A 57671-nucleotide genomic window follows, 5' to 3' on the forward strand; every position below is an offset into this window, starting at 1 on the left:
CATCGCAAAGAGAATCTGTGTTGTGATGCCATTGCCGTCGGCGGCGATTGCAGCGTCAGCGGTCTTTTTCTCCATCGCCCGACTGGTATTGAGAATATCCGGATCGACCGGCCGTATCGCATAGAGAAATACGCCTGGGATCTCACGCAGTTTGATGACGGCACTCAACAGATTGGTCTGATCTGGCGGAATAAGCACAGGTTTTCCGTCAGAGGCAGTTTCAAGAACTGACTTTGCAACTGTCGGTATCGGTGTTGCCGTTTGGATATCAGCGCGCACTACGGTGCTTCCGTCAGTACGGATTATCGACGCCGCAATCATGTTCCGCCCGAGTGCCTGCTGTGTCATCAGCCGGACGAAACCGCTGCGGTCCAGATCGAACAATGTGCGTTGCGTGTCCAGGTCATCGACCATTTCGAGGCTCGTGGACTGCAGATTCCGTGCGCTTTCCTGAATATAGGCTTCCGCCAGGCTGATCGACGATTTTACAATCGTCGAGGTTCGCATTTCGAACCACCGATCAAGCCCCATATCCAGGGTGATGGAGGCGACAATTGCCACGATCATTGCCGGCACGGCAGCCACGAGCGAAAAAAGCACGACGAGACGCACGTGAAGACGAGATGCCGCCTTTCCCCGATGCCTCGCCTGGACAACACGGTAAATTTCGCGGCCAATCAACAAAATGAGCGCGACGATTAAAACCGCATTGATGCTGGTCAGCAGCAAAGTTACATCGCTATCCGGATGGATCGGTGTAACCCCGGTCAGAATAAGGAATGTTACGCCTGTGGTCAGCAACGCCAGTATTACTGTTGCAATACCCAGACGTGAAAAGAACCTCTGCGTAACGCCGCCCCTAGCGCCGGATACAGAACCATTCAATGTGTTGACCGAGTTTGACAAGAGCATTGCTATGTGACCTCAACCAAGTGGCACTCATGCAACACATTGTGGCGGAAATGCAACGCTTTATCGTTTGGGTTGTGTGAAATGCACAACCATTTGCAATAGTCGACATGAAACATCAACAATTCAGCCAACTATTAAAATTTACGGCGTTTTACGCATAGCTTCTTCACAAATCACGGTTGTAATTAAGTGTATCAACTTCGCGGTGGGTGCAATGACGACCTACGACTTCTGGATGACCAAATTTGGCAATATGTCGCCTTATCGACAGGTCGTCATAATGGTCTTAATGGCAACTATCGCGGCAAATGTCCTGGCTGTGGCGTTCTTTGCCTTGGTTGATCTGGGCCAAATTAACAATGTTCTGATCGTGACAACGGCCATCGTCATAATTGTTAGTGCTCCACTCGGTTCATTTCTGGTTGGCTTGAACTATCGCCTGAAACAGACCGCATCGCTGCTTGATCTTGCATCGCGCAGAGATGATTTGACGGGACTGTCAAACAGGAATGAATTTTATCTCCAAGCGCAAAGGCAAATTACGTTGTGCGACCCAGCGAAAAGTGCAGGCGCAATCCTCTACATTGATGCCGACCATTTCAAATCAATCAATGATCGTTATGGACATGCAGTCGGCGATAGCGTTTTACAGGAAATCGGTATCTTGCTGCGCTCAGTTATTGGCGAATGGGATTTTGCCGCACGGTTCGGCGGCGAAGAATTTGCTCTTTTTCTCACCAATGCCGACATTGGCAAAGCTGATTGGCTGTCACACAAAATTCTTATGGGTATGCGGGAAATCCCCACTTACTTGCGCATTTCTGAACTGAACGTCACCGTGAGTGTCGGTATTGCCATTCACGAGCCGGGCCAGCCTTTGGAAGAAGCGCTTGTGGCAGCTGACAAGTGCCTCTACGCCGCCAAAAATCAAGGGCGAAACCGGATCGTTCACGCAAACAGCGAATACATAGAAATATATCAGCCAAAGCGCCAAACAGTGTAGGCAGATACGTCTGAATGGCGGCAATCTTTGGCGCTGGCCTTGAAAAAACAAAGCTGAGGCGTATCTGCCACTCAGCCAGCTGCGCGTGAAGTTGGCATCCATGCAGTTGCAACGACCTTCCAAGAAAGACACCCATGTCCAATTCAACCTACGCTATTTCAATACCCGCTCTGTTACGCGGGCTTTCCATTGTTTCATCGCTGATTGATAAGGCAGAAGCGTTTTCGACTGAGAAGAAAATAAGCCCAGACGTACTTATCAATGCGCGGCTTGCACCGGACATGCTGCCATTTTCCGGTCAGGTACAGCGGGTAAGCGATACCTCAAAAGGTGTTATTGGCCGCCTTACCTCTATCGAACCACCTAAAATGCCCGACGAAGAGAAGACGTTTGCAGAGTTGCAGGAGCGCGTTGCAAAAACAGTGGATTTTCTGAAAAGCGTGGATGAAAGCGCGTTTCGTGACGCTTCTTCAAAAGAAGTCACGCTGAGCTTCGGCAAATTGAAGACAACGCTGAGCGGCGATGATTACATCACCAAGTTCGTTTTGCCCAACTTCTATTTTCACGTCACAACCGCGCAGAACATCCTGCGCCATAATGGCGTTTCAGTAGGCAAGCTCGACTATCTCGGACCGATTGCCTGAGAGAAATATTCGGGTGGCCGTTACGCGGCCGCCCTTAGCGGTCGCTTTTATTGTTCTTGTAGATATTGACACCCAATTCGCGAATTTTCTTGCGCAACGTATTGCGATTCAACCCCAAAAGCTCGGCGGCCTTGATCTGATTGCCGTGAGTGGCAGTCAGACACGACAAGATAAGCGGGTACTCAACCTCTTCCAGTACGCGCTGGTAAAGTCCCGCTGGCGGCAGGTCGTCTCCGTAGGACAGAAAGTACCGCTGCATATTCAATTCCACTGCTTGAGCAATGGTAATGTCTTCATTCGCCAAGCCATTCGATGATGGCTCTGCGGGGCGCAAATCCGCCTTCAGTTCAACTTCAATGACATCCGCATTGATTTCTTCTTGCGGATAGAGCGCTGCCAAGCGCCGAACGAGGTTTTCGAGTTCACGCACATTTCCCGCCCAGGGATAACGGCGCATAAGATCCAAACCGGCGCCGGTAATGCGTTTTTCCGGAAGACCATCCTTGACCGCCATTTTGAAGAAATGCCGGACCAGATCAGGAATGTCCTCCCCGCGTTCACGCAGCGGCGGCAAACGCAGCGGCACCACGTTAAGGCGGTAGTACAAATCTTCGCGAAACAACCCCTGATTGATGAGGGTGCGAAGGTCCTTATTGCTTGCCGCAACTATACGGACATCCGTCTTGATCGGTGTTCGTCCACCGACGGTCATGTACTCGCCCTGCTGCAGGACACGTAGCAGGCGCGTCTGGGCCTCCATTGGCATATCGCCAATCTCGTCGAGAAAAAGTGTTCCGCCATCGGCTTGTTCGAAACGCCCGCTTGAGCGGTTCTGCGCTCCGGTAAAGGCTCCGCGTTCATGCCCGAACAATTCTGATTCAATCAGATCACGAGGAATTGCCGCCATATTAATTGCAACGAAGGGCCCTTTACGCCGCCGACCATATTCATGCAACGCACGAGCCACCAATTCCTTGCCCGTACCGGATTCACCGGAAATCATGACCGTCAGGTCAGTCTGCATCATACGGGCAAGCACGCGGTAAATGTCCTGCATGGCGGGAGAACGACCCACCAGCGGCATTGTATCGGGTTGCTCATCTACAGGTCGTTTGTCGAGCTTCTTTTTCGGCTCAGCCAAAGCGCGGCCAACAATGCTGACAAATTCGGTCAGATCAAACGGTTTTGGCAAATACTCATAAGCACCGGCTTCCGAGGCGCGAATAGCTGTCATGAACGTGTTTTGCGCACTCATAACGATAACCGGCAGATCCGGACGGGATTTCTTTATGCGCGGCAAAAGATCAAAGGCATTTTCGTCCGGCATGATCACATCGGTAATCACGAGATCGCCGTCACCTGCCGAGATCCAGCGCCACAACGTTGCGGCATTCGACGTTATGCGAACATCATAACCGGCACGCGAAAGCGCCTGATTGAGAACCGTTCTGATTGCCGCATCGTCATCGGCTACGAGAATGCTACCCAAACTCATTATCAGAATCCTGTCTTAGTGGGGTATGGATTGTCATCTGCGTGGTCATCGTCAAGCGGACCGTTTTGCCAAGCAGGCATCAAAATCCGGAATGTTGTCTTGCGGGGAAATGAATCGCATTCAATGACACCGCCATGGTCACCAACGATCTTCGCCACAAGTGCAAGCCCAAGGCCAGAACCGTTGGGTTTTGTCGTGACAAACGGATCAAACAAATGCGGCATGATATCGGGTGAAACGCCAGCGCCGGTGTCGGAAACGCAAAATTCAAGCGGGAGCGAAACGCGGTTGCGCATCCCCGGTACCGACAGCCTGATTCCGGGGCGAAATGCCGTGGAGAGTGTGATTTCACCGGGCTCGTTTGCGCCTATGGATTCGGCTGCATTTTTTACGAGATTGAGAAATATCTGCACAAGTTGATCGCGATTGGCGAAAACATAGGGCAGCGAGGGATCATAATCCTCGTGAAACTTTATGTGGCTGGCGAAACCGTTTCTGGCGATAGCTTTGACGTGATCCAGAACCACGTGGATATTGACTGCTTCCCGTTCAATCGGTCGCTCATCCGAAAACACTTCCATGCGATCTACAAGCGATACAATACGGTCAGTTTCGTCGGTTATCAGCCGCGTCAAAGCTCTGTCATCGTCATTAAGACCGGTTTCCAGCAGCTGGGCTGCACCGCGTATGCCTGACAGAGGATTCTTGATCTCATGTGCGAGCATCGAGGCAAGGCCCGTAACCGAACGCGCAGCGCCCCTATGCGTCATCTGGCGGTCAAGCTTTTCCGCCATGGAACGTTCCTTGAACAGGATAACGATGGACCCCGGAGACTCGCTCACCGGCGTCACGTAAAGATCGACGATCCGGTCTTGGCCAAGGCGCGGCGATGAGACATCCACGCGATATTCATTTACCGGCGATGGGCTCTCGCGCACCTGTTTAACAAGAGCCAATAGAGGGCTGCCAAAGGGCAGCAGCATATCAAGTGTATTGCGGCTCAAGATTGTGGCGCTTGAACGAAAAAAAGCTTCCGCATCCGCATTGGCGTAGGAGATATAACCCGCTTCATCCAGCATTATCACGGGATGGCGCAGTGAATTGAGAACCATGCTTGCAAGCGTATTTTCAGGTACCGTCATCAAGCCACTTTCTTCAAATCTGTCTGCGGGCGGCTCAAAGCATCGTGCAAACGTTTTGCCACAAGGAGTGGATTGGTTTCCGTCATGATGGAACCGCGCGTGGCAGGGCCGATATCAACCCCGTGCAAATCGAGATACCAGCCAAGATGTTTGCGCGCATGGCGGATACCTGTCGTTGATCCATAATGAGCCAGCATTGCTTCGTAATGGGCAATCGCATAATCAGCCACCGTCTCGGGGCCCGTCGTGCTGCTATCGCCAGCAATCCAGCCCGGCAACCACGGTTGCCCATATGATCCCCGCCCCACCATGACAGCGTCGGCTCCAGAATCTCTCAGGATCGCAACAGCATCATCACGGGTCAGAACGTCGCCATTGGCAACAAGCGGTATGGAGATAACATCACGCACCGCATGAATCGCCCGCCAATCCGCCTTGCCTTCATAAAACTGGCAGCGTGTGCGCCCATGCACCGTTATCATCTGTACACCCGCCTGCTCCGCTCTGGATGCAAGTTCCGGCGCATTGATGCTATTATCGTCCCAGCCAAGACGCATTTTCAACGTTACGGGCACTTTGACGGCATTGATGGTTGCCTCAATCAGCATCAAAGCGTGATCAAGGTCACGCATAAGCGCAGATCCGGACAGGCCTCCAGTTACTTTTTTTGCAGGACAGCCCATATTGATGTCCACGATATGGGCGCCTTCACCCTCGGCAATACGAGCGGCCTCCGACATCCATCTGGTTTCACGACCAGCAATCTGCACGACATGGGTGCCTAATCCATCGCCCTTCAGCCGCAGCAGATTTCCACGCTCCCGCGTGCAAAGCTCCGCACTCGCGACCATTTCGGATACGACCATTCCCGCGCCAGCCTGCCACGCAAGCTGGCGGAACGGCAAATCCGATACGCCGGACATCGGCGCCAGAAATACGCGATTGCGCAATTTGACGCCGCCTACGGTCAATGGTTGCTTTAAATCGGTCACCACGTCTGCCTGTTTCGTATGCAATTTTATAATAGCCTAACCTTTAGACAGGATCATGCTGCTTCGCAAGGCAATCCACGCCTTTCTCTGATCAGTTTTCGACCTTTAATAACTAAGGCCTCTAGCCTTTCGGTTTGGCAAAGGGTAACGCAGATTGATTGATCGGAGAGAATTGTGCCTGCCAAGACTGACGACAATAAACTGCGGGTAGCTGCTGTCATCGTGGCAGCAGGACGCGGCGAACGCGCTGGCCAAAGCGTCGAAGGTCCCAAGCAATATCGCAGGATCGGCGGCGAAGCCGTGCTGATGCATACGGTTCGGGCTTTTCTTGGCTGTCCCATGATCGATCAAATTGTCGTGGTCATTCACAAAGAGGATGGCGCATTATTTGCCCAGGCGCTGGGCGATGTGGCCGATAAAGTGAAGGCTGTTACCGGCGGACCAACGCGGCAGGAATCAACCCGCCTGGGCTTATTGGCTTTGGACAATGCGGGAATCGATCACGTACTCATTCACGATGGCGTGCGGCCTTTCATAGCTGCAGATTTGCTCGAGCGCGTTATCTTTAATCTTACTCCTCATATCGGTGTCCTGCCGGTACTGGCGGTGTCCGATACATTGAAGGCTGCTGGCCCCGATGCAATGGTGAGTGCAACGGTTCCTCGTGCAGGCCTATATGCAGCGCAAACCCCTCAAGCTTTCCCCTACCAGCCCATTCTTGATGCCCATAATGCAGCTTATGCCGCCGGACGCTCTGACTTTACAGATGATTCCGCCATCGCCGAATGGCACAGTCTGCCCGTGCGCATAGTCGAAGGGTCCGCTGATAATACAAAGCTCACCTGGGCAAAGGATATTCAAATGGCCGATGATCGTCTGTCGCAAAAGCAATTCTCCTTCCCGGACGTGCGCACCGGCAATGGATATGACGTTCATGCATTCGAACCGGGCGATGGTGTCTGGTTGGCTGGCGTGTTCATCCCGCACGATAGGAAGCTTTCGGGGCATTCAGATGCTGATGTCGCCCTGCATGCCCTAACTGATGCCCTGCTGGCGACGCGCGGCGCCGGAGATATCGGGACGCACTTCCCGCCCTCTGATCCCCAGTGGAAGGGCGCCGCTTCCCACATCTTCGTTGAACATGCAGTGAAGATTGTGAAAGAGGCTGGCGGAAGGATCGCCAATGCGGATATTACCTTAATCTGCGAGGCACCCAAGGTTGGGCCCCACCGCGAAGCTATGACCGCAGCTTTGGCAAAAATGCTGGGCATTACGCCGGATCGTATCTCTATAAAAGCGACGACAAATGAAAAACTCGGTTTTATCGGACGCGAGGAAGGGATAGCCGCAATAGCAACTGCCTCGGTCATATATCCTGGCGGACTACCTGAATGAGCACACTTATTGCAGAAACCAAGGCAATAGCATTGCTTGAAGCGTGCCGGCGTGAGGGTATCCTGCTGGTTACCGCCGAATCCTGCACTGGCGGTCTGATCGCCGCTTCGCTGACAGATATTGGCGGCTCTTCCGATGTTGTCGACAGAGGCTTCGTTACCTACTCTAACGAAGCCAAACATGACATGCTGGGCGTTCCTATGGAAATGATCGAGAAATACGGCGCTGTCTCAAAGGAAGTGGCGTTGGCAATGGCCACGGGTGCGCTTGCCCACTCCCGCGCAGCAATTGCGCTTTCTGTCACCGGCATTGCGGGCCCCGGCGGCGGGTCGAAGGAAAAGCCGGTCGGACTTGTGTGGTTTGGACTGGCACTGAAGGGTCAGGAGCCCGTTGCCGCACACCACCTGTTTGAAGATAAGGGACGGGCCTCAATTCGCATGGCCGCGGTCAATACTGCGCTAGATATGGCACTTTCGGCACTTGAAACTAAGTCCGCTTGACTCTTAGCGCCATACCAATCGATTTGGGAGTGACCGGCTCGAAACCGAATTTTTCGTAGAGATATTTAGCGGGACCATCGGCAATCAAACTGCAATAGGCACCATCCGGTGCATTGTTCTGCACATAGTCCACCAGATTTTCCACGATGATCTTGCCTAGCCCCTTGCCCTGGTGCTCCGGATCGACTGCAATATCAACGACCTGATAGAAACAGCCTTTGTCGCCGACAATCCGGCCCATTCCAACTGCTTGGCCTTGATATCGAATGATCGCGGCGTGAATGGTGTTCGGTAGTCCGATTTCGGCAGCTTCCCTGCCCTTCGGACTTAACCCCGAGATTATTCGAAGACGAAGATAGTCATCCACGGATGGCGTTTCGACACAAAGCTGATATCCGGTGTTTTCGTCCTGCACGGGCAAACTCTTCTCAAGCAATTGGCGATTTGCCGTCGACACCGTAAATGGCATCTGCACGCTTTTCAAACGCCTCGGTAAACTTTCGGAACGCAATATCGAACATCGAGCCCATCAGAAATCCGAGCGTACGGCTTTTGAACTCATAATCGATATAGAATTTCACTGTCGATCGCTCAGGATTTGCATCCGGAACGAACTGCCAGCGATTATCGAGATAGCGGAATGGACCATCAATATATTTGGTTTCGATGATGTTTTCTTCGCGCTTCAGCAAAACCTGACTGGTGAAGGTTTCACGGATAAGCTTGTAGCCGACTGTCATATCCGCAATCAGCAGCACCTTGCCGTCTCGTTCTTTGCGCGAGCGTACTTTCAAGCTTTCGCACATGGGCAAAAACTGCGGGTAGCTTTCTACATCGGCAACAAGGTCGAACATCTGCTCTGCGCGGTGGGCGACAGGTCGGGTCGTGTCAAACTTCGGCATTTGTCAGGCGCGGCTTGCGTGCAGCGCCTCGCGCGCAGCTTTCAATCTGGCAAAATCTTCGCCCGCATGGTGCGAGGAACGTGTGAGCGGGCTCGAGGCAACAACAAGAAAGCCCTTGGTCTTGGCGATAGTGGCGTAAGACTTGAACTCGTCAGGCGTGACATAGTTGAGCACAGCGTGATGTTTGCGCGTTGGTTGGAGATATTGGCCAATCGTCATGAAATCCACATCCGCAGAGCGAAGATCATCCATAAGTTGCAAAACTTCGTTCCGCTCTTCGCCCAACCCAACCATGATGCCGGATTTAGTGAAGATGGTGGGATCGATTTCCTTGACGCGCTGCAACAACCTTATGGAATGGAAATATCGCGCACCCGGACGAACCTTCAGATAATTCGAAGGCACAGTTTCAAGATTATGGTTGAAGACGTCTGGACGGGCAGCAACAACGATTTCCAGTGCGCCGGGCTTGCGCAGGAAGTCGGGGGTCAGAATTTCAATGGTCGTGCCGGGAGAAATGCGGCGAATGGCCAGGATGACATCGGCAAAATGCTGCGCCCCGCCATCGGCCAGATCATCACGATCAACAGATGTAATCACGACGTGTTGCAGACCCATTTTCAGGACTGCTTTGCCAACATTCTCCGGCTCTTCAGGGTCCAGCGCCTTCGGCAGGCCAGTTGCGACATTACAGAATGCACAGGCACGCGTGCAGATCTCGCCCATGATCATGAAGGTCGCGTGCTTCTTATCCCAGCATTCACCAATATTCGGACAGCCGGCCTCTTCACAAACCGTGACAAGGTTATGGGAACGCACAATATCGCGGGTTTCGGAGTATCCCTTCGATACGGGCGCTTTTACACGTATCCAATCAGGCTTCTTGAGAAGCTCTGTGTCCGGACGGTTAGCTTTTTCCGGATGGCGCAAGCGCCTTTTTTGATCGATGGTGTCGAGTACCGTTACCATTAGAATATCCTAATTTGCGGCTTTGGCTTTACCAAAGACCCACAGGATGAGAATTGCGCCAACTGTCGCAACGATCAGATTTCCAAAGAATCCATAGAAATTGAAATTCACCAGACCTGCCAGCGTCCCGCCAACAAAGGAACCGGCGATGCCAACCAAAATATTGGTGAAAAGCCCATGATTGCGGCTCATCGCCTTCTCGGCAATATAGCCAGCAAGGAAGCCGATAAGCAGCATGCCGAAGAAACCGACTTCGGGCATACCCATTATTCCGACTGGCTGATCCATCTCTTCGTTCCCTTTTAGCGTCCAGACGCCATGGCAATGGCGCGAAATACCAAGGCCCATATAGCACCGAAAAGAAACCCGCCCAAGCCAAAGGCAAAAGTTACCATCCAAACTCCGGTCCAGCCAGTAATTGCCAAACCGTTGACTGATATGGTGTTGCCTGAAACCAGACTCAAGGCAGCAGGCACAAACCCCAGCACGATGCCGATCAGGGTCGACCATTTTAGGATCAACCATGAAAAGCTGATCCACGGCCTGCTGTCTTTGATGACTACCAGCTTCGGTTCCTTTCCTGTCGCCTCAACTATCAGGCGTTAAGCACGCGCCCATAAGCATCCAGCACACTTTCCTTCATCATTTCCGACAAGGTTGGATGCGGGAATACCGTATGCATGAGTTCTTCTTCCGTCGTCTCCAGATTCATGGCAACGACAAAGCCCTGTATCAGTTCAGTCACTTCTGCACCAACCATATGAGCGCCGATCAGCTGGCCAGTCTTCTTATCAAAGATGGTCTTTACCAAACCCTGATCCTCACCAAGAGCAATGGCCTTGCCATTTGCAGCAAACTGGAACCGGCCCACGCGGATTTCACGGCCGCCTTCCTTGGCCTTGGCTTCAGTCAGACCGACAGACGCGACCTGCGGGTGGCAGTAAGTGCAGCCAGGAATCTTGTCTTTTTCCATTGGATGCACGCCGGGGACATTTGCTATCTTCTCAACGCAGATAACGCCCTCATGCTCGGCCTTGTGCGCCAGCATGGGGGGGCCAGCCACATCCCCAATGGCGTAAATTCCCGGAACATTGGTCCTGCCATAACCATCAATGACCACACAGCCGCGATCTGTCTTCACGCCGAGCGCTTCAAGCCCAAGATTTTCGATATTGCCTTGAACGCCCACAGCGGAAATCAAACGGTCGGCAGTGATTTTCTCAACCTTGCCATCCTTGGTTTCCACATGAGCTGTGATGGAATTTGCCGCTTTCTCAACCTTGGTTACCTTGGCCTCCGTGATGATCTTCATACCCTGCTTTTCGAATTGCTTACGGGCAATGGCGGATATTTCCGCGTCTTCCACAGGCATGACATTTGGCAGAAGCTCGACGACCGTGACTTCCGCCCCCATGGTGCGATAGAATGATGCGAATTCGATACCAATCGCACCCGAGCCCATGACTACAAGGGACTTAGGCATTTCCGGCGGGATCATGGCTTCGAAATATGTCCAGATCAACTTGCCATCCGGTTCGATACCTGGCAGTGCACGAGGGCGCGCGCCGGTGGCGAGAATAATATGCTTGGCAGTATAAGTGCCCTCGCCCTGCGCGTTCTTCGGAACCGGATTTTGGGGCTCCATGGGCTTCTTTGAAGTCTTTGTGACGACGATCTCACCAGGCTTCGAAAGCTTTGCCTCGCCCCAGATCACATCAACCTTGTTCTTCTTCATCAGGAAGCCGATGCCGGCATTCAGGCGGGCGGAGACGCCGCGCGAACGCTGCACAACAGCCTTGATATCGGCGGAAATCTTGCCTTCAATAGTAAGACCGTAGTCCTTGGCGTGCTGGCCGTAATTGAAAATCTCCGCTGAACGCAGCAATGCTTTGGTCGGTATGCAGCCCCAGTTGAGACATATGCCGCCCAGATGCTCCCGCTCGACAATAGCGGTCTTAAGGCCAAGCTGCGCGGAACGAATTGCGGTCACATAGCCGCCAGGGCCAGAACCAATGATGATCACGTCGTAATTATTGGCCAAGACCATTATCCTCCTGAATTAAAGATCGAGTATGTCTCGAACGATGGGTGCAACGGCCTTGCCGATTGCCCGGGTATTTTCTGCATCAAGATGTACGCCATCAAGCGGTGATGTTTTCACAACGGATCCGGCATCAAAGAAAGCGCAACCGGCAATATCTGCGGCATCACGATAAAACGCAGCAAGCAAGCGCGACTGCTCAATGCCCTGCTCGAAGGTCAGCCGGAATTCCGGCCCTTCCGTTTCGCCCAATGCGGGCGGCGACATGACAAGTATCTGCGGTGGCTGGGCATTGAACTGGTATGGCGCTGTGCGGACGATCTCAATCAGCCGCTGCATGCCTCGTTTTGCACCCTGCGCATTGCCGCAGATAAATGCTTTCATATCATTTGTGCCAAGCATGATAATGATCAGATCGAGAGGGAAATGGGTGCCAAGAACGGTGGTCAGTGTCTTGGCACCATTCCTTTGAAATCCTGACAGATGATCATCATAGGCAGTCGTGCGACCGTTCAAACCGTCCGCGACGACATTGACGCCCGCTCCAAGCTCTGCCTGAAGCGCATTTGGCCAACGATCAGCCAGTGCATGGCGACCCGATCCTCCCGGGATATATCCCCAGGTCAGTGAGTCGCCATAGCAGAGGACTGTTTTCATATCTTTTCTCAGACCAGCATGCCCATCGGGTTTTCAATGTGCCGCTTGAAAGCCTGAGCGAGTTCTGCCCCAAGGGCCCCGTCAACCGCACGATGATCGGTTGAAAGCGTAACGGACATTACCGTAGCAACCTTGATCTCGCCTTTTTTCACCACAGCACGTTCTTCGCCTGCCCCAATGGCAAGGATGGTCGCATGTGGAGGGTTGATGATCGCCGCAAAATCCTTCACGCCGAACATGCCGAGGTTGGAGACTGCTGTTGTGCCGCCCTGATATTCCTCGGGCTTTAGCTTGCGATCACGCGCGCGCTTGGCCAAGTCTTTCATTTCATTGGAAATGGTCGATAGGGCTTTCTCTTCTGCCTTGCGGATGATTGGTGTGATCAATCCACCGGGGATGGAGACAGCCACACCCACATCGGAATGCTTGTGCTTGACCATATTGCTTTCAGTCCAGGAAACATTGGCTTCCGGTACATCGCGCAAGGCCAAAGCCATCGCCTTGATGATGAAATCATTGACCGAGAGCTTGTAGACCGGAACATCGCCCTTGTCGGTTTTGCGCATTGGTGCAGCAAGATTGATCTGCTGGCGTAGGGCCAGAAGGGCATCCAACTCGCAATCGACAGTTAGGTAGAAGTGAGGAACCGTCGATTTTGCCTCGAGAAGACGCTTGGCGATTGTTTTACGCATGCCGTCATGCGGTACAAGCTCGTAAGAGCCTTCGGCAAACAGCTTAAGCACAGCGTCATCAGACATCGGCTTGGGCGCGGATGCAGCAGTAGTAGCTGGCGCTGCAGCGGCAGGCGCTGCCGATTTGGCACCGCCTCCGGCAATAGCGGCTTCAACGTCTTTCTTTATAACGCGGCCATGCGGTCCAGTGCCCGTAACCGCGACAAGATCAATCCCTGCATCCTTGGCTATGCGGCGCGCAAGCGGCGATGAAAATGGACGATCGCCCGCCTTGGCATCAGCAGCAGGTGCTTCCTGCTTTGGCGCTTCTGCCTTGGCCGGTTCTGATTTGGGTGCATCGGCTTTGGGGGTTTCTGCGGCTGGCTCAGCCTTCTTCTCTTCTTTTGCTTCTGCTTTGGCAGGAGCAGCATCGCCACCGCCTTGGGCAGCCGCGCCAACATCCTCGCCATCAGCCGCTAGAATAGCAATCAAGGCATTGACCTTGACGCCTTCAGTGCCTGCCGGAACGACGATTTTGGCAACGGTACCTTCGTCAACGGCTTCAACTTCCATTGTTGCCTTATCGGTTTCGATCTCGGCAATAACATCGCCGGGCCCAACCTTATCGCCTTCTTTGACAAGCCATTTGGCAAGGTTGCCCTCTTCCATCGTAGGAGAAAGCGCCGGCATGGTGATATTGATCGGCATATCGGTTTCCTCCCCTTATGCTGTGTAGGTCACAGCTTTGACGGCGTCGATAATTTCCTGAATGTTTGGCAGCGCCAGCTTTTCCAGATTGGCAGCATAAGGCATTGGAACATCCTTGCCCGCAATCGTCAGGATTGGAGCATCTAGATAATCAAAGGCCTGCTGCATGACGCGGGTGGCAATTTCCGTACCAACTGAAGACTGCGGGTAGCCCTCCTCAATGGTTACAAGGCGACCTGTCTTCTTCACAGATTCAACCACTGTTGGAATATCCATTGGCCGGATTGTACGCAGATCAATGATTTCCGCATCAATACCCATCTTGGCAAGCTCGACTTCAGCCTTCACCGTATAGTTCATGCCGATGCCGAATGAGACAAGTGTAACATCCTTGCCCTTCTTGTGGATACGGGCCTTGCCGATTGGCAGGACGAAATCATCAAGCTTCGGCACATCAAATGAATGACCATAAAGGATTTCGTTCTCAAGGAAGATCACCGGATTAGGATCGCGGATTGCAGCCTTGAGCAGGCCTTTTGCATCGGCAGCCGAATAAGGCATAACGACCTTCAGACCGGGAATGTGACTATACCATGCAGCATAACATTGCGAATGCTGGGCCGCCACGCGTGAGGCTGCACCGCTTGGGCCACGGAAAACCATCGGCGCACCCATCTGACCACCAGACATATAGAGCGTCTTGGCAGCAGAGTTGAGTATCTGGTCGATTGCCTGCATGGCAAAGTTGAATGTCATGAATTCAACGATAGGACGCAGGCCGGTCATCGCAGCGCCGACGCCAACACCGGCAAAGCCATGCTCCGTGATTGGCGTATCGACAACGCGGCGCGGACCAAATTCATCAAGCAGGCCTTGAGTGATCTTATAGGCACCCTGATATTCAGCGACTTCCTCGCCCATGACAAACACCGAGTCGTCGCGGCGCATTTCTTCAGCCATCGCATCGCGCAAAGCTTCACGAACGGTCGTCGAAACCATTTCGGTGCCTGCCGGAATATCGGGATCAGCGGCAACTTCAGTTTTCGGCGCAGCAGGAACGCTGGTCTTTTCGGGAGCAGTCTCTTGCTTGGGAGCTTCCGGCTCAGCCTGTGCTGGCGCAGCTTCTGCCTTGGCGGAAGCATCTGCCTTGGGCGCTGCGGCATCATCAGCGCTTTCGCCATCACCAAGCAGCACGGCGATCACGGTGTTCACCTTTACACCGTCAGTACCTTCGGCGACAAGAATCTTGCCGATTGTACCTTCGTCAACGGCTTCGACCTCCATCGTCGCCTTGTCGGTTTCGATTTCGGCGAGAATGTCACCGGACGTGACCTTATCGCCTTCTTTCTTCAGCCATTTGGACAGCTTGCCCTCTTCCATAGTTGGCGAGAGTGCTGGCATCAAAATATCTACAGGCATGATCGCGCCTCCCTTAGAGCAAAATGTCGGTGTAGAGCTCGGATGCATCCGGCTCCGGATCGGACTGCGCAAAATCAGCTGCATCTGCAACGATATCGCGAACGTCCTTATCGATCTTCTTCAGATCGTCCTCTGTGGACCATCCTTTTTCGATCAACCGGTTCTTCACCTGCTCAATTGGGTCATGATCGGAGCGCATCTTCTGCACTTCGTCCTTCGAACGGTATTTGGCCGGATCCGACATGGAGTGACCACGATACCGGTATGTCTGCATCTCAAGGATCATCGGGCCTTTGCCGGAACGGGCCCAGGCTGTTGCTTCCTCGCCCGCAGCGTTAACGGCACGAACATCCATACCATCAACCTGAATACCGGGAATATTGAACGAGAGACCACGCTTGGAGAAGTCAGTTTCGGCGGATGCACGAGAAACCGAGGTGCCCATCGCATAGCGATTGTTTTCAATGATGTAGACGACAGGAAGCTTCCATAGCGATGCCATGTTGAAGCTTTCATAAACCTGGCCCTGATTGGCGGCGCCGTCGCCGAAATAGGCAAGGGAGACATTGCCATTGTCGCGGTAGCGATTGGCGAATGCCAGACCTGTACCGAGCGAAACCTGTGCACCAACGATACCGTGACCGCCGTAGAAATGCTTCTCCTTGGAGAACATATGCATCGAGCCGCCCTTGCCCTTCGAAAGACCGCCTCGTCGTCCAGTCAGTTCAGCCATCACGCCCCGCGGACTCATGCCGCAAGCGAGCATGTGACCATGGTCACGATAGCCGGTGATATTCTGGTCACCTTCCTTGAGCGACATTTGCATGCCTGTGACGACCGCTTCCTGTCCGATATAAAGGTGACAGAAGCCGCCGATAAAGCCCATGCCATAGAGTTGACCAGCCTTCTCTTCGAAGCGGCGGATCAACAACATCTGCCGGTAGGCTTCCAGCTCTTGCTCTTTGGTGAATTCGATTGGTTTTGGTGCTTTAGCAGCAGAAGTCTGCGCGGAACGCGCAGGGCTTTTTTTCGCCCTCGTGGCCATATCTCACTCCCTGTGACTTGGTCGCAAGAGAATAGCAGCAGAGACAGAACTTACAATACGCAGAATCGAATAAGTGCTATGCAAATAAGACGTTCAAAATACACAACAAAATAGCTATTAACCGGATATCAGTTAATAGCTAAATCTCCGGAACCACGCATTATCGTGACCTCATCCGGACGGGAAACGTTCAGTGCTTTGCGAGCTTGCTCGTCCAGCATATCCTTCTCAATTGTCCCATCATGCATAAGTTTAACCTGTCGTTCAAGCTCCTTGCGATTCTCGACGACAGCAGCAAGCTGAGCCTGAAGCAGCTGGGTTCGCTCCTGCAGTTTAATGGTGGAATAAAGACCATATTCGCCGTGATAGGCATGGAAGCCGAAATAGGCGAAAAACAGGGTGGCGAGCAGCGGAACAATTAAGCGCCCCCGCCTGGTTTTACGTCTCTGTTTTGTCCACATTGTCTTATCCGGATCGCTACGGAATCAGGTCACGATGGCCTGATTTGTCACACAGTCATAAAACAGTGTTTTGCTTAACAGGCGATTACCAGCCGCCTCAAAACCATGTTACGAAGTCCGGGCATCTTTTGACAAACATCTAATGGCGCCGGTATGAGCATTCGAAACATCAGCGCAATTGCTTTGCTGGTACTGGCAGCTCCACTCGCCATAATAGCACTAATAACAACACCAAATGAGTACACGGCGATGGGGCAATCCGGTGTGGATTGTGACGGGCCATTTGGGGTTCTCGTTTTCGCGCTGCCGGCTCTTGTTGTCTATGTACTGAGTATTGGCATTTTCGCGATATCCGGATTTCCGAAGTCGCCACCATTGAGAATCCTGATAGCCGCATCCAGCCTGATTATTTGCGGTGCGCTTGGCATTCAGATCGCCTTGAGCATTCATGAGCTTCAAACTGATGCGTATCAGGAAACATGCGGCAGCGGGCTCTAATCCGCCCAAAAAAATGGCGGACCTGAGCCCGCCATTTAAATTCGATAGGTTCAAATATTAGATGAAGCGGAAAATGCCGCGGCCCGCATAGCTGGCCTGCGGACCAAGCTCTTCTTCAATACGGATCAACTGGTTGTACTTTGCGATCCGGTCAGAACGTGACAGCGATCCGGTCTTGATCTGTCCGCAATTGGTAGCAACTGCAAGATCCGCAATGGTTGAATCTTCGGTTTCGCCAGAACGATGCGACATCACAGATGTATAGCCAGCGCGATGGGCCGTTTCCACAGCGTCAAAAGTTTCAGACAATGTGCCAATCTGGTTGACCTTGACGAGGATCGAGTTGGCAACACCCATCTTGATGCCATCACGAAGACGGGCCGAGTTGGTCACGAAAAGATCGTCGCCGACGAGCTGGCATTTCTTTCCAACAAGATCAGTGAGGTGCTTCCAGCCTTCCCAATCATCTTCCGACATGCCGTCTTCGACCGTTATGATGGGATAATTGCCAACGAGCTGAGCGAGATATTCAGCTTGCGCCTTCGGGTTACGGCTCTGGTTGTCGCCTTCGTATACGTAGTTTCCGCCTTTGAAGAACTCAGTGGCGGCACAATCAAGACCGATCGCGATTTCTTCACCAGGCTTGAATCCAGCTTTTTCAATCGACTCCATGATGAAATCGAGCGCTTCTTCAGCAGACTTCAAATCTGGAGCAAAGCCGCCTTCATCGCCGACATTTGTGCTATGGCCCGCATCCTTGAGGCGCTTCTTCAGCGTGTGAAACACTTCCGAACCATAACGCACGGCTTCTGCCAAAGATGACGCGCCGACTGGCAGGATCATAAATTCCTGAAAGTCGATTGGGTTGTCGGCATGGGCGCCGCCATTGATGATGTTCATCATGGGCACTGGCAGGACATGAGCGTTTGGACCGCCGAGGTAGCGATAAAGCGGCAGGCCCGATGCCTCAGCGGCGGCCTTGGCAACAGCGAGCGAAACGCCGAGAATTGCATTGGCACCAAGACGGCTCTTGTTCGGCGTGCCATCAAGTTCAATCATGGTCTGATCGATATGGATCTGATTTTCTGCTTCTAGACCGCCAATCGCGTCAAACAGTTCGCCATTCACTGCGTCAACAGCTTTTTGAACGCCCTTGCCGAGATAACGGGTTCCGCCGTCGCGCAACTCAACAGCTTCATGTGCGCCAGTCGATGCGCCCGAAGGTACAGCAGCGCGGCCCATGGAACCGTCTTCGAGGATGACATCGACTTCCACAGTCGGGTTACCGCGACTATCCAGAATTTCACGGCCAATAATATCGACAATCGCAGTCATGGGATTTCCTTTTGAAAACGTGGGACAGCATAAGCTGGCCCCTGAATAGCGAATGAAGATGACAAGGAAAACCCTGACAAGTCGATTTGTGCATTAAAACGAAAAAAAGGCCGCTCGAAAGCGGCCTCTTTTGAAGATCAGCGACCTTAAGCCGCCTTATCGACCTTATAATAAGAGAACGACATATCCCTTACTTTGCGACCATCATTTTCCGTAAGCTCGGCGATTGTGTTCACAGGAGCCTGTTCCAGCTGCTGGCGAGTGAACCCAACAGTGTAACCGCCATTGTTTTTGTCATAGTCGAGCAGTGACCAAGGTATGGCGTGATACTTCTCACCAATGCCCAAGAAACCTCCAAAGCCGACAACTGCAAACATTATCTTATCGGATGTCTTATCAAGCATGACATCCTCAATCTCGCCCATCTTTTCGCCGGCAGTGTTATAGACATTGGTGCCAATAACACGTGAAGCGCGGATAGCTGTTGTATGACCTGAACTGGTTGGCATTTTGCTTCTCCTTCTTGCTTTTGCATGAAGGGTTAATGGGTAAATCCGCCCATGGTTGCAAAAAACTCAAACTTTAATTGCGGAACAATGTCGCGCGTGGTCAAACAGCTTTGGCTATGCGGTCGAATTCCAGCAGTTTTTCAAGCAAACGAGGCATCTGATCCAACGGCACCATATTGGGACCATCTGACGGGGCGTTGTCGGGATCCTGATGCGTCTCGATAAAGACACCCGCCACACCAACGGCCACTGCCGCGCGCGATAGAGTTTCAACGAACTCGCGCTGACCGCCAGTCGAACCACCCTGGCCACCCGGCTGCTGCACGGAGTGAGTCGCGTCAAAAATAACCGGCGCGCCAAAGCTTGCCATAATTGGCAGGGATCGCATGTCGGACACCAACGTGTTGTAACCGAAGGAAGCACCACGCTCGGTCACCATCACATTCGGGTTGCCGCTCTCTGTCACTTTGGCCACGACATTCTTCATATCCCAAGGCGCAAGAAACTGACCCTTTTTGATATTCACGATTTTACCGGTCTTGGCGGCAGCAATCAGAAGATCGGTTTGGCGGCAAAGAAAGGCTGGAATCTGCAAAACATCGACAACCTCGCCGAGAATTGCGCATTGCTCTTCCGTGTGAACATCGGTGAGCGTTGGAAGACCAAGCTCCTTTTTAATATCAGCAAATACCGGCAAGGAATTTTCAAGGCCAAAGCCGCGCTTGCCGGAGAGCGACGTGCGATTCGCCTTGTCAAAGCTGGATTTATAGACGAGGCCAATGCCAAGCTTTTCGGCCATTTCTTTCAATGCGCCTGCCATGTCGAAAGCGTGCTGGCGGCTTTCCATCTGGCAAGGGCCCGCAATGAGCGAAAGTCTGCCGCTATTGGAAAATGCGACATTGCCAGCGGAAACGATGGAATTCTGGGACATATTAGAGGGCCTCAAATGCGATGGCAGCGCCCTGCCCTGGTGCCTTGTGCACGATCAGGCGGGAGCCACGCTTTTCGATTGGAATATTGTTGCTGATGAGTAAAGATTCAACTGCCGCCAGATCACGAACACCAAGCACGAAAGCTTGCAGGCGCAGACCGCGCTCCATTGTTGATGATTCTATGCCGGTGAATGCCTTCAATCCGGATGGCGTAAGCACGGTAATATTTGCATTGGCCGCAGCCATATCCATGCCGAATGAATGCGCGTTGACGTCGCGCTGATTGATCACTTCCTGCAAAGGATACTGGAAATCCGTGGGATTGACCTCAGAAAGAACCACTTCCCGCAAAACGGCAGCACCATTTGCATGTAATTGCAACGCGCTCCGATCTACCTTTGGGGTGTTTATGCGCTCGCAAGTGAAGAAGAATATATCGGGTGCGCGCAGGTCCGCGGCAAAAGCCAAGCGAAATCCCGCTCGGTCCTCTTTGCCATCCGGCAAAATGAACGGCCGGGAAAAATCCAGAATATTGCCGGCAGAAATCCCTGCCTCTGCGAAAGATTGATGGTCGGCTTTTGCGTTCTCGCTGCCCATGACGAGTGCAGAAAAACCTTCCTGCCCGTTACGGAACCGATAGGCCTGATCCCGCGCGACAAACACATTGCCTTTAATCGCCTCAGCCTCGCATGTCTCGCGCTGACCTATGGCCAAAAACTCAAGGAAACTATTATCGCCGAAGAATACGCAAACATTCTCGGTTCCGAACGGATGTACCCCTACAGGCGCGACCGTGAACCCAAGTTGTTCCAATCGCACGCGTGCGATTTCCAGATCTGCCGTGGGCAAAACCAGATGGTCGACAGGACGGGGCGTGCGGGGTGACAAATTGCTCATGATGAAAGGGTGTGCCTCAATGCTGACTGCAATTCAAGTCACACCCTTGCCGATCAAACGAGCCTGCTTTGCGCCATCGCCGCATTGATGAACGATGCAAACAATGGATGTGGCTCAAACGGACGCGACTTCAATTCCGGATGATACTGTACACCGATGAACCAGGGATGGTCAGGATATTCCACCGTTTCAGGCAGAACGCCATCCGGCGACATGCCCGAGAATACCAAACCACATTCTTCAAGACGGTCCTTATATTCGATATTCACTTCATACCGATGTCTGTGCCGTTCGGAAATGTCGGTAGAACCGTAAATATCAGCAATCCGTGTGCCCGACTTGAGCAACGCATCATAGGCGCCAAGACGCATCGTTCCGCCCAAATCCCCGGTCTGCGCGCGCTTTTCAAGCATATTGCCTTTAAGCCACTCGGTCATCAGGCCAACAACGGGCTCGATCGCTGGGCCAAACTCGGTAGAAGATGCCTTTTCGACGCCAGCCAAGGAACGAGCGGCTTCGATCACAGCCATCTGCATGCCAAAACAAATACCGAAATACGGAACCTTTTTTTCACGGGCGAACTTGGCGGCAAGTATCTTGCCCTCCGAACCGCGCTCGCCAAACCCGCCAGGCACGAGAATACCGTGAACCTTTTGCAGGTAAGGCGCAGGATCTTCCTGTTCGAATATTTCGGATTCGATCCAGTCCAGATTGACCTTTACCTTATTGGCCATGCCGCCATGATGCAGCGCTTCAATCAGCGATTTATACGCATCTTTCAGGCCGGTATATTTACCAACAATGGCAATCGTAACCTCGCCTTCCGGATTGTGGATGCGCTGGCTGACTTCGTCCCAACGCTCCATGCGAGGCTTCGGTGCCGGATCGATCCCAAATGCGGCCAAGACTTCTGAATCCAGACCTTCTTTATGATAGGCCATAGGCACATCATAAATTGTATCCACATCAAGCGCCTGAATAACGGCAGAAGCCCGGACGTTGCAGAACAGCGATAGCTTGCGGCGCTCGGATTCCGGAATCTCGCGATCAGCGCGAATGAGAAGAATATCGGGAGCAATACCAATGGAACGCAGCTCTTTTACCGAATGCTGGGTTGGCTTGGTCTTGAGTTCACCCGCAGCCGGTATGTAGGGCATGAGGGTCAGGTGGATATAAACAGCGCTGCCGCGCGGCAAATCATTGCCAAGTTGGCGGATCGCTTCAAGGAAGGGCATTGCTTCAATGTCACCGACCGTACCACCGATTTCACAAAGAACGAAATCATAATCCTCATTGCCTTCGACAATGAAGTTCTTGATCTCATCAGTGACGTGCGGAATTACCTGAACCGTCGCACCGAGATAATCGCCCCGGCGTTCCTTTTCGATAATGTTGCGATAAATCCGCCCTGTCGTGATGTTGTCCTGCTTATTGGCGGGACGCCCCGTGAAACGCTCATAATGACCAAGATCAAGGTCAGTTTCGGCGCCATCGTCGGTTACAAACACTTCGCCATGTTGATAGGGCGACATCGTTCCGGGGTCGACGTTGAGATAAGGATCAAGCTTGCGAATCCGTACACGGTATCCACGAGCTTGGAGGAGTGCCGCCAAAGCGGCTGCAGCGATGCCTTTTCCGAGGGAAGAAACCACGCCACCAGTGATGAAAACATATCGGGCCATGGGCTTATCTCGTTAGTCCTTTGCAAGTGATTTGGCCACAAAAAAATTCGGCTGAAGCGCCGTTTTCCCGCACAAATCTTTTCTTCATTTCAAACAAAACGGCCAGACGCAAAGTCTGGCCGTTCAATTAAATCCGGTATTAGTTGTTATAGAACAACAACTTCCGTGCCGATTTTCACGCGATCATAGAGATCGATAACGTGATCATTGACCATGCGGAAGCAGCCATTGGAAGCTGAGCTACCAATAGTCCAAGGCTGCACGGTGCCGTGGATACGCACATAGGTGTCACGATTTCCCTGTGACAGATAGATTGCACGGGCGCCCAAAGGATTACCAGGACCGCCATCCATGCCGTTCTCATACTTGGCATAATGAGCTGGTTCGCGCTTGATCATTTCCTTGGTTGGAATCCAACGAGGCCATTCGCGCTTTGTCTGGACAACAGCCGTACCCTTGAACTCGAGCCCTTCCTTGCCAACGGCAATACCATAACGGCGGGCAGAATAGGCGCTTTGGACCAGATAGAGAAATCTCGCTTGCGGATCGATCACGATCGTGCCCGGCTTGTATCCGGAGAATTCAACTTCCTGCGGCATGTATTTTGGATCAATGCCATATTTTGTTTTCTTCGGGCGGGCCGGCGTGCGCACCTCCGCCACTTCTACCGGCTTTGCTGCATCGCGTTCGCCAGTGAAAGGCTTTGTAAGTTTCTTGAGGATCGGCTCGGCAGATGCAGGGCCGGCCAAGGCCAGTACCGACATTCCAATAAGCAATGAGCGACGTGACAACATGATGTGTATTCCCGAATGGATTGCAAAGCGTCCCAAGCGACGCTTGCCGGGCCCCCTAGGCCAACTTGATATTGCGATAACTGAAGATAGGGCCCTTCTCAATGCAAATCGCTGTGATCATTCCTGACGAATGATGGATGCATCAAAGAAGTTGCGGAACCGCAACACATTGTTGTGGTTCCGCGTAACTATATAACCGTATGCGTTTTACTGCGAGTTCGGAACAGGATTTGCAGGCTGCGCTGGAGTAACCGGTGCTGTAGGCGCGGGCGCGGTCGATTCGGGGGCTGGTGCCGCTGGCGTTGCCGGGGCGGTCGACGATGCGCCGCCCAACTGATTAAGAACACCGCCGCTTGAAGGAGGCTGCTGACCGGCAGGCTGACTGCCTGTCGTCGTCGGAATACGATTGAGAATGTCAGTGGGCGTTTCGCTATAGCGCGAAAGAATGCCGAGCGCCAAGGAAGTGATAAAGAACCCTGTTGCCAGGATGGCTGTTGCACGGGTCAGCACGTTTGCAGCACCCCGTGCAGTCATCAAACCGGACCCGCCGCCAATACCCAGACCACCGCCTTCGGAACGCTGCACGAGCACAACCCCAACGAGGGCAAGTACTATCAGAAGATGAATCACAATAAGGACGGTTTGCATGGGTATTTTCTGCTTCTCAAGTGTCGGACGCGGCTCTTTACACCGTATCGGTCGATAAACCAAGCCCGGTTTTACGCTTAGAGCGAATGATATGCTTCACAGATGGCTAGAAAGTCCGGTGCTTTCAAGCTCGCACCACCCACAAGTGCGCCATCGACATTCTCTATACCAAGAAGTTCAACAGCATTGGATGGTTTCACCGACCCGCCATAGAGGATGCGCATTGCCCTACCCTCCTCACCAAAGCTATCGCTTAATGCCGCCCGAATAGATGCGTGGACTTCCCGCACGTCTTCGGCAGTCGGTGTCAGTCCGGTTCCGATTGCCCAGACGGGCTCGTAGGCGACAATCGTATTTCCGGCGGTGGCATTATCGGGAACTGACCCAGCAAGTTGCGTCGCGATGATTTCCAGCGTCGAACCTGCTTTGCGCTGCAACTCGGTTTCTCCGATGCAGATAATGGCAGTAAGACCAGCTTCCCAGCCAGCGCGCGCCTTGGCATTGACGATGGCATCGGTCTCGCCATGGTCGGTGCGGCGCTCCGAGTGACCGACGATGACGTGCGATGCTCCCGCGTCTTTCAGCATGCTGGCAGCTATATCACCTGTATGAGCGCCAGACTGCTTTGCGTGGCAGTCCTGACCACCAATGTTCAACTTCTCACCCTCTACGGATTGCGCAGCTCGCCAGACAAGCGTTGCAGGCACGCAAATGAGAGCATCTATTTTTTCGCCGATTGCCGAGTTGGGACGATTAATGATCACGCGAAGTTCATCAAGCTGATCTCCCATGCCATTCATTTTCCAGTTACCGGCGACGAGAGGGCGAATATTGGGGGTCATCTTCTCTTCCTTAAGTCACGAAAGTCATGGTTTGGGCGATTTTCTGAAGTCTTTGATTGCCTGACTAGCAAATTCACTTGATAAAGCAATCGACACAAGCTTTGCATCACGCTATTCCCGCTAGGATTCAACTGCGTTTCGTTTAATACGGTGACTTTAATATGCTCGACTCCCTCCGCAATGTTGCCCAGACCTGGGTAGCCAAGTTGCTTCTCGCTCTTCTCGGACTCAGCTTTATAGGCTGGGGCGCGTCGAGCACCCTGCTTGGCGCCATTAACGGCAATGCTGCCATCAAGGCGGGAGATTCCGAAGTATCGCCTCTCGATTACCGCTTGGCTTATGACCGCGAGCTTGCGTCATTGTCGCAACGCTTTGGTCAACGGCTGACACGCGAACAGGCTGATGCCATCGGCATTAGCAATCAGGTCCAGGGGCGGCTTGTTGCCGGCGCCTTGCTTGATGAGCAGGCCCGCAAGATGTCTTTGGGTCTGTCAAAAGACCGTTTGGCCCAGCTTGCAGCCGAAGATCCCGCATTTCGGGGCGCAAACGGACAGTTCAGCAGCGCACAGTTTGACGCCGTTCTGCGCAATGCTGGCATGACGCCGCAAAACTATCTGGACAATAGCGCCCAGGTTGCACGCCGCCAACAGATCGTCGAGGCTGTCGCAGACGGGATCAAGGCTCCAGAAACGCTGGTTAAAGCCATCGCTATTTACAAAGGCGAATCGCGCACCATTGAATATGTAGCTATGCCGAAAAACTTCGTCTCAAGCGTTGCCGACCCAAGTGATGCGGACCTGAAGACATATTTCGAAGCCAACAAAGAAGTCTATGGCGCGCCGCAATACCGCAAGGTCAGCTACGTCAAACTTGAGGCCTCGGATATTGCAAACCCGGCAACGGTAACGCCTGAAGAGATCAAGGCAGAGTACGAAAAGAACATTGCCCGCTACTCCACACCGGAAACGCGCACTATCGAACAGCTGTCATTTGCCGACGAAGCTGCTGCGAAAGCTGGATTGGAAAAGCTTAAAACAGGCATGAGCTTCGAGGATTTGGTCAAGGCCGAAGGCAAGAGCATGAATGATGTGCATCTTGGCACATTCCCGAAGAGTGCCCTGCCCGACCAATCCATCGCCGAGCCAATCTCCGCGCTTCAAGCCAATGGCGTAAGCGACGTATTGAAGGGAACGTTTGGTCCTGTGATTGTTCGCGTCACTGCGGTCACACCTGAAGTAGTCAAGCAGCTTCCTGAAGTTGAAAAAGAAATTCGTGAGAATATTGCCCTTGCACAGGCGACAAATGCCGTAGCGGATGTCCATGACGCCTATGAAAATGCGCGCGCTGATGGCCAGACCATGGCGGAAGCTGCCGCAGCTCAAAACCTGAAGGTGGTAACGATCGATGCGGTGGACCAAAATGGCCGCTCGCCCGACGAAAAAGACGTTCCAAACTTGCCGTTTGATGAAAACCAGATGGCCGCAATTTTTCAGGCAGATGTCGGTTTTGACAATGAGCCGTTCAGCCTCGGCACGAATGCCTATCTCTGGTACGATGTCGACAGCGTAACGCCAGCCCGTGAACGGCCATTGGACGAAGTTAAGGCTAAGGTCATCGAGCATTGGAAGACAGCCGAACTTGAAAAACAGCTGAATGCGAAAGCTGAGGAAGTTCGCAAGCGCGTTGCGGATGGAACGTCACTCGACGACATTGCTACTGAGTTCAAATTCACCAAGGAAACCAAGCGTGGGATTACGCGCGAAAGCAAGGATGCTGACCTCGGTCAAGGTGGCGTAGATTCTGTTTTCGATGGACCTCAGGGCTTGGTTGGAATGAGTGAATCGGCAAGCGATGGATCGAAGTTGATCTTTAAGGTTACCGAGGCAATCGAACCCGCCAATGTCGGTCCTGATTCTCTTACAGCCGCGGAGAAAGATGCATTTGGTTCGCGTCTTGCAGATGATCTCCTCGACCAGTTGATAGCGCAATTGCAGACCGTCTATCCGGTGACAGTCAACAAGACAGTCATCGATCAGGCGCTCGCCCGGTAAGAATGTGTGAATAATGGCTGAGCTAAAGCGTTTCATTGGTATTGCCGCTTCCGGCAACGCACTTTCCCAGGACGAGGCGGTTGAAGCTTTCGACATCATGATGTCGGGACAGGCTACCCCGGCCCAGATTGGCGCGCTGCTGATGGCTTTGCGTGTTCGCGGTGAAAACATTGATGAGATCACAGGCGCCGTTGCTGCCATGCGCTCGAAGATGCTCAAGGTTGCCACTTCCGTCGACGCGATTGATATTGTTGGCACCGGCGGTGATCAGTCAGGGTCCTACAACGTTTCGACATGTGCTGCCTTCGTCGCTGCAGGAGCCGGGGTGCCGGTCGCAAAACATGGCAACCGGGCGTTATCATCCCGATCAGGGGCCGCCGATACTCTAGCGGCGCTTGGTATCAACATCGAAATTGGTCCAGAACTCATAGCAACCTGCATTGAGCAGGCGGGGATTGGCTTCATGTTTGCGCCCATGCATCATCCGGCGATGAAGCATGTTGGCCCTGCGCGCGTTGAGCTTGGAACACGTACTATTTTCAACCTTTTGGGCCCGTTGACAAATCCGGCAGGCGTAAAACGTCAATTGGTTGGCGTCTACGCACCCGAATGGGTCGAGCCGATTGCGCATGTGCTAAAAAATCTCGGCTCCCAGTCGGTTTGGGTGGTGCATGGCGACGGTCTGGATGAAATCACCACCGCAGGGGTGACCAAGGTTGCCGCTCTCGAAAACGGTACAATCCGCACCTTCGAAATTGAACCGGAAACGTTTGGTCTAAGGCGGGTCGACCCCCAGGACCTGAAAGGCGGAACAGCCGATGAGAATGCTGTTTCCTTGCTTTCCGTGCTGGATGGGGCACATGGCGCCTATCGCGATATCACACTGTTCAACGCCGGTGCAGGACTTGTAATAGCCGGAGCTGTAAACGATCTGAAGGCTGGTATTGAGATGGCTGCACATTCAATAGACAGCGGTGCTGCGCGAAATGTGCTAAAGGATCTCGTCCAAGTGTCAAACAGCAGGATAGCCTGACCATGGTTGATATTCTTCGCAAGATTGAAGCCTATAAGCGCGAGGAAATCGCAGCCGCAAAGGCCACCGCGTCGCTGGAAGATCTCAAAGCCTATATCGCCGATCAAGATAGCTGCCGTGGCTTTCTCGATGCTCTGAAGTCGAAACGCGCCAAGGGCGAATTTGCCCTGATTGCCGAAATTAAAAAGGCTAGCCCATCCAAGGGATTGATCCGGGCAGACTTTGATCCGCCTGCTTTGGCAAAAGCCTATGAACTCGGCGGTGCAGCATGTCTTTCGGTTTTGACCGATGGCCCATCATTTCAAGGTGCGCCGGAATTCTTGAAGACAGCACGTGCTGCGGTGAAGCTCCCTGCCCTGCGTAAAGATTTTCTCTTCGATACCTACCAGGTCTATGAAGCGCGGAGCTGGGGTGCAGATTGCATTTTGATCATTATGGCCAGCGTGACTGACGATCTGGCGATTGCGCTTGAAGAAACTGCGTTCTCGCTCGGTATGGACGTACTTGTCGAGGTTCATGACGAAGCAGAGATGGAGCGCGCGCTGAAACTATCCTCGCCGCTTCTGGGTATCAATAATCGCAATCTGCGCACCTTTGAAGTTGATCTGGCTGTATCAGAAAGACTGGCTGCCATGGTGCCGGACTCTAAATTCCTTGTCAGCGAAAGTGGCGTGTTCACTCATGACGATTGTCGGCGGTTGGCACAATCCAATATCGGCTCATTCCTCGTTGGCGAAAGCCTGATGCGTCAAGTCGACGTAACAGCTGCAACCAAATCACTTCTATTCGGCAATACATCGCAAACGGATGCCGCATGACGCCCTCCAAACTGTCCCATCTCGATGCGACAGGCGCTGCCAATATGGTGGATGTTGGCGACAAGACTGAAACAGTGCGCCTGGCAACAGCTGAGGGGTTTGTTTCCATGCTCCCAGAGACGCTGAAGCTTATCCAGACCGGTAATGCCGCCAAAGGCGATGTTATCGGCACCGCACGCATCGCTGGCATCATGGCCGCCAAGAAGACGCACGAACTCATCCCGCTATGCCATCCACTCCTGTTGAGCAAAATATCGATCGATATTGAAGCCGATGAGACATTGCCCGGCCTGCACGTCACTGCGACCGTTAAATTGACGGGCAAGACGGGTGTTGAGATGGAGGCTCTGACAGCTGTTTCCGTGGCCTGTCTGACGATTTATGACATGGCAAAAGCCGTGGACAAAGGCATGAATATTCAAAACATTCGGCTCTTGCAGAAAACCGGCGGAAAATCCGGCGATTGGTCTGCCAATATTACTGCCAGCGAGCGTTAAATGGCTGGACTCCTCCCCGTTGATGAAGCCCTGTCGCGCATCGTCGGTGCCGCTGTCAGAACAGATGCGGAAACAGTTCCGTTGAGCGAAGCCGGGGCGCGTGTTCTGGCTGAAGACCTTTATGCAAAACGGCAACAACCGCCCTTCGCCGCATCGGCGATGGATGGCTATGCTGTTCGCGCTGCCGATATCGCAAACGTCCCCGTCAACTTGAAACTGATTGGCCAATCTGCAGCGGGTCATGCCTTTCAAGGTTTGTTGGGCGTTGGAGAGGCTGTTCGAATTTTCACCGGCGCGCCCGTTCCTGCTGGTGCTGATAGCGTGGTAATTCAGGAAAATACCATTGCCCACGGCTCCCAAGTCGAAATCAAAGAGACGATTACCCTCGGCAAAAATATTCGCAAGGCGGGACTGGATTTTCAGGAAGGTGATCTGCTGTTGAAAAAGGGCCGGACGCTCGATCCTTCGGCCCTTGCACTGGCTGCCGCAGCAAATTATCCCGCAGTGCGGGTATATCGGCAACCAAAAGTTGCAATTCTTGCAACCGGCGATGAATTGGTGAATCCCGGCGAAATCTTCCGGCCCGACCAGATCATTGCCTCAAACACTTTTGGTCTGGCCGAAATCATACGCCAGGCAGGTGGTTTGCCTATTGATCTTGGCATAGCAGAAGACCGACTGGAAGCTTTGAGCGAGGCTGTAGACCGCTCCGTGGTAGTTCAAGCGGATATTCTGGTAACGCTCGGCGGCGCATCCGTTGGTGATCATGATCTGGTTCAGCCTGCTTTAGCTGCCAAGGGCATGAAACTCGATTTCTGGAAGATTGCTTTACGCCCCGGCAAGCCACTCATGTTCGGGCGATTGAACGACATGAATATTCTGGGCCTGCCGGGTAATCCCGTATCCAGCTTGATATGCGGTCACATCTTCCTGGTACCGCTGATCCGCGCGATGCTTGGGCTGGAGCACCACCCCAACCTGCGTGCAGCAGTTTTGGGTCGTGACATGGACACGAATGATCAACGTCAGGACTATGTGCGCGCCACGCTTGCACGAAATGCCGACGGCACGCTCACAGCCACGCCTTTTCCCTTGCAGGATTCGTCAATGCTGAAGTTTTTGAGCGATGCCGAATGCCTTATCATCCGCGAACCACATGCCCCCGCCCTCAGGGCGGGAACCATGTGCAAGGTGATGTTGCTACGCTGAATTTGTTTCCAGCTGGTGTTCCTTGCGATCCATCTCCGTGATCGTGGCAAGGTCTATTGCTTTTTGCAATTTTGCGGCGTGGCGGAATGACGGCTCTAGTGTTCTGCCCTGTCCAACCGCTTCAACGAAACGCTGATAATTTGTTGAGACCGGCTCGACATCAAGTTCTTTCCACGTTGCAGCTTCGACATCGTCGCCAAGGCAAACCATCAATTTTGAGCCATCATGCCGATGCTGGATTTCCAGCGATCCCTTGTCGCCATAGACCCGCAACCTCAATTCATTGACATGGCCCGTTGCCCAACGGCTTGAATGCACAACGCCCAGCGCGCCGTTTGTGAAGCTGACTGTCATGGTAAAGCTGTCATTCGCATCAAGATCATATTCGCCGATCCTGTTGCCGTCAGCCTTGTCGAAGGCTTTCAACCGGCAAAATATTTCGTCAATTTCTGTGTCAGTGGCATAAACCACAAAGTCCAGAATATGGACGCCAACATCACCCAGAGTTCCGTTTGAGCCGTGCTTTTTCGAAAGCCGCCAAAGCCAACGACTTTCAGTGCGCCATTCGCCCCACATTTTCGCAACAAGCCAGCTTTGCAGATATGAAGCTTCGACATGCTTGACCTGCCCGATCTGACCGCTGGTCACAAGTTTGCGAGCAGCCTGCAACTGCGCGACATTGCGATAGGTCAAATTGACCATACCGACCAGATGCGCCGCTTCCGCCGTCTGAGCCATCTCCATCGCGTCCTGATGGTTCACGGCCAGAGGCTTTTCGCAGAAAACATGCTTGCCAGCCCTTAGGCATTGCATAGTGGTTGCATAATGAATGTTGTCGGGCGTGATATTGGCAACCGAATCAAAATCACCCCATGCAAGCGCGTCATCGAGCGATGTGAAGGCCCGCTCAATATTGTATTTTTCGCGGAACGCTTCGACACTATTGATGTTCACATCGACAGCACCCGCAAGTGTCACCCCCTCAATTTCAGAGAAATTCTTTGCATGGGCATTGGCCATGCTGCCGGTTCCTAGGATCAATAAACGCATGCTTGCGGTCCTTTAAACGCGCGCTGCACTCCCGAGTGCAAGCGCCGCGATCGATATTCATCATCTCTAATCGTACTTGAAGGTCTAGCGGAAGCCTTCTTCGCCAGCCTTGTGCAAACTTCCACCCCGAGCCTTGATAGGCTCCAGAGCCTTCTCTACAGGCACATTCGGAGCATCCGTAATGTGCGGGAACCGATTGGAATTATATGCCCAATTGACGGCATTTCTTAAGACCAGGCCCACTGTCTCATCATGATAGGTAGGATAGGTTTCATGACCAGGACGGAAGTAGAAAACGTTACCCGCGCCCTTGCGATAGGTCAGTCCCGAGCGGAAAACTTCGCCACCCTGAAACCATGACACGAAAACTGTTTCCAGAGGTTCTGGAACCGAAAACGGTTCGCCATACATTTCCTCATTCTCGAGCTCAAAATAAGCTGGCAATCCCTTGGCGATCGGATGTCCTGGATTGACCACCCAAAGACGCTCGCGTTCCCCTGCCTCACGCCAGTTCAGGGCGCAAGGTGATCCCATCAGACGCTTGAAAATCTTGGAAAAGTGCCCGGAGTGAAGAACAATAAGGCCCATTCCCTCCCAAACACGCTTTGCAACACGCTCTACGATTTCATCGGCAACATCGCCGTGAGCGCGATGGCCCCACCAGACCAGAACGTCCGTCTCTTCAAGTGCCTTGTCGGTCAAGCCATGTTCGGGTTCCTGCAACGTCGTGGTCTTCACACTGATATTGGCATCCTTGCCAATCAATTTGGCTATCTGATTGTGCATACCTTCCGGATATATGTCGGCAACGGTCTTGTTGATATGCTCGTGAACGTTTTCACCCCAGACGAGCGTACGAATCGGCATGATGATTTCCTTACTTTATGCTGTGTGCTGCTTTTGCTTCATGCCCGGGCCGGGTAGCCCGATTGGTCGAAGCGGTGAACATTGTCGTTGATGGGCGAAACATGGAGAAGATCCCCCGGCTGCCGGCTTGGCTTCCCGTCCTGACGAACGACAAGCGGTTCCTTTGCGCCGATATCGATATAAAGATAGCTTTCAGAACCGAGATTTTCAGAATGGATGAGCTTTCCAGCCCAAGTGCCAGCCTTTTCCCGAACTTCAAGATGCTCCGGACGTATCCCAAGCGTGTGTGCCTTATAGGCATCGGCGAATTTTTCCGTCAGGAAGTTCATCTTTGGAGATCCTATAAATCCAGCAACGAAAGTCGATTGCGGTTTCTCATATAGCTCCATCGGCGTACCGACCTGCTCCACATTGCCATCACGCAATACACAGATGCGATCAGCCAACGTCATGGCTTCCACCTGATCATGCGTGACGTAGATCATCGTCGTCTCATGCATTTTCGCGTGGAGCTTGGCGATTTCAAGACGCGTTTGCACCCGCAATGCGGCATCGAGGTTCGAAAGCGGCTCATCGAAGAGAAATACTTTCGGATCTCGCACGATCGCCCGGCCAATGGCGACGCGCTGCCTTTGCCCTCCTGAGAGTTGTTTGGGCAATCTGTCGAGGTAATCGGTGATTTGCAGCATTTCCGCCGCCTCGTTCACCCGGCGCTTGATTTCGTCCGCTCCACCCTTTGCCAGCTTCAGCCCGAAAGCCATGTTGTCGTAAACAGTCATATGCGGATAAAGCGCATAGGATTGGAACACCATGGCGATGCCACGCTGCGATGGAGTGAGGCTGTTTACAACCTTCTCGTCGAAAGCCAGCGTGCCGGAGGTGATGTCTTCAAGCCCTGCGATCAAGCGAAGGAGCGTCGATTTTCCGCAGCCGGACGGCCCCACGAAAACCATGAACTCGCAAGGATTGATTTCGAGATCCACGCCCTTGATCACATCAAAGGTACCGAAGGATTTGCGTACATTGTTCAAACGAATAACTGTCATTTTTGAAACTCCCCTGAGCGCAAGGCTCTAGCCTTTGACGCCGCCGGCGGTGAGACCGGAAATGATCTTGCGTTGGAAAATAAGCACTAGAACCACCAGCGGTACCGTCACGATGACGGACGCAGCCATGATCAGACCCCACGGTACCTCGTGAGCGCTGGCGCCGGATAGAAGTGCAATGATGACGGGAACCGTTCGCGTTTCCGTGGACGATGTAAACGTCAAGGCAAACAGAAACTCATTCCATGCAGCGATGAATGCCAGAAGGCCTGTTGTTACCAGCGCTGGCCACATGAGCGGCAGGAATACTTTGGTGATGATCACCCAAGGCGTGGCACCATCAACAATAGCCGCCTCCTCGATTTCAATTGGCAGATCGCGCATGAATGTGGTGAGCACCCACACGGTAAAAGGCAATGTGAAGATCGTGTACGAGAAGATCAGACCCCACAATGTATTATAAAGCCCGAGGAGACGGATAACCTCAAACAGCCCCGCCAGCACTGCAATCTGCGGAAACATGGAAACCGAAAGAATTGTCAGCAATAGAAGCGAGCGGCCACGAAACCGCACACGCGCCAAAGCGAAGGCTGCCGTAACCGCCATAAGCAGCGACAAGGCTACAACGAGGCCGGAGACAATAAGCGAATTCAGAAGATTGCGGGGAAAGCTGCCCGCTTCGATAACACTGACATAATTGGCCAGGGAAAATGACGTCGGCCAATATTCAATCGTGAAAAGCGCACTGCCCGTTTTGAAGCTCGTGATGATCGCGTAGTAAAATGGGAACACCGCAAACAGGACAATGAGCACCACAAGCGCATAAAATGCTGTATTCTTGATAGCTACGGGCATCAGCGATCTCCCCCATCCAGCCGAACTCGGCCGACCCAGATTGCGACAATGGTCATGAGAGCAATAACGACGAAAAGCAGCGTCGATTGCGCCGAGCCATAGGCAAACTTGTCGAATTCAATGAGATTTTCGCGGGCCAGCACCGACATGGTTTTCGTCTGAGCACTGTTTGGCGTCAGGACATAAATCAGGTCAAAAATACGCATGGCATCAAGCAGCCGGAAGATGATTGCGACCATCAGCGCCGGTTTGACGAGAGGAAGCGTTATACGGAAGAACTGCTTTACAGGATGGATGCCGTCAATCTTGGCAGCCTCGTAAACATCGTTCGGAACCATTTGCAGACCTGCAAGGATCAGAAGTGCCATAAAAGGGGTGGTCTTCCATACATCCACGATCAACACGGCGATCATTGCCGTATCGGAACTTGCGGTCCATGCGATTGGATTGTCGATAAAGCCAAGGCGCATGAAAAGGTCATTGAGAATGCCGAACTGATCGTTCAGCATCCAGCCCCACATGCGGGCAGAGACGATTGTCGGTATCGCCCAAGGGATAAGAATTGCTGCGCGGACAATGCCCCTGCCCTTGAATTCGGCGTTCAGCACGAGGGCGATAATCATTCCGAAAAAGGCTTCAAGCGCCACTGAAATGACAGCAAAGCGTACTGTGTTCCAGACTGCATTCCACCATGCTGGATCGACGAGCAGGCCGGAATAAAGCGTGCGCCCGCTTTTCAGCTGGACCCATGAAAGATAGTTCTTGAATCCCACCCATTTAGCTTCCCCCATATTTGTGAGCGAAGCATCAGTGAAGGAAAAATAGATGGTTCGGATCAATGGCCAGCCAGCCACGATTGCCAAAGCAATGATCATCGGTATGAGGAAAAGCTGAGCCGAGCGGGATCGCTGGCGTAACAGATCTGATCGCAATGCTGTTGAGGTCATATTTGAATTCCTGCCCAGGAAAAACATCGGGATGTGAACTCAGGCAGTCGGTGCGAGCGGATTGTCAGGAGGCTTCCAACCGCTCGCACCGTGCCCTTATGCTGGCAGAAAACTACCAGCTACCTCCCTGAAGCTCGGCGATCTTGGCTTCAAGTACTTCAATGTTTTCAGCGGCCGTGCCATTTCCGGACAATGTGTCGTGAACAGCACTCCAGAACATTGAGGAGACTTCGTTATACTTGACCTTTGTCGGAGCAGACGGTCGTGGAACAGCCGTTTCAAAAACCGGCTTCCACAATGGGATCAAAGGCTGCGCCGCAGCGATATCCTTGTCATCGTAGAGCGATTTGATGGTCGGCAAATGAGAAATATTGATTGCCATTTCCTTTTGCTGCTTTTCATCTGCCAGGAACAAAGCAAGCTTTATGGCCTCATCCGGTGATTTGGAATATTTTGAAACAGCCACATTCCAACCGCCCAGCGTTGCGGCAGATTTCTCGCCCTCTTTTCCCACGGGCAGCGGCGCAACATCGAACTTACCTTTGACGGCGCTGTCAGCGCCTTGGCTCAATGAATAAGCGTAAGGCCAATTCCTCATGAAGACGGAATTGCCTGTCTGCCAGACCCCGCGGGACTCTTCTTCCTTATAGGCCAGCGCACCCTTTGGCGATATGGTGTCTATCCAGCCTTTGGCACGATCAATCGCAGCAACCGCCTCCGGATTATTGACCGAGATCGTACCGTCAGCCTCAACAATCTGGCCGCCGCCGGATGATTTTATCCATTCCAATGCATTACAGGTTAAACCCTCATAGGCATTTCCCTGAAACACAAATCCGAACATTCCCTTGTTTCCGGCTTGGCGCTCGCCATCCTGCACTTCCTTGGCGGTCGCAGCCATTTCATCCCAGGTCTTGGGAACCGGCTTCTTGTACTTTTCGAGCAGATCCTTGCGATAATAAAGTGCTGGCGCATCTGTGTATAATGGCAGGGCAACCAATTTGCCGTCCACTGTCTGGCTTTCAATGATCGACGGGAAATGCTGGTCGACCACGCCTTTTGCCGCTTCGGTCAGATCGAGAAATTGCTCTGATAGCTGAGGCGCCCAAACCACATCGGTCTTATAGACATCGATATCCGAGTTTCCGGCTGCAAGCCAAAGGCGATACTGACCGAAATTGTCAGAACTGCTTGATGGCATCGCCACAATGGAAACCTTGTTGCCCGTTTCTTTTTCAAAGCGGTCAAGCTGCTTGCGCAACTCGGCATTTTCATTGCCGGTCGAGCTGTAAACAATAGAAAGATTGGCTGCATAGGCACCTGAAGACAACAGCGCTGTAAGCAGGATGCCCGCAAAAACTGAACTCTTTTTCATAAATCCTCCCAGAAATATTTGATGGATCAACCCATGCCGGACGGCATTCAATCCCCAATTGACGATCCTCCTCAAGCACATCAGACAGTGAAATTAACCTATCCAAAGCGCTTTGGATAAAAGGTGTCAAAACGCAAAACGAATGTCAATAAATAGTTTATGAACGCCATTAATCAGGCAAATAAAATTGTGCAGATCATTTAAAGCGCTTTGAAGTATGATTATATTACGAAGGCAAAGACATCGAACGACGCAGATAGGAATACAGTTTTGGACCGTCCGGCATGAAGCTGAAAGAACTCGCTGAAAAGCTCAACCTCTCCCAGACGACCGTTAGCCGCGCGCTGAACGGTTATCCGGAAGTGAATGAGGCTACGCGCGAGCGCGTCAATAAAGCGGCATTGAAATTTGGCTATAGCGCAAATGCAAATGCCCGACGTCTAGCCATGGGCCGTGTCGGTGCTATCGGTCTGGTTATCCCCGCAGATTCCAGCCAGCGATTTGGGCCTCATACCGCGGAATTTCTTGCCGGCTTGGCGGAGCGCCTTTCCCGGGACGAGATTGATTTTCTGCTCAGTCCCATTGTCGATAATGACGAGATTTCGGTCTATAAGCGCCTGATTTCGAGCAAACGGGTTGATGCGATCATCGTCTCCGGACCTGTTTTGGTCGATGAGCGCGTATCCATGCTGATCGATGCAAACTTTCCCTTTGTTCTGCATGGCCGTACGAACATAGACAGGCCCCATGCCTGGCTGGATATCGACAATCAGGGCGCATTCTATCAGGCGGCAAGCCACCTCCTCGACCTTGGACATCGGCATATAGCCATGATTGACGGGTTAAGAGGGTTTACGTTCTCTGAGCATCGCGAGCTCGGATATCGCCAAGCGCTAAGCGAACGCGGCGTCGAAATCGACCCACGCTTCATCGTGCATGACTACTTCTCCGATGAAATCGGCTTTCGCGAAACACAGCGCCTGCTTTCATGCACTCCGCGACCGACAGCAATCATTGCAGGATCCATGATGACCGCTTTGGGCGTGTCACGTGCAGTTCGCAACAAGGGTTATCAGTTGGGCAAACAAGTATCGCTCATCACCCATGACGATGTCTTTCCATATCTCAATGCCAGCAACATGGTTCCATCCATGACCACCACGCGATCATCAATGCGCTCCGCCGCCACGAGAATCGCTGAAATGCTCGTGCGCGTCCTTGATGGCGAACCTGTGGACAATATTCATGAATTATGGCCCGTGGAACTCACAGTACGCCAGTCGAGCGGTCCTCCGATAAGCGGATAGGCTTATATTTTGCGTCATTCCATCTGATTTTCAGAGTAAATGGGCATATAGGGCTGGTTTATACCAGATATTAATCCTTGTGGAACACAACTGGAACATATAGTGTTTGTTCTGGTTTTGTTTTTCCGATTCCACACTTAAGGATCGCCCCTATGCTGACGCGCAAACAACATGAACTTCTGCTCTTCATACATGAACGGTTGAAGGAAACGGGCATTCCCCCTTCTTTTGATGAAATGAAGGATGCACTTGATCTCGCATCCAAATCCGGCATTCATCGCCTGATTACCGCACTGGAGGAGCGAGGATTTATTCGTCGGCTAGCAAATAGGGCACGGGCGCTGGAAGTGCTTCGCCTGCCCGACTCAATTGCGCCGGGTCTGAACGCGCAACGCAAATTTTCTCCGAGCGTTATTGAAGGCAGTTTGGGACGAAATGTTGCGCCGCCTCGCCCGCAAGCAAGCACTGCCGATATTGTTGCTGCCAACATGATCAGCATTCCTGTTATGGGACGTATCGCTGCCGGTGTGCCGATCGCTGCAATTCAAAACCAGACTCACATGCTCAATCTCCCGCCCGATATGATCGGCAGCGGTGAGCATTATGCGCTTGAGGTCAAAGGTGACTCCATGATCGAAGCGGGTATTTTTGACGGCGACACTGTTGTTATCAAGCGCGGAGATACCGCGAGCCCCGGTGAAATCGTTGTGGCACTCGTGGATGATGAAGAAGCAACCTTGAAGCGTTTTCGCCGAAAAGGTGCATCCATTGCTCTCGAAGCAGCAAACCCCGCCTATGAAACCCGCATCTTTGGACCGGACCGCGTTCAGGTACAGGGCAAGCTGGTCGGTCTGATACGCAGATATTGATGGCGTTTATACTTCGCTGGACGGTGTGCTTTTATTCGTAGGCTCCATTCGAACAGCCACAGAATAGCAGCTAGCGAAAAATGTTTGGGACTACCATAAACGCCGAACTACATTTTATTGCTTGTATCCGGTGGTTTCTTGGATAGTTGCCGCTCTTCAAGATTGCGCGCGGCGCGGGAATAGATGCGGTAATTATTCCAAGGGCGATTGGGCGTGCCAATCGCATACTTTATATCAACCGAATTCAGGCGTTGAGAAAGCTCTTGTTTTGCCAAATCGGTGCCAACTGGTGTGGAATCGGCTTTGACAGAGTCAGATTGTGGAGCATCAAACCTGATCTCCGCAGCGCCTTTGAGCGCCAGCATTTGCGATGAAAGCAACAATTTTCCAGCATTTGGACAATTTGGAGCCTTCGCGGCAAAAGCCAAAATGATGATATCCCCTTCTAGGCATGCATCTGCTGTTCTTGTTGCATCATCGGTATAGGCAACGATTAATCCTCCTGGCTCCCGGGCAGTGCAAAGCTTATCGGCACATTCGAATTGAGCGCCGCTTGCAACCTCGCCTTTCATTGCCGGCTTAATGATCTGCCCGGCCCTATACCCCAACTGCCAATTATCGAGGCTGAAGGCGCTGCCTGCTTGTTTATTGATCGCCAGATGGTCGTCGTCCGTTCTTAACGCGACCAGTTTTCCGTCTTCTGAGACCATAATCGCAGGATAGGATGCCCGTCCCGTCAAACCAATTGCCAATGCTACCAATGGCAAGGCAAGCAGGCGCAACCACGTTGAAAGAAATAGAAGAAGCAAAAGCCCTATCGCCATAAGAATAAGCGAAGTTTCGGACATCAGCCCAAGATTTCCACTTGGTGAATGCGACGCTACGGCTTTTGCTATGGCGATAACAATCTCGATGCCCCATCCCATGATTTTAAACGGAAGCCAATCGAGGTCAAAAGGCATGGCGAGCAGGCCAAGCACTGCGAAGGGCATCACGAGAATTGAGACAATTGGTAGCGCCAAGGCATTTCCGACAAGGCCAAAAGGAGCGGTATTATTGAAATGATAGGCAGCAAAGATCGAGCTTGCTCCGCCAGCAACCAGCGAGGTCATGGCAATGCCGCCAATATAGGCCGTTGCTTTTGATGGAAACAACCATATGCCGGCCTTGGCACTTGTCTGTTTCCGTAGGCCTCGTCTCAAATGGTAGCGTGACCACCAGCTATAGAAAGCTATAAGGGCAGCAGTTGCTGAATAGGACATCTGGAAACTTGGTCCGAGAATTTCATGAGGTGAAACCGCAATTGTAATTGAGGCGGCAATTGCGAGATTACGCATGGATATCGCCGCGCGATCAACGGTCATTGCAAGCAACATGACTGCCAGCATCACAAAGCTGCGTTGTGCGGCAACGTCGGCGCCTGAAAGCAGAAGATAGAATGCCGAGCCAAACAGGGCGATGACAGCCGCGAGTTTCTTGACGGGATAGCGGGCCGATGCACTTGGAAAGAATGCGAATACAGCGCGCAGCGAACCTATGCTGATTGCAGCCACCAATGCCATATGGAAGCCGGATATGGACAAAATATGTGACAAGCCGCTGCGGCGCATGGCATTGTTGGTCTCCTCGCTTATGCCGTCGCGCTGCCCTGTCACCAGCGATGTAGCAATATCGCCCGGCTCCCCTTTAATGCTTTTCAATATGCGATGGGTGAGTTGCTGGCGAATATTGCTAATTGTCAGGAATGCCGCTGCTGCTATTCCGGCCTTTGGCACGACATCGGCTTTTTGAGGCAGGCCCAGCAAAAAGCCGTTGGCTCCAATGCCGCGATAATAATTGTTAAAGGCAAAATCGTAATTGGCTGGCCGAACCGGGCCCGATTGCGGACGCAGATGGACCAGTGCTTTGAGTCCATCGCCAATGCTCAAATCTCGCGGCAAATGACGTGCAGAAACCGCAATACGCTCCGGTCCATAACGCAATGAAGGACGTTCGGTGCCTATGACGTCAAGGATCACCCGCCATCCTCCGTTTGCATCCTTTGCCAATGCTGAAATACGCCCCGTCACCCGGGTCGTCACTTCAGACCCAAGCATAGGCGTCGCTGCTCTGTTGGTTTCCAGCTTTGCGCAAACCATGCCCGCCGTGATTGCCATGAAGCCGAGACAGACCATCCTTATCGAAGGTCTGTTGTGTGCCAGCAGATAAAATCCGACAAGCAGCGTGATTCCCAGGATCATCGGGCTTAGTCTTGGCTCTCCGCTTGCGCCGAAATAAAGGATAGCTCCAGTTCCAGCGAACACCGGCAAAAACAAGAATTTCGCGCCTCGCGCAATCTCGTCGTTGATTGCCGCCGGAATTCCATGGGCAATGGCTTGCAGCTTACCTTCGACTGACCGTTTGAATACGGCGACGCGGCCATTCGAGCCAACGCCATAATGATCGATCGTTCCGGTGCCAGACGTTTTGACAAGCGGCTGCCCAAGACTTTCCGGTTGAAACCAGAAAAGCCTTTCGCTCGTTTTCTCGTCGGTTGACGGTTCGGCCATTGATCCCCATTTCTGCCAATGCCCTTGCACGACAGCACCGCTATGGTACATCAACGCCAAATCAATTCGATTGGACGTTCGACTAATAGACCGAACTGCCCTGGAGACCCTATGTCATCTTCTGTCGTTACCCGTTTCGCTCCCTCGCCCACCGGCTTTCTGCACATTGGCGGCGCCCGTACAGCCCTGTTTAACTGGCTTTACGCCAAGCATACTGGCGGGAAAATGTTATTGCGCATTGAGGATACTGATCGCGAGCGTTCGTCCGAAGCAGCTGTAACCGCCATACTTGATGGATTGAAATGGCTTGGTCTTGATTGGGATGGCGAGGTTGTCTCCCAATTTGATCGTGCTCCGCGCCATCGCGACGTAGCTGAAGAACTGGTTACCAAGGGCAAAGCCTATTATTGCTATGCATCACAGGCCGAACTGGAGGAAATGCGTGAAAAGGCCCGTGCCGAAGGCCGCCCGCCCCGCTATGATGGCCGTTGGCGCGACCGCGATCCGAAGGAAGCCCCTGCTGGCGTGAAGCCCGTCATTCGTATCAAAGCACCCCAAGAGGGTGAAACCTTGGTGCGCGATCAGGTGCAAGGCGATGTGCGCTTTCCCAATAAAGACCTTGATGATTTCATTATCCTTCGCTCGGATGGCAACCCGACCTATATGCATGCGGTCGTCGTCGACGATCACGATATGGGCGTCACGCACATTATCCGTGGCGATGATCATTTGACCAATGCGGCACGGCAAACTGTTATTTATAACGCAATGGACTGGGCCGTGCCTGTCATGGGCCATATTCCGCTCATCCATGGCGCAGACGGTGCAAAACTCTCCAAGCGCCACGGTGCGCTCGGCGTTGAAGCCTATCGTGCCATGGGATATTTGCCAGCAGCTCTGCGGAACTATCTCGTACGGTTAGGCTGGAGCCACGGCGATGACGAGATCATGTCCGATGCGCAAATGATCGAATGGTTCGAAATATCCGACATTAATCGCGGCGCATCACGCTTTGATTTCCAGAAACTCGAGGCGATTAACGGTCACTATATGCGAATTTCCAGCGATGCCGATCTGGTAATGGCCATGATCGACATTTTGCCGGAGATCGAAGGTGGGGCTGACATAATTTCCCGCTTGAATGATACAACCAGGGCACAGCTTCTCGCCGCCATGCCCGGCTTGAAAGAGCGCGCCAAGACACTTGTGGAACTTGCCGACAGTGCCAAATATCTGTTTGCTGAACGACCGCTCCCGCTTGACGAAAAAGCCTCCACCCTGCTCAATGAGGAAGGTTTGACCGTCCTTCGAGGCGTATTGCCCGATTTGGCTGCAGTTAGTGATTGGAACGCCGAAGCTCTTGATGCAGCTGTTCGTGTTCATGCTGAAAAAACCGGCCTGAAACTCGGAAAGATCGCTCAGCCACTACGTGCCGCACTGACGGGAAAGGCAACGTCTCCGGGAGTTTTTGACGTATTGGCTGTGCTGGGCCGGGATGAATCACTCGGTCGGATAGAGGATCAGTTAAAAGCGCAATAGTGAGGCGCTTTTCATCGAATTTTGCATTGCAACATTATGCCTTTCGGGTACGGTGCACTGCCTGCAAAAATCACGGAAATAACCTCATTTGAGGAAGGTGCTTTTGCGCTGGTTCAGCGCAAGTCAAAGCAAGAAAGGAACGGCAATGTCTGAGAACAGCGTAAACATCGATCTCAATGGTCACGCATTCGCTTTACCCATAAAAAAGGGGACCATCGGACCGGATGTCGTAGACATTGGGACTCTATACAAGAACACTGGCGCATTCACGTATGATCCGGGCTTCACCTCGACAGCGTCTTGCGAGTCGCAAATTACCTATATTGATGGCGACGAGGGTGTACTGCTCCATCGCGGCTATCCAATTGAACAACTCGCCGAACATGGCGATTTTCTGGAAGCTTGCTATTTGCTGCTTTACGGCGAACTGCCGACAAAGAGCCAGAAGGCTGATTTTGATTTTCGCGTAACGCGCCACACGATGGTGCACGAGCAAATGTCGCGCTTTTTCAGCGGCTTCCGCCGCGATGCGCATCCAATGGCAGTCATGGTCGGCTGCGTAGGCGCCCTATCGGCTTTCTACCACGACTCAACAGATATTTCCGATCCGCATCAGCGCATGGTCGCATCGATCCGCATGATTGCAAAAATTCCGACGCTGGCCGCCATGGCCTATAAATATCATATCGGTCAGCCCTTCGTTTACCCGAAGAACAATCTCGATTTCGCAACCAACTTCCTGCACATGTGTTTTGCAGTGCCTTGCGAAGATTACGTTCCAAATCCCGTGCTTGCCCGTGCAATGGATCGCATCTTCATTTTGCATGCTGACCACGAGCAGAATGCCTCGACATCGACAGTCCGCCTTGCAGGCTCGTCGGGCGCAAATCCGTTTGCTTGTATTGCAGCGGGCATCGCCTGCCTTTGGGGTCCAGCCCATGGCGGAGCCAACGAGGCTGCGCTGACCATGCTTGGTGAAATTGGCACTGTTGATCGTATTCCTGAATATATTGCCCGCGCCAAGGATAAGAACGACCCGTTCCGCCTGATGGGCTTTGGCCACCGCGTCTATAAAAACTATGACCCGCGCGCCAAGATCATGCAGCAGACCACCCGTGAGGTTCTGGCAGAACTGGGCATCAAGGATGATCCTTTGCTCGACGTTGCAATGGAGCTTGAACGGATTGCGCTAACTGATGAATATTTCATCGAAAAGAAGCTCTATCCAAACGTCGATTTCTATTCCGGGATCACATTGAAGGCGCTCGGCTTCCCCACCACCATGTTCACAGTGCTGTTTGCTGTTGCACGTACTGTTGGCTGGATTGCCCAGTGGAAAGAGATGATCGAAGATCCACTTCAGAAGATTGGCCGTCCACGCCAGCTTTATACTGGCGCAACGCAGCGTGATTATGTGAGCGTTGAAAATCGCAAATAAATAAAGACAAAGAAAAAGGCGCCAGATGGCGCCTTTTTCTTGAGTTATGAGCGACAATTATCGCTTTGCAACCTCAAGAACTTTTTCAGCGGCAATTTCGCCGGCAGGCCGATCCGTTTGCATCAATCGGCTGATCTTGTCGAAACTCTCAAGCTGAGCGTCACGCCGCAGACCTGGCATCAGCAATTGCTCAACTTGGCGGGCAAGCGATCCTGCGCGCACGAATATATTGAAATATTCAGGCACAGCAGGTTCATCGGCTATGATATTGGGAAGCGCGGCGCTCCATATTTTGATACGTGGCGCAAGAAAAGTGCGCGCTAGCCAATCCGCCTTGTAGGAAAGTACGGTTGGTATGCGAGCCAGCGCCAATTCAAGCGATACCGTGCCCGACGCGGCAAGCGCTGCATCTGCTTGCGAAAAAGCGCGCAACCGCTCGGCTTCACCAACAACAATATTCGGGCGGACCGTCCAGTTTGCCGTTAATTCACGAACCATTGCCTCAACCCGGGGCAATGTCGGTATAGTGACATTTATGCGATTGCCCCGGCTCACCAGCAATCCTGCCGTTTCACCGAATACATCAATCAGACTGGCGATTTCTGACCTTCGCGAACCCGGCAGAATCAGGAGATTCTTGATATCTCGATCGCCAAGTCCCGCATCTCGTGCCCGGTTTTTTTCGGCTGCTTCCAGCAGCGGCACATAAGAAACCAGCCTATGCCCGACATAGGTGGATGGTGGGCCGTCCAAATCCTTTAATGCCTGTACTTCAAAAGGCAAAATAACCAGAACGTGATCTATATACGAGCGCATTGCCTTCGCACGCTCAGGACGCCAAGCCCATACGGATGGGCTGATGTAATTAACGATGGGGATGGATGGATCAGCGGCCCTCACCTTGCGTGCCACGCGGTGCGTGAAATCGGGACTGTCGATAATGATAAGACAATCCGGCTTTGCAGCGACAATTGAGGCAGCAAGTTGAGATATCCGGCGAACCAACTGAGGCAATTTGCGTATGATCGCACTAAGCCCGACAAGCGCTATCTCGTGCTGGTCAAACAGGCTATCAAGCCCAAGCTCAGAAAGATGGTCGCCACCAACGCCGGTCAGCGTAATCTCTCCATCATAATTTTTGCGCAGCGCCCTGACCAGATCGGCTCCCAACTGATCACCGGACTCCTCACCGGTTATGATAGCCAGACGCAGTGTTTTTCGAGCTGTCATCAGCTTTTCTCCTGCTCAAAAGTCTGGATAAACAGGCCGGCCGCATTGGCAGCGGCAAGGGTATCTTCGTAGGAAAGTATAAGGGTGCGGCCAGCTTCCACCGCAATTCCGCTGAGACCGGCCTTCACCGCGTTTTCAACAGTACTCACACCAATAGCAGGGAGATCCGCCCTAACCTCCTGTTGCGGCTTGGCACATTTGACCAAGACACCACCTTTGCGGTTTATCCGCTTTGCCTCACGCAGGTCGGCCACACGCTGCAGCATCGCATCCGTCCCTTCGACGCCCTCCAGCGCCACGACGCGCCGGCCTACGGCAATAGCCGCCTGACCAATATCCAGAGAACCAATCAATATCGCTGCTTTACGCGCGGCTTCGATGTTCTCATGTCCTTCCTGAGTAGGTTTCTTACGTGTGATGCATCCCGGCGCCGGCGCGAGAATATCAGGCACGACTTCGTGCGCTCCCAGCACGCGAAAACCATAGGATTCAATTGTCGAGATGACAGCCCGGAGCAACCCATCGTCTCCAAGCCTGAAAGCGCGCATAAACCGATAGAGCGCCACAAGATTACCGTTTCTGGGCTTAAGTGCGGCACTGAACTCCGGCCGGTGCCGAATACCACCAGCAAGAACAACATTTGTGATGTTCTCCGCTTTCAAGATTCTCATCAACCCGCCAAGTTCCACAATGGATATCTCGGCATGCTCGCCGGCATAAAGTTCAGGATCAGCCTCCCCTTTGATTGTTACAATCAAAGGGTTAGCGCCTTGCTTTCGCAAACTGGCTGCAACTGCGACCGGCAGAGAACCATTACCCGCTACGATGGCGGTGCGGCCAATAATCGGCTCTGGAGATTTCTTCGCTCTAGCTGACGTCACTGTCACTGATCTCGATTGCAGAATCGAGCGGCGGTGTACAGAAGGCGCGCTTTGTGTCGGTGCTGATGAAATCGATGAGATCAGCCACGGCAGGCGATTCCGGAAATGCGATGCGAACATCATCGGCACGATTTTTGATCGATTTCGACCGATCGAACAGCATGCGCACGGCATGGCGTAAATTATGGATTTCAGGCCGCGCCATGCCCGAGCGCTTCATTCCGATAATGTTAAGACCACCAAGATAAGCATGATTACCGATAGCCATGCCATAAGGCACGAGATCGCTGGCCAACGCCGCGAGGCCGCCAATAAAGGCGTGATGGCCCACACGTACAAACTGATGAATACCCGCACCGCCGCCAATAATCACATTGTTTCCAATAGTGACGTGACCGCCGATCATGACATTGTTTGAAAACGTAACATTATCGCCGATGATGCAGTCATGCGCGACATGGGAATAAGCCAGAAACATGCAATTGTCGCCGACTGTCGTGATGCCGCGGCTCCCATCAGTCCCGCGATGCATGGTGACGCCTTCGCGAATAACGCAGTTCTTGCCAATAACAAGGGTGGTATGCCCCCCCTTGTGTTTGGTATTCTGGGGCTCGCCGCCAAGCACCGCATTGGGATAGACTTTAGAGCCATCTCCGAGCGTGGTTGGCCCCATAATGACGATATGGCTGAGAAGACTAACATTGTCGCCAATAACGGCTTGGGAACCAATATGGCAAAACGGGCCGATGGTTACCCCTTCGCCGATTTCTGCGCCCTGCTCAATGATGGAGGTGGGATGAATGCTCGACATTAAACCCCGGTCTCTTCAACAGGGAAGCTAACCATGGCCGCAACTTCGGCCTCGGCGACCTTGAATCCGTCCACCTCGGCAACGCAGGCGTATTTATGGATATTGCCGCGTTGCTTGAGCTTTGTGACGCGCAATTTCAATTGGTCACCCGGTACAACCGGCTTTCTGAACTTGGCATTATCGATGGTCATGAAGAAAACCTGACCAGGCTTGCCGCTACCATTGTTGAACAACACAATAGCACCCGCAGTCTGGGCCATAGCTTCGATGATCAGCACACCAGGCATAATGGGCAGTTCCGGAAAATGTCCGGCAAAATGCGGCTCATTGATGCTGACATTCTTGATCCCAGTCGCTGATCTGTCTGCGTCAATATCAACGATCCGGTCGATCAACAGGAACGGATAGCGATGTGGCAAATTGGCCAGAAGTTTCTGGATATCCGCAACGCCAAGGCTCTCTGTTTTTATGGCATCAGTCATCTGAACTGCTCTCCTTCTTGGTCCGGGTCATGGCGCGAACGCTGGCAATCTCACGGAACCACTGCTTGAACGGTTGGGCAGGCGCTCCAGCCCATCTCTCACCGTCCGGAATATCATTCATAACGCCGCTTGCCGCGGCAATCTCAACACTCGCCCCAATCGTGACGTGATCTTTAATCCCGACACTGCCGCCAAGCCGCGTCATATCGCCGAGAATGACGCTGCCGGAAATACCGCACTGCGCCGCGATAACGCAATGGCGGCCGATCTGCACATTGTGGGCAATCTGCACCAAGTTATCGATTTTCGTGCCTTCGCCGATGACAGTATCAGCCAAAGCACCCCGATCTACGGTCGTATTTGCGCCAATTTCCACATTGTCCTGAATGATCACGCGGCCAAGTTGGGGCATTTTATCAAGACCGGCTTTGCCCGGCACATAGCCGAATCCATCCTGTCCGATGCGCACGCCTGGATGCAGCAGCACCCGATTGCCGAGAAATGCATATTGAACGGAACTGCCTGGGGCAACATAGCAATCGCGTCCAATCTTGCAGCCATTACCAATGACCACATTGGCGCCAATCACAGTGCCGGAGCCTATGGACACATGACTGCCGATAATTGCACCCGGTTCAATTGTTACGCCGTCTTCAATTTCAGCAGTTTCATGAACAATAGCATGCGATGAAATGCCGGTTTGCCCGCTCCACAAATGCGCATTGACAGCATTCGGATAAAGCGCACGTCCGATAGCGGCAAATGCCTGCTGTGGGTGGCGCGTGACAATGATCGCGACATTTTTAGGTATGCTGGGTCTGACTTCTTCGGTGCAGAGCACACAAGCGGCATTCAGACCGCTCAAATCCAATGCACTTTTTCTGCTTTCAACGAAAACGAGTGCATCAGGACCGGCATCATTTAGCGAGGCTAAACGGGAAATTGGCCGGTTGGCCAGAGAACTGTCCACAAGAACGCCATTGGTCAGATCGGCGATCTGACCAATGGTTACGTTTGACAGTGACTCATAAAAGATCGGATCGGCCATCGACTAACTTTCTCCCCCGGGGAAACTTGCTCCCCCCGGGAGGTCAGCAATCTATCAGAACTTGCTCGACATGCCGAAGTTGAAATTCTGCACCTGATCGCCATCAACTTTCTTGACCGGCACGGCATAATCGAAGCGCAACGGACCGAATGGTGATGCCCACATGATGCTGGCGCCGACAGATGCACGCCATTCCATCTTTTCGCCTTCAACGTCGATACCGTCGCTACCCTTCAAATCACTACCGAACAGGGTCGCAGCATCGGCGAAGAATGCACCACGAATACCAAGACTTTCTGGAATAACAGGTATCGGGAACTGGGTTTCAACGCTTGCATTCAGGTAGGTATTACCACCAAGGAAGCTACCCTTCTTGTCGTCTGTATTGGCGTCACGAGGACCGATACCGGCATATTTAAAGCCGCGGATCATGTCTTGCGTGTTCTTGAACGTATCGAACACGCGCAGATCATCGCCGCCGAAGCCTTCAATGTGGCCTGCACCTACACCAACCAAGCCGACAACATCCAACTCATCAAGCAATGTCTTGTAATAGCTGGCTTTAACCGTTGTCTTCAGGAAGTTGGCATCACCGCCAATACCGGCATATTCCTGATTGAACTTCGCATAGATACCATCGCGCGGGTTCTTCACGTCATCAATTGTATTGTAGGTAAGCGACCAGCTGACCGATGACTTGATCCAAGGGCTTTTCTCCGCAGCATCAGCAAACGCCTTGGATATTTCGGATGGATCATATTCACCATTTGGAAGCTTGGCATCGCCGTCAATCTCATACTCTTCTCGAGTAAGATTATAGGCAACGCCTGCAGTCAGCTCTTCCGTGATCGGCAGACCAAAGCGGATTGTACCGCCGGTCAAATCTGTGTCGTACTTGTCCTTGACGCCTGACTGGCGCTTGAAGATATCAAAGCCGGCAGAAACGCGTTGGCCCAAGAAATAGGGTTCTGTGAACGAGAATGAATAGGTTCTGTTATTGTCGAGACCACCACCGGCGCCAAGACGAATATACTGACCGCGACCCAAGAAGTTACGCTCCGTGATGGAGCCTTCCACTGTAGGCCCTGGGCTTTCACCGCCGGTCGTATAACCACCACCGATGGAGAATTCACCTGTCGGCTTCTCAATAACATCAACGACCAGAATTACCTGATCCGGCTGCGAACCAGGCGCAGTCGAAATATTGACGGTCTGGAAGAACTCAAGGCGCTCAAGACGACGCTTTGCGCGCTGAATGAGAACCTGATTGAATGCATCGCCTTCGCTCACATCGAATTCACGGCGAATAACGAAATCGCGGGTCTTTTCGTTGCCGCGGATTTCAATACGCTCAACATAGGCGCGAGGGCCCTGATCGATCGCATAAGTAACGGAAATCGTGTGATTTTCGAAATTACGATCACCGCGTGGCTCTACTTTCGCAAAAGCATAACCCTGACCGGCAACCTTTTCGGAAACCTTGATGATTGAATCTTCAACATCCTTGGCGCTGTAGGTGTCGCCTTCGCGAGACTTTACCAAGCCATTCAATTGCGCAGTATCAACGCCCTCGACAGAGCTTTCGATCTGCACGCCGCCAAATGTATACTTCTCACCCTCTTCGACGGTGATATTGATTGTATAATCATTGGTTGCCGGATCGAGATCGGCAGTTGAGGAAACAACGCGGAAATCAGCATAACCGCGGTTATAATAGAAACGGCGCAGCGCTTCCTCATCTGCACGCAGACGATCTTCGCTGTAAACGTCGTTACGGGTCAACCATGACAATGGGTTGGATTTCTTTGTCGAAATCACGTCACTTAGACGGCGATTGCCGAATGCCTGGTTACCGACAAAGTTGATCTTGGCAATCTTTGTACGGTCGCCTTCATTAATTTCGAAGACAACGTTAACGCGGCCTTCGCCCAGATCCATCAAACGCGAATTTACAGTTGCATCGCTGCGGCCAACATTGCGATAGGCTGCGCGGACTGCTTCTGTATCTGCATCAAGCGTTGCTTGATCGAAAGCGGCACGAGGCTTCAACTGAACAGCGTTTTGCAGCGCTGGGTCTTTGATCTTCTTGTTGCCCTGGAAAATAACCTGGTTCACAACCTGATTTTCATTGACGGTAACAACAAGAGCACCGCCCGACTGGCTGATGCGCACATCGCTGAACAGGCCAGTAGCGAAAAGACGCTTGGTGGCAGCATCGATATCTCCATTGGAGAATGGCTTGCCAGGCGTGATACCGATATTGTCGCGCACAGTCTGCGCATCAACACGTGTATTGCCCCGCACCTCGATACGGCTGACAGTAGCTGCCTGAGCTGTAGCAACGCCTGCGACCGTTGTTACGATCGCACCCGAACTGACGAGTGCCGCTGAAATGGCGAGCGCTGACGCCGCACCTACAAATTTTGAACTTGCCGCCATAGGCCTTATGAACCTTCGTTTCTCGTTATACCCGGGCGAGATCCCGGACTAAGCATTACTCGTACACCGTCATAGCCGGTTTTTATATACACGCAAGGCTTACGGTTAAAAACTGTTTACTTCCCACATAACAGTGGCATCCATGCCACGCCATTCAGCACGTATAGTAAACAGATCATGTCGTTTTGCCATAACACGCCTCAAATTTTCACTAATGTTTAATTTTCGCATCAGCAAGCGAACAGATCATTGAAGATGACGAATCCCATAAATCCGAGCACAAGGAAGAACCCTGTACGGAAAAACAACTCCTGTACAGCCGGTTTTACGGGCCTGCCTATAACTGCCTCGGCAGCATAAAAAACCAGATGCCCTCCATCAAGCGGAGGCAATGGGAAGAGATTAAGCAGCCCGATACCAATGGAAAGCATGGCAGTAAGCTGAATCAGCCAATCAATGCCCTGACTGGCCGCCTGCCCCGCCATTGTCGCAATCTTGACCGGACCACCCAACTGGCATTTATCTTCGCGACCTGCGAAAAAACGGCTGAAGAATTGTCCTGTGCGGGCAATGATAAAGCCACTTTCGCGCACGGCCTGACCAACCGATTCGATTGGGCCATACTCGATACGACGAATATTCCCCGCCTGCAAATTGGTAACAACGCCGATTACTGCAACCTTTACCTTGTTGCCCAACGCGTCTTCCTGCTCGGAAAGCTCAGGCGTCGCAGTCAGATGTACTTCTTTACCTGCACGTTCGACCACAAAATCAAGTGCATCCCCGCCCCTTGCCGAGACATGGCGCTGCACATCCGCAAAAGTCACGATCTTCTCGCCATCAACGCTGACGAAGCGATCTCCCGGCTGGAAACCGGCAATGGCTGCCGGGCCACCAGGACGCACTTCGGCGACCATAGGATCGGAAATCATCCTCCCATAGAGAGCAAAAAACACCGAGAAAATCGCGACCGTGAGCAAAATATTGAACGCCGGGCCTGCAAATACCGTTGCGGCACGTTTCCATACCGGTTGAGTGTGAAAGGCTACAGCACGCTCAGCATCCGTCATGGTCGACGCATCGGCTGCGGTAGAACTGGTTACGTCTTCGTCACCGGCAAATTTTACATACCCGCCGAGCGGAATAGCCGATAGCTTCCAGCGCGTCCCTCTGGAATCATTAAAGCCTATCAACTCAGGCCCAAAACCGATCGAGAAAGCTTTTACGCCGATACCGCACCACCGGCCCACCAGATAGTGTCCCATCTCATGAACGAAGACAACAACCGTTAAAACGATAAGAAACGGTACGATTGTTCCAACGAGCACGCTTTGAGTACCAAATATGGTGTGCAACAGATCTGTCAAATTATCCTCCGGGCCCGCAACAGAATAAGCCAAAAGGCTTCGAAAGCTCAGCCGTCTAGAAAAGTATGTCGTATGGGGTTTCTGGCGTTACCAGAATTGCACCGATGACGTATAGTAATGCAGCGGCAGCTACAAGCCCATCCACACGGTCCATCACGCCACCGTGACCGGGAATCAACGTACCTGAGTCCTTGGCTCCAAACTTTCGCTTCATCCAGGATTCACCAAGATCACCCAACTGGGCGATAATCGAGATCAACAATGCGATGAAGGGCAGAGACATCCCGCCACCGGGAGTGATGAACGAGGCGCATGCCACACCGGCGGCAACGCCCGCCGCTGTCCCGCCGATCGCTCCCGACCATGTCTTGTTGGGTGAAAAACGCGGAGCAAGCTTGGGGCCACCAAGTGCTTTTCCATTAAAGTAGGCAAAAATATCCGTTGCCCACACCACGGCAAACAAAAACAGAATCGCTGCAAAACCATCACCAGTATCGCCGCGCAACAATGTCAGGGAAATGGCGGGAAATCCTGCATAGACCAGACCTGCCGCGGGCCAATAGCCGGATTGGCGCCCGCCCAGCATGGCTACAACTGCCGCACCAACGAATAGAATGAGAAACATTGACAACACATGCTGAGTGAATAACAGAGCCAGCAATGTGGCGATCAGAACCACCCAGGATAATCCGCCGCTCAGGCCGCTCATCCGCCCTTTTGACATTAACTGCCACTCAAACATCACGCCAAGCGCTATTGCGCTGGCAAGCAGACCAAAACCGAAGCCGCCCGCCCAAGTAAGAATGATTGCAACGACTACCAGAACTATCGCACTAAGGATGCGCTTTTGCAGATTGGAAAGCCCATTGCCGGAAAGTTTCACAGAGCGATTTCCTGTGCCGTAACCCCGCCAAAACGGCGTTCACGCGATTGAAACACTTCAATCGCTTCTGACAAATGCGTAGGACGAAAATCCGGCCAGTAGCATGGCAGGAACATGAACTCCGAGTAAGCTGCCTGCCAGAGCAGGAAATTGGAGAGCCGCATCTCGCCGCTCGTCCGGATAATCAGGTCCGGATCTGGCATATCTGCCGTATCGAGACGGGCCGATATCGCCTCCATCGTGATTGCTGTACTTGCGATAATGCCCGCTGAAACGTCATCGACCAGCTTCTTGACCGCGCGGGTAATTTCGTTGCGCGAGCCATAGTTAAAGGCAATTACCAAGGTCAGGCCCTGGTTCTTTTCCGTCAATGTTTCGGCTTCGTTTAAAAGCCCCAAAATGTCTTTTGCCAGTCCGTCGCGTTCTCCGATAATTCGAACGCGAACATTTTCCCTGTGCAAATCCGCCAGATCGCGGCGAATGAATAGTTTTAACAGGCCCATGAGATCGGAAACTTCCGATCGTGGTCTCGACCAGTTTTCAGAGGAGAAAGCAAAAAGCGTGAGGAAAGGAATACCCATCTTCCCGGCGGCCCGGATTGTCTCGCGCAGCGTTTCCACCCCGGCCTTATGTCCTGCAGCGCGCGGAAGGCCTCTCGCCTTCGCCCAACGGCCATTTCCATCCATGATGATGGCAATGTGGCGCGGGTTGGACATGGGTGTAGACCTCCTATGAGTATTAGAACCGGGCTATAGTTCTAAACCTGCATAATTTCTGCTTCTTTAACAGCCACAACCTTATCCATCTCAGCGATGGTGTCATCTGTCAGCTTTTGAACTTTTTCAGACAAGATACGGTTATCGTCCTGACTGATGTCGCCGTCTTTTTCGAGTTTCTTCAGCTCGTCCATTCCATCGCGGCGAACATGGCGTGCCGCCACTTTTGCCTGCTCGACATATTGGTGAGCAATCTTGACGAGTTCCTTGCGGCGCTGCTCGTTCAACTCAGGCAAAGGAATGCGCAAATTGTTTCCGTCAGTAATCGGATTGAGGCCAAGCCCGGATTCGCGGATCGCGCGCTCTACTTTGCCAACCATCGACTTGTCCCAAACGGATACGGACAACATGCGCGATTCTGGCACAGTAATATTGGCAACCTGATTGAGGGGCATTTGCGAGCCATAAGCCTCAACAGTAATCGGTTCGAGCAGGCTGGCAGAAGCACGTCCCGTGCGAAGTCCGCCCAGATCATGTTTCAACGCTTGCACGGCACCATCCATACGGCGCTTCAGATCGTTCAAATCGAGTGCATCACTCATACTCAATGCTCCTATATTCTTGGGCGGTAAGGCTGGTTAGCTATCGGATACGACTGTTGCGCGTCCTTTACCCTGCAACACTTCTGCAAAACCACCTTTTTCGTGGATTGAATAGACGATAATTGGAATGTTGTTCTCGCGTGCAAGAGCGACCGCTGTTGTGTCCATGACTGCAAGGCCGCGATCCAGGACATCCTTGTGAGTCAATCGATCAAATCGCACAGCATTCGGGTCTTTTTTGGGATCGGCCGAATAAATTCCATCGACCTGCGTTCCCTTGAACAAGGCGTCGGCGCTGATTTCAGCAGCGCGAAGCGCGGCGGCGGAATCTGTTGTGAAGAATGGATTGCCGGTGCCACCGGCGAATATCACCACCTTGCCCATATCCATATAGGCAGTCGCCAGACGCTGTGAAAAAGTCTCGCAGAACTCCGGCATGGCAACAGCAGATAGCACAACGGTATCAATGCCGAGCTTGACAAGGGACGTGCGCAGCGCCAGCGAATTGATCACTGTTGCAAGCATCCCCATATGATCGCCGGTTACGCGGTCGCCGCCTTTGGATGCCACTGCCACACCGCGAAAAATATTCCCGCCGCCGATAACGACACCAACCTCGACGCCAAGCGCCCGCGCCTCGGCAATGTCGCTGGCAATGCGGTCAGCAACCGCAACGTCAATACCAAACCCCTGGTCGCCCATCAGAGCTTCACCGGAGGCTTTCAGCAGAACGCGTTTGTAAACAGCCGTACCAGCCATGGAGTCTCCCTCAGGGTCTTTTCTAATTGAATGTGAATTCCGGATACACGAAGGGCATCGCGTTGTCACGCGATGCCCTTTCATTTCAACTATTGAATATTACTTCTTAACAGCCGCTGCAACTTCTGCTGCGAAGTCTGTTTCTTCCTTTTCAATGCCCTCACCAAGAGCAAAGCGGGCAAATGCGGTGATCTTTGCTGGCGCGCCGATTGCCTTTTCCGCATCCTTCAATGCAGCTTCGACAGTCAGGTCAGGGTTGATCACGAATGCCTGCGAAAGAAGTACGACTTCTTCGTAGAACTTACGAAGACGGCCTTCAACCATCTTCTCAATGATGTTGTCTGGCTTGCCGGACTGACGAGCAGACTCGGTAAATACTGCCTTTTCGCGTTCAACTGCTGCCGGATCAACCTCAGCGGCGGTCAAAGCAAGCGGGTTAGTAGCAGCAACATGCATCGCAACCTGGCGGCCAAATGCGTTTGCAGCATCTGCATTGCCTGCTGTCTCGATAGCAACAAGAACGCCGAGCTTGCCGAGGCCGTCGGAAACGGCGTTATGAATGTATGTTGCAACGACGCCTTCACTGACGCTCAAAGCGGTGGAGCGGCGGAATGAAAGGTTTTCGCCGATTGTGCCGACAGCGTCCTTGATTGTGTCTACAATCGACTTGCCGGTTGAAGGATAGGTTGCAGCCGAAACAGCAGCAGTCGAACCGTCTGTTGTCAGTGCAACACTGGCAACATTGCGAACGATATCCTGAAACGCATCGTTGCGGGCAACGAAGTCTGTTTCAGAATTCACTTCTACAACAACCGACTTGGTGCCGTTTGTTGCCACGCCAACCAGACCTTCGGCAGCGGTACGGCCAGCCTTCTTGTCGGCCTTGGAAATACCCTTCGCACGCAGCCAGTCGACAGCGGCTTCCATATCACCATTGGTTTCTGTCAGGGCTGTCTTGCAATCCATCATGCCAGCGCCGCTGATTTCGCGGAGTTCTTTTACTTGTGCTGCGGTAATGCTCATTCTAATCGCCTCTTCTCATAGCAATCTCACGAAAACCGATACGGCCTTCCGTTTGAAACTGCGTGAAAACAAATAGATAAAGTGTCTTCAGAATCTACCGAAACCAAAACCACTTTAAAAACGAAGGCATACTGGTGAACCAGCATGCCAACTATGCGGCGCATCATGCGCCAGTCGAATCGTTTTTAAACACCCGATAAGACGGGTGTATGAAGCCTCAAGCGGAGGCTTCACCTTCCTGTGCAGGTGTTTCTTCAGCCGCTGCTTCGAGTGCTGGTTCAACAGGAGCTTCTTCCTGTGCGCCAACATCGATGCCGAGCGAGCCCTGCTGACGCAGAATGCCATCGAGAGCTGCCTTGGCAATCAGATCGCAATAAAGCGAAATAGCGCGGGAAGCATCATCATTGCCGGGGATCGGGAAATCGATCTGGTCCGGATCGCAGTTGGAATCGATCACTGCAACAACTGGAATACCAAGACGCTTGGCTTCCTGAATTGCAATCGCTTCCTTGTTGGTATCAATGATGAAAATAAGATCCGGAACCGAACCCATGTTCTTGATACCGCCAAGAGCGCGGTTGAGCTTCTCGCGTTCACGGTCAAGGTTCAGACGCTCCTTCTTGGTGAAGCCCTGTGCTTCGCCGGAAAGAAGTTCGTCAAGCTTGCGCAGACGCTGGATGGAATTCGAAATGGTCTTCCAGTTGGTCATCATGCCGCCGAGCCAGCGCGCGTTGACATAATATTGGGCAGACCGTGTTGCGGCATCGGCAATGATGTCCGAAGCCTGACGCTTGGTGCCGACGAACAGAACGCGACCGCCACGGGCAACGGTGTCCGAAACCTTCTTCAGCGCTGTGTTCAGCAGCGGATAGGTCTGGGCAAGGTCA

The 57671-nt window shown here is 52.7% G+C and carries 55 protein-coding genes and 1 pseudogene (2 of these 56 only partly in view); 14 read left to right on the plus strand and 42 right to left on the minus strand.

Annotated elements, in window-relative coordinates; all coding sequences use genetic code 11:
• On the minus strand, positions 1-912 hold the 5' end (the start) of the coding sequence (locus ACTJI9_RS15495) for an ATP-binding protein (RefSeq protein ID WP_440809138.1). 1368 nt of this gene lie to the left of the window's left edge; the window shows 912 of its 2280 coding nt (coding positions 1-912); the start codon lies at positions 910-912; its stop codon lies beyond the left edge, outside the window.
• A gap of 214 nt (positions 913-1126) precedes the next feature.
• Between ACTJI9_RS15495 and ACTJI9_RS15500 the strand changes: the two genes are divergently transcribed.
• Both ACTJI9_RS15500 and ACTJI9_RS15505 read left to right on the plus strand, forming a co-directional pair.
• Complete coding sequence (locus ACTJI9_RS15500) at positions 1127-1915, plus strand: GGDEF domain-containing protein (RefSeq protein WP_307285080.1); 789 nt, start codon at positions 1127-1129, stop codon at positions 1913-1915.
• Positions 1916-2049: 134 nt separating this feature from the next.
• On the plus strand, positions 2050-2559 hold the full coding sequence (locus ACTJI9_RS15505) for a DUF1993 domain-containing protein (RefSeq protein WP_115053057.1): 510 nt from the start codon (positions 2050-2052) through the stop codon (positions 2557-2559).
• 34 nt (positions 2560-2593) lie between these two features.
• On the opposite strand, the gene ntrC is transcribed toward ACTJI9_RS15505, so the two are convergent.
• Genes ntrC through dusB form a run of 3 tightly spaced genes read right to left on the minus strand, consistent with a single transcriptional unit; the run spans position 2594 to position 6188 of the window.
• Positions 2594-4054 (minus strand): nitrogen regulation protein NR(I), encoded by a 1461-nt coding sequence (gene ntrC / locus ACTJI9_RS15510; RefSeq protein ID WP_115053056.1) that lies wholly within the window; start codon positions 4052-4054, stop codon positions 2594-2596.
• 2 nt (positions 4055-4056) lie between these two features.
• Positions 4057-5196, minus strand: coding sequence for a two-component system sensor histidine kinase NtrB (locus ACTJI9_RS15515; protein WP_115053055.1), 1140 nt, complete (start codon positions 5194-5196; stop codon positions 4057-4059).
• Positions 5196-6188: a tRNA dihydrouridine synthase DusB gene (gene dusB, locus ACTJI9_RS15520; RefSeq protein WP_440809142.1), complete on the minus strand. Its 993-nt coding sequence runs from the start codon at positions 6186-6188 to the stop codon at positions 5196-5198. The genes ACTJI9_RS15515 and dusB overlap by 1 nt, the downstream gene beginning before the upstream one ends.
• A gap of 174 nt (positions 6189-6362) precedes the next feature.
• Here dusB and ACTJI9_RS15525 point away from each other — a divergent pair, with 174 nt between their 5' ends.
• Entirely contained in the window at positions 6363-7583 is a 1221-nt protein-coding gene (locus ACTJI9_RS15525) for a bifunctional 2-C-methyl-D-erythritol 4-phosphate cytidylyltransferase/2-C-methyl-D-erythritol 2,4-cyclodiphosphate synthase (protein ID WP_440809145.1), read from the plus strand.
• Positions 7580-8083: a CinA family protein gene (locus ACTJI9_RS15530; RefSeq protein WP_115053053.1), complete on the plus strand. Its 504-nt coding sequence runs from the start codon at positions 7580-7582 to the stop codon at positions 8081-8083. The genes ACTJI9_RS15525 and ACTJI9_RS15530 overlap by 4 nt, the downstream gene beginning before the upstream one ends.
• Here ACTJI9_RS15530 and ACTJI9_RS15535 read toward each other — a convergent pair.
• From ACTJI9_RS15535 to ACTJI9_RS15580, 10 genes are all read right to left on the minus strand, one after another.
• Positions 8070-8498 (minus strand): GNAT family N-acetyltransferase, encoded by a 429-nt coding sequence (locus ACTJI9_RS15535; RefSeq protein ID WP_440809148.1) that lies wholly within the window; start codon positions 8496-8498, stop codon positions 8070-8072. The two genes, ACTJI9_RS15530 and ACTJI9_RS15535, sit on opposite strands and share 14 nt — an antisense overlap.
• A gap of 13 nt (positions 8499-8511) precedes the next feature.
• Entirely contained in the window at positions 8512-8985 is a 474-nt protein-coding gene (locus tag ACTJI9_RS15540; RefSeq protein WP_115053052.1) for a type II toxin-antitoxin system RatA family toxin, read from the minus strand.
• Between the two features lie 3 nt (positions 8986-8988).
• Positions 8989-9954: a lipoyl synthase gene (gene lipA / locus ACTJI9_RS15545; RefSeq protein ID WP_115053051.1), complete on the minus strand. Its 966-nt coding sequence runs from the start codon at positions 9952-9954 to the stop codon at positions 8989-8991.
• Positions 9955-9963: 9 nt separating this feature from the next.
• Entirely contained in the window at positions 9964-10242 is a 279-nt protein-coding gene (locus tag ACTJI9_RS15550) for a GlsB/YeaQ/YmgE family stress response membrane protein (RefSeq protein ID WP_115053050.1), read from the minus strand.
• Between the two features lie 307 nt (positions 10243-10549).
• On the minus strand, positions 10550-11995 hold the full coding sequence (gene lpdA / locus ACTJI9_RS15555; protein ID WP_440809151.1) for a dihydrolipoyl dehydrogenase: 1446 nt from the start codon (positions 11993-11995) through the stop codon (positions 10550-10552).
• Positions 11996-12013: 18 nt separating this feature from the next.
• Positions 12014-12652, minus strand: coding sequence for an SGNH/GDSL hydrolase family protein (locus ACTJI9_RS15560; RefSeq protein ID WP_336440084.1), 639 nt, complete (start codon positions 12650-12652; stop codon positions 12014-12016).
• Between the two features lie 8 nt (positions 12653-12660).
• Complete coding sequence (locus tag ACTJI9_RS15565) at positions 12661-14031, minus strand: pyruvate dehydrogenase complex dihydrolipoamide acetyltransferase (RefSeq protein ID WP_440809155.1); 1371 nt, start codon at positions 14029-14031, stop codon at positions 12661-12663.
• A 15-nt stretch (positions 14032-14046) separates the two neighbouring features.
• The gene (locus tag ACTJI9_RS15570) at positions 14047-15450 is read right to left on the minus strand and encodes a pyruvate dehydrogenase complex E1 component subunit beta (RefSeq protein WP_115053047.1); all 1404 of its coding nucleotides are present in this window, start codon (positions 15448-15450) and stop codon (positions 14047-14049) included.
• Between the two features lie 13 nt (positions 15451-15463).
• On the minus strand, positions 15464-16495 hold the full coding sequence (gene pdhA, locus ACTJI9_RS15575; RefSeq protein ID WP_115053046.1) for a pyruvate dehydrogenase (acetyl-transferring) E1 component subunit alpha: 1032 nt from the start codon (positions 16493-16495) through the stop codon (positions 15464-15466).
• A gap of 128 nt (positions 16496-16623) precedes the next feature.
• Complete coding sequence (locus ACTJI9_RS15580; protein ID WP_115053045.1) at positions 16624-16956, minus strand: FtsB family cell division protein; 333 nt, start codon at positions 16954-16956, stop codon at positions 16624-16626.
• 153 nt (positions 16957-17109) lie between these two features.
• Here ACTJI9_RS15580 and ACTJI9_RS15585 point away from each other — a divergent pair, with 153 nt between their 5' ends.
• Positions 17110-17454 carry a hypothetical protein gene (locus tag ACTJI9_RS15585; RefSeq protein ID WP_440809160.1) on the plus strand — a complete coding sequence of 115 codons (345 nt, stop codon included), beginning with the start codon at positions 17110-17112 and terminating at the stop codon, positions 17452-17454.
• A gap of 57 nt (positions 17455-17511) precedes the next feature.
• On the opposite strand, the gene eno is transcribed toward ACTJI9_RS15585, so the two are convergent.
• The 8 genes from eno to tpiA all read right to left on the minus strand — a co-directional run bounded on the left by eno (position 17512) and on the right by tpiA (position 25093).
• Positions 17512-18789, minus strand: a complete 1278-nt coding sequence (gene eno / locus ACTJI9_RS15590; protein ID WP_115053043.1) for a phosphopyruvate hydratase — start codon at positions 18787-18789, stop codon at positions 17512-17514.
• Between the two features lie 146 nt (positions 18790-18935).
• Positions 18936-19298 (minus strand): PRC-barrel domain-containing protein, encoded by a 363-nt coding sequence (locus tag ACTJI9_RS15595; protein ID WP_115053042.1) that lies wholly within the window; start codon positions 19296-19298, stop codon positions 18936-18938.
• A 100-nt stretch (positions 19299-19398) separates the two neighbouring features.
• Positions 19399-20229, minus strand: a complete 831-nt coding sequence (gene kdsA / locus ACTJI9_RS15600) for a 3-deoxy-8-phosphooctulonate synthase (RefSeq protein ID WP_115053041.1) — start codon at positions 20227-20229, stop codon at positions 19399-19401.
• A gap of 1 nt (position 20230) precedes the next feature.
• Entirely contained in the window at positions 20231-21127 is an 897-nt protein-coding gene (locus ACTJI9_RS15605) for a VOC family protein (RefSeq protein ID WP_336440080.1), read from the minus strand.
• Between the two features lie 53 nt (positions 21128-21180).
• Entirely contained in the window at positions 21181-22809 is a 1629-nt protein-coding gene (locus ACTJI9_RS15610; RefSeq protein ID WP_440809165.1) for a CTP synthase, read from the minus strand.
• Positions 22810-22955: 146 nt separating this feature from the next.
• On the minus strand, positions 22956-23603 hold the full coding sequence (locus ACTJI9_RS15615) for a L,D-transpeptidase (protein WP_115053038.1): 648 nt from the start codon (positions 23601-23603) through the stop codon (positions 22956-22958).
• 207 nt (positions 23604-23810) lie between these two features.
• On the minus strand, positions 23811-24251 hold the full coding sequence (gene secG / locus ACTJI9_RS15620) for a preprotein translocase subunit SecG (RefSeq protein WP_115053037.1): 441 nt from the start codon (positions 24249-24251) through the stop codon (positions 23811-23813).
• Positions 24252-24328: 77 nt separating this feature from the next.
• Positions 24329-25093, minus strand: a complete 765-nt coding sequence (tpiA, locus tag ACTJI9_RS15625; protein ID WP_440809168.1) for a triose-phosphate isomerase — start codon at positions 25091-25093, stop codon at positions 24329-24331.
• A gap of 161 nt (positions 25094-25254) precedes the next feature.
• On the opposite strand from tpiA, the gene ACTJI9_RS15630 reads away from it, so the two are divergent.
• Genes ACTJI9_RS15630 through ACTJI9_RS15650 form a run of 5 tightly spaced genes read left to right on the plus strand, consistent with a single transcriptional unit; the run spans position 25255 to position 30701 of the window.
• The gene (locus tag ACTJI9_RS15630; RefSeq protein WP_440809171.1) at positions 25255-27144 is read left to right on the plus strand and encodes a SurA N-terminal domain-containing protein; all 1890 of its coding nucleotides are present in this window, start codon (positions 25255-25257) and stop codon (positions 27142-27144) included.
• A 13-nt stretch (positions 27145-27157) separates the two neighbouring features.
• A complete protein-coding gene (gene trpD, locus ACTJI9_RS15635; RefSeq protein ID WP_440809174.1) occupies positions 27158-28177 on the plus strand; it encodes an anthranilate phosphoribosyltransferase in 1020 nt (339 codons plus the stop codon).
• A gap of 2 nt (positions 28178-28179) precedes the next feature.
• Positions 28180-28995 (plus strand): indole-3-glycerol phosphate synthase TrpC, encoded by an 816-nt coding sequence (trpC, locus tag ACTJI9_RS15640; protein WP_115053033.1) that lies wholly within the window; start codon positions 28180-28182, stop codon positions 28993-28995.
• Positions 28992-29492 carry a cyclic pyranopterin monophosphate synthase MoaC gene (gene moaC, locus ACTJI9_RS15645; RefSeq protein WP_354343745.1) on the plus strand — a complete coding sequence of 167 codons (501 nt, stop codon included), beginning with the start codon at positions 28992-28994 and terminating at the stop codon, positions 29490-29492. The genes trpC and moaC overlap by 4 nt, the downstream gene beginning before the upstream one ends.
• A complete protein-coding gene (locus tag ACTJI9_RS15650; protein WP_440809179.1) occupies positions 29493-30701 on the plus strand; it encodes a molybdopterin molybdotransferase MoeA in 1209 nt (402 codons plus the stop codon).
• Here the strand turns inward: ACTJI9_RS15650 and ACTJI9_RS15655 are convergent.
• From ACTJI9_RS15655 to ACTJI9_RS15680, 6 genes are all read right to left on the minus strand, one after another.
• Positions 30693-31751 (minus strand): Gfo/Idh/MocA family protein, encoded by a 1059-nt coding sequence (locus tag ACTJI9_RS15655; protein WP_336440073.1) that lies wholly within the window; start codon positions 31749-31751, stop codon positions 30693-30695. The genes ACTJI9_RS15650 and ACTJI9_RS15655 overlap by 9 nt on opposite strands.
• Positions 31752-31835: 84 nt before the next feature.
• On the minus strand, positions 31836-32618 hold the full coding sequence (locus tag ACTJI9_RS15660) for a ThuA domain-containing protein (protein ID WP_440809183.1): 783 nt from the start codon (positions 32616-32618) through the stop codon (positions 31836-31838).
• A 38-nt stretch (positions 32619-32656) separates the two neighbouring features.
• On the minus strand, positions 32657-33664 hold the full coding sequence (locus ACTJI9_RS15665) for an ABC transporter ATP-binding protein (protein WP_336440071.1): 1008 nt from the start codon (positions 33662-33664) through the stop codon (positions 32657-32659).
• A 27-nt stretch (positions 33665-33691) separates the two neighbouring features.
• Entirely contained in the window at positions 33692-34519 is an 828-nt protein-coding gene (locus tag ACTJI9_RS15670) for an ABC transporter permease subunit (RefSeq protein ID WP_115053027.1), read from the minus strand.
• Positions 34519-35466: a carbohydrate ABC transporter permease gene (locus ACTJI9_RS15675; protein WP_440809187.1), complete on the minus strand. Its 948-nt coding sequence runs from the start codon at positions 35464-35466 to the stop codon at positions 34519-34521. Before ACTJI9_RS15675 ends, ACTJI9_RS15670 begins: the two co-directional genes overlap by 1 nt.
• A gap of 112 nt (positions 35467-35578) precedes the next feature.
• Entirely contained in the window at positions 35579-36841 is a 1263-nt protein-coding gene (locus ACTJI9_RS15680; protein WP_440809189.1) for an ABC transporter substrate-binding protein, read from the minus strand.
• Positions 36842-37125: 284 nt separating this feature from the next.
• Here ACTJI9_RS15680 and ACTJI9_RS15685 point away from each other — a divergent pair, with 284 nt between their 5' ends.
• On the plus strand, positions 37126-38148 hold the full coding sequence (locus ACTJI9_RS15685; RefSeq protein ID WP_440809192.1) for a substrate-binding domain-containing protein: 1023 nt from the start codon (positions 37126-37128) through the stop codon (positions 38146-38148).
• A gap of 152 nt (positions 38149-38300) precedes the next feature.
• Complete coding sequence (gene lexA / locus ACTJI9_RS15690) at positions 38301-39017, plus strand: transcriptional repressor LexA (RefSeq protein WP_115053023.1); 717 nt, start codon at positions 38301-38303, stop codon at positions 39015-39017.
• A 107-nt stretch (positions 39018-39124) separates the two neighbouring features.
• Here the strand turns inward: lexA and ACTJI9_RS15695 are convergent, their stop codons facing one another.
• Positions 39125-41566 (minus strand): ComEC/Rec2 family competence protein, encoded by a 2442-nt coding sequence (locus ACTJI9_RS15695; RefSeq protein ID WP_440809195.1) that lies wholly within the window; start codon positions 41564-41566, stop codon positions 39125-39127.
• Between the two features lie 111 nt (positions 41567-41677).
• Between ACTJI9_RS15695 and gltX the strand changes: the two genes are divergently transcribed.
• A complete protein-coding gene (gene gltX / locus ACTJI9_RS15700; RefSeq protein ID WP_440809198.1) occupies positions 41678-43105 on the plus strand; it encodes a glutamate--tRNA ligase in 1428 nt (475 codons plus the stop codon).
• 145 nt (positions 43106-43250) lie between these two features.
• Positions 43251-44543: a citrate synthase gene (gltA, locus tag ACTJI9_RS15705; protein WP_115053020.1), complete on the plus strand. Its 1293-nt coding sequence runs from the start codon at positions 43251-43253 to the stop codon at positions 44541-44543.
• Positions 44544-44600: 57 nt separating this feature from the next.
• Here the strand turns inward: gltA and lpxB are convergent, their stop codons facing one another.
• The 13 genes and pseudogenes from lpxB to rpsB all read right to left on the minus strand — a co-directional run.
• Entirely contained in the window at positions 44601-45776 is a 1176-nt protein-coding gene (lpxB, locus tag ACTJI9_RS15710) for a lipid-A-disaccharide synthase (protein WP_440809360.1), read from the minus strand.
• Complete coding sequence (locus ACTJI9_RS15715) at positions 45773-46660, minus strand: LpxI family protein (protein ID WP_440809201.1); 888 nt, start codon at positions 46658-46660, stop codon at positions 45773-45775. The genes lpxB and ACTJI9_RS15715 overlap by 4 nt, the downstream gene beginning before the upstream one ends.
• Positions 46641-47465, minus strand: coding sequence for an acyl-ACP--UDP-N-acetylglucosamine O-acyltransferase (gene lpxA, locus ACTJI9_RS15720; protein WP_336440066.1), 825 nt, complete (start codon positions 47463-47465; stop codon positions 46641-46643). The genes ACTJI9_RS15715 and lpxA overlap by 20 nt, the downstream gene beginning before the upstream one ends.
• Entirely contained in the window at positions 47465-47947 is a 483-nt protein-coding gene (gene fabZ / locus ACTJI9_RS15725; protein ID WP_115053016.1) for a 3-hydroxyacyl-ACP dehydratase FabZ, read from the minus strand. The genes lpxA and fabZ overlap by 1 nt, the downstream gene beginning before the upstream one ends.
• Positions 47940-48995, minus strand: coding sequence for a UDP-3-O-(3-hydroxymyristoyl)glucosamine N-acyltransferase (gene lpxD, locus ACTJI9_RS15730; protein ID WP_337354730.1), 1056 nt, complete (start codon positions 48993-48995; stop codon positions 47940-47942). Before lpxD ends, fabZ begins: the two co-directional genes overlap by 8 nt.
• Before the next feature lie 54 nt (positions 48996-49049).
• The gene (gene bamA / locus ACTJI9_RS15735; protein ID WP_307285180.1) at positions 49050-51434 is read right to left on the minus strand and encodes an outer membrane protein assembly factor BamA; all 2385 of its coding nucleotides are present in this window, start codon (positions 51432-51434) and stop codon (positions 49050-49052) included.
• Positions 51435-51664: 230 nt separating this feature from the next.
• On the minus strand, positions 51665-52801 hold the full coding sequence (gene rseP, locus ACTJI9_RS15740) for an RIP metalloprotease RseP (protein WP_115053013.1): 1137 nt from the start codon (positions 52799-52801) through the stop codon (positions 51665-51667).
• A 55-nt stretch (positions 52802-52856) separates the two neighbouring features.
• Positions 52857-53684: a phosphatidate cytidylyltransferase gene (locus ACTJI9_RS15745; protein ID WP_440809206.1), complete on the minus strand. Its 828-nt coding sequence runs from the start codon at positions 53682-53684 to the stop codon at positions 52857-52859.
• Positions 53681-54409: pseudogene (locus ACTJI9_RS15750) on the minus strand (isoprenyl transferase); the annotation flags it as partial. The gene ACTJI9_RS15745 and the pseudogene ACTJI9_RS15750, both read right to left, overlap by 4 nt.
• Positions 54410-54441: 32 nt before the next feature.
• Positions 54442-55002 (minus strand): ribosome recycling factor, encoded by a 561-nt coding sequence (gene frr / locus ACTJI9_RS15755; RefSeq protein ID WP_115053010.1) that lies wholly within the window; start codon positions 55000-55002, stop codon positions 54442-54444.
• 36 nt (positions 55003-55038) lie between these two features.
• Positions 55039-55761: a UMP kinase gene (pyrH, locus tag ACTJI9_RS15760; protein WP_115053009.1), complete on the minus strand. Its 723-nt coding sequence runs from the start codon at positions 55759-55761 to the stop codon at positions 55039-55041.
• Between the two features lie 99 nt (positions 55762-55860).
• Positions 55861-56784: a translation elongation factor Ts gene (tsf, locus tag ACTJI9_RS15765; protein WP_115053008.1), complete on the minus strand. Its 924-nt coding sequence runs from the start codon at positions 56782-56784 to the stop codon at positions 55861-55863.
• 217 nt (positions 56785-57001) lie between these two features.
• On the minus strand, positions 57002-57671 hold the 3' portion of the coding sequence (rpsB, locus tag ACTJI9_RS15770) for a 30S ribosomal protein S2 (protein ID WP_115053299.1). The gene runs 128 nt beyond the window's last position; only the last 670 of its 798 coding nucleotides appear in the window; its start codon lies off the right edge, out of view; it ends in the stop codon at positions 57002-57004.

Origin of the sequence: Phyllobacterium sp. 22552, assembly GCF_052044585.1 — a bacterium.
In the GTDB taxonomy this organism is placed as follows: domain Bacteria; phylum Pseudomonadota; class Alphaproteobacteria; order Rhizobiales; family Rhizobiaceae; genus Phyllobacterium; species Phyllobacterium ifriqiyense.

Excerpts from the sequence above, each read along its gene's own strand:
- ACTJI9_RS15500 (WP_307285080.1), top strand. The coding sequence starts at position 1,127 with ATGACGACCTACGACTTCTGGATGACCAAATTTGGCAATATGTCGCCT.
- ACTJI9_RS15505 (WP_115053057.1), top strand. The coding sequence starts at position 2,050 with ATGTCCAATTCAACCTACGCTATTTCAATACCCGCTCTGTTACGCGGG.
- ntrC (WP_115053056.1), bottom strand. The coding sequence starts at position 4,054 with ATGAGTTTGGGTAGCATTCTCGTAGCCGATGACGATGCGGCAATCAGA.
- ACTJI9_RS15515 (WP_115053055.1), bottom strand. The coding sequence starts at position 5,196 with ATGACGGTACCTGAAAATACGCTTGCAAGCATGGTTCTCAATTCACTG.
- ACTJI9_RS15530 (WP_115053053.1), top strand. The coding sequence starts at position 7,580 with ATGAGCACACTTATTGCAGAAACCAAGGCAATAGCATTGCTTGAAGCG.
- ACTJI9_RS15540 (WP_115053052.1), bottom strand. The coding sequence starts at position 8,985 with ATGCCGAAGTTTGACACGACCCGACCTGTCGCCCACCGCGCAGAGCAG.
- lipA (WP_115053051.1), bottom strand. The coding sequence starts at position 9,954 with ATGGTAACGGTACTCGACACCATCGATCAAAAAAGGCGCTTGCGCCAT.
- ACTJI9_RS15550 (WP_115053050.1), bottom strand. The coding sequence starts at position 10,242 with ATGGATCAGCCAGTCGGAATAATGGGTATGCCCGAAGTCGGTTTCTTC.
- ACTJI9_RS15560 (WP_336440084.1), bottom strand. The coding sequence starts at position 12,652 with ATGAAAACAGTCCTCTGCTATGGCGACTCACTGACCTGGGGATATATC.
- ACTJI9_RS15565 (WP_440809155.1), bottom strand. The coding sequence starts at position 14,031 with ATGCCGATCAATATCACCATGCCGGCGCTTTCTCCTACGATGGAAGAG.
- ACTJI9_RS15570 (WP_115053047.1), bottom strand. The coding sequence starts at position 15,450 with ATGCCTGTAGATATTTTGATGCCAGCACTCTCGCCAACTATGGAAGAG.
- pdhA (WP_115053046.1), bottom strand. The coding sequence starts at position 16,495 with ATGGCCACGAGGGCGAAAAAAAGCCCTGCGCGTTCCGCGCAGACTTCT.
- ACTJI9_RS15580 (WP_115053045.1), bottom strand. The coding sequence starts at position 16,956 with ATGTGGACAAAACAGAGACGTAAAACCAGGCGGGGGCGCTTAATTGTT.
- ACTJI9_RS15585 (WP_440809160.1), top strand. The coding sequence starts at position 17,110 with ATGAGCATTCGAAACATCAGCGCAATTGCTTTGCTGGTACTGGCAGCT.
- eno (WP_115053043.1), bottom strand. The coding sequence starts at position 18,789 with ATGACTGCGATTGTCGATATTATTGGCCGTGAAATTCTGGATAGTCGC.
- ACTJI9_RS15595 (WP_115053042.1), bottom strand. The coding sequence starts at position 19,298 with ATGCCAACCAGTTCAGGTCATACAACAGCTATCCGCGCTTCACGTGTT.
- kdsA (WP_115053041.1), bottom strand. The coding sequence starts at position 20,229 with ATGTCCCAGAATTCCATCGTTTCCGCTGGCAATGTCGCATTTTCCAAT.
- ACTJI9_RS15605 (WP_336440080.1), bottom strand. The coding sequence starts at position 21,127 with ATGAGCAATTTGTCACCCCGCACGCCCCGTCCTGTCGACCATCTGGTT.
- ACTJI9_RS15610 (WP_440809165.1), bottom strand. The coding sequence starts at position 22,809 with ATGGCCCGATATGTTTTCATCACTGGTGGCGTGGTTTCTTCCCTCGGA.
- ACTJI9_RS15615 (WP_115053038.1), bottom strand. The coding sequence starts at position 23,603 with ATGTTGTCACGTCGCTCATTGCTTATTGGAATGTCGGTACTGGCCTTG.
- secG (WP_115053037.1), bottom strand. The coding sequence starts at position 24,251 with ATGCAAACCGTCCTTATTGTGATTCATCTTCTGATAGTACTTGCCCTC.
- tpiA (WP_440809168.1), bottom strand. The coding sequence starts at position 25,093 with ATGACCCCCAATATTCGCCCTCTCGTCGCCGGTAACTGGAAAATGAAT.
- ACTJI9_RS15630 (WP_440809171.1), top strand. The coding sequence starts at position 25,255 with ATGCTCGACTCCCTCCGCAATGTTGCCCAGACCTGGGTAGCCAAGTTG.
- trpD (WP_440809174.1), top strand. The coding sequence starts at position 27,158 with ATGGCTGAGCTAAAGCGTTTCATTGGTATTGCCGCTTCCGGCAACGCA.
- trpC (WP_115053033.1), top strand. The coding sequence starts at position 28,180 with ATGGTTGATATTCTTCGCAAGATTGAAGCCTATAAGCGCGAGGAAATC.
- moaC (WP_354343745.1), top strand. The coding sequence starts at position 28,992 with ATGACGCCCTCCAAACTGTCCCATCTCGATGCGACAGGCGCTGCCAAT.
- ACTJI9_RS15650 (WP_440809179.1), top strand. The coding sequence starts at position 29,493 with ATGGCTGGACTCCTCCCCGTTGATGAAGCCCTGTCGCGCATCGTCGGT.
- ACTJI9_RS15655 (WP_336440073.1), bottom strand. The coding sequence starts at position 31,751 with ATGCGTTTATTGATCCTAGGAACCGGCAGCATGGCCAATGCCCATGCA.
- ACTJI9_RS15660 (WP_440809183.1), bottom strand. The coding sequence starts at position 32,618 with ATGCCGATTCGTACGCTCGTCTGGGGTGAAAACGTTCACGAGCATATC.
- ACTJI9_RS15665 (WP_336440071.1), bottom strand. The coding sequence starts at position 33,664 with ATGACAGTTATTCGTTTGAACAATGTACGCAAATCCTTCGGTACCTTT.
- ACTJI9_RS15670 (WP_115053027.1), bottom strand. The coding sequence starts at position 34,519 with ATGCCCGTAGCTATCAAGAATACAGCATTTTATGCGCTTGTGGTGCTC.
- ACTJI9_RS15675 (WP_440809187.1), bottom strand. The coding sequence starts at position 35,466 with ATGACCTCAACAGCATTGCGATCAGATCTGTTACGCCAGCGATCCCGC.
- ACTJI9_RS15680 (WP_440809189.1), bottom strand. The coding sequence starts at position 36,841 with ATGAAAAAGAGTTCAGTTTTTGCGGGCATCCTGCTTACAGCGCTGTTG.
- ACTJI9_RS15685 (WP_440809192.1), top strand. The coding sequence starts at position 37,126 with ATGAAGCTGAAAGAACTCGCTGAAAAGCTCAACCTCTCCCAGACGACC.
- lexA (WP_115053023.1), top strand. The coding sequence starts at position 38,301 with ATGCTGACGCGCAAACAACATGAACTTCTGCTCTTCATACATGAACGG.
- ACTJI9_RS15695 (WP_440809195.1), bottom strand. The coding sequence starts at position 41,566 with ATGGCCGAACCGTCAACCGACGAGAAAACGAGCGAAAGGCTTTTCTGG.
- gltX (WP_440809198.1), top strand. The coding sequence starts at position 41,678 with ATGTCATCTTCTGTCGTTACCCGTTTCGCTCCCTCGCCCACCGGCTTT.
- gltA (WP_115053020.1), top strand. The coding sequence starts at position 43,251 with ATGTCTGAGAACAGCGTAAACATCGATCTCAATGGTCACGCATTCGCT.
- lpxA (WP_336440066.1), bottom strand. The coding sequence starts at position 47,465 with ATGTCGAGCATTCATCCCACCTCCATCATTGAGCAGGGCGCAGAAATC.
- fabZ (WP_115053016.1), bottom strand. The coding sequence starts at position 47,947 with ATGACTGATGCCATAAAAACAGAGAGCCTTGGCGTTGCGGATATCCAG.
- lpxD (WP_337354730.1), bottom strand. The coding sequence starts at position 48,995 with ATGGCCGATCCGATCTTTTATGAGTCACTGTCAAACGTAACCATTGGT.
- bamA (WP_307285180.1), bottom strand. The coding sequence starts at position 51,434 with ATGGCGGCAAGTTCAAAATTTGTAGGTGCGGCGTCAGCGCTCGCCATT.
- frr (WP_115053010.1), bottom strand. The coding sequence starts at position 55,002 with ATGAGTGATGCACTCGATTTGAACGATCTGAAGCGCCGTATGGATGGT.
- pyrH (WP_115053009.1), bottom strand. The coding sequence starts at position 55,761 with ATGGCTGGTACGGCTGTTTACAAACGCGTTCTGCTGAAAGCCTCCGGT.
- tsf (WP_115053008.1), bottom strand. The coding sequence starts at position 56,784 with ATGAGCATTACCGCAGCACAAGTAAAAGAACTCCGCGAAATCAGCGGC.